We start from the raw sequence: 56824 nt of genomic DNA on the forward strand, positions 1-56824 counted from the left end.
CAGCGGTGCAGGAATGGACGGCGCATCACCGGGATCGCCGTGGTCACGGTTCGCCACGGCTCAGACTGTACGCCCCAGCCAGGACAACACGGGTGGTGCAACAGTCTCGACAGCCGACTCGGCGATGATCCAGTGCGGCAATCCCGGGTGGACCTGGTGCTGGGCGTTGTACCGAGCCGCGATCCGCCGCGAAATCCATTGCGCGACATTGCGATCTGATCCGGCGCTGACATTCAACACCGGGCAGGTGACATCCGAAGCTTTCACGTGAGTGGCAGGCACCCCCAGTGACATCTCCCGGAACACCCGGCCCGAATCTCGCACCAGCCGCGGCAACAGCAGATCCTGCTCGGCGCGAGACAGCGTGGAAAGCGGCACCGACCGTATGGTCGACTCCGACGGGAAGAACGGCCGCCCCCGCAGAATCGACGGCATCAACGGCGCCAGATGGTGCAACACCGACGCCCGCGGGATCAACGGCCCAGGCGGGATCGATGCCAACAACACCAGCGCGGCAGGGGAGCGGGCGGCGGCCACCTTCTGCCCCAGCAACCCGCCGAGGCTGTGGCCGATCACGATCGCCGGCCCATCCAGCGCGTCATACGCAGACAGCGCAACGGCATAACAGTCGTCGATGCCGGTACGCGCCAACACGGTGTCATCGGAAGGATCGCGGCCGGGCAGCGCAGGCGCATGGCAGGTGTAACCGGCAGCGGTGAAGTAGTCGATCCACGGACCCCACAGCGACGGGCGGCCGAAGAAACTGTGCAGGAACAGGATCTTTGGGCGGGATGCTGGGAGAGGGTCCGGGTTGCCCATGAAAGCCAGTATGCCCGCGACGGGCAAACAGATTATCGGGAATCAGACAACGCCTGATGTGCGGCGTTGTATCCCGGAATGAAGGTGATGCCGGGCCCGCCGTGGCAACCAGCGCCACCCAGGTACAACCCGGCGACAGGCAAGGGCTGATCGACGTAACCCGTCGGCCCGGGCCGGTTGATCCCGATCTGATCGGAGTGCAGCAGCCCATGGCAGTAGTCGCCGCCGGGCGCGCCGAACATGGTGCCCATGTGCTTGGGGGTGAAGGTGGTGTGCCGGATGATCTGCTGCTCGAATCCCGGGGCAATTCGACTGATCTTGTCGATCACCGCCTGCCCCATCGCGGCTTTCGCTGCTCCGTAGTCGCCGGTCAATGGGAACCACAACGCGAATGCCGACGCCGCATGCTTGCCGTCAGGGGCCAGCGAGGGGTCGTGCACCGACGGTATTTGCAGGGCGATCGCCGGATCGGTCGGCACCACGCCGTGGCGACTGGCTTCCCATTGCTCCTGCAGCTCCTCGGGCGTACTGAACAGCCCGATGGCCGACTGCATTGCCGGGTCGTTCAACACCTCATACGGCTCGGCGAACTCCGGGATGCCGTCCAGGGCGAAATGCATCTGTAGATAACTGCCGCGATGGTCGATGCGCGAGTAACGCTCCCGATCGGGAACAGAAGCCAACGCCACCGTGAGGTCGGGGGCGAGCGAAGAGATGACCACGGGAGCGGAAAGAACCGAGCCGTCCTGCAACGTCACACCGGACGCCCGCCCGTCGGAAACCAGGATTTCGGTGACCTGACTGCGCAACCGCACTTCACCACCGGCGGACTCGAACAACGACTGCAAATGTGACGTCAGCGCACCGATACCGCCGCGCAGCTTCTTCATCAGCGCGGCATTGGCGTCGGGAACCGCCAGCCCGTAGGCCAAGGCCGCGGCCGACCCGGGCGTCTGCGGCCCGCGATAGGTGGTGTTGACAGCCAGGAACGCCAGCATGCCGCGCAGTGCGCCGTGCTTCTCCTTGTCCGGTAGGTAGCGGTCCAGGACGTCCGACACCGACGCGAACAACATGTCGGTGATGGCTGATCGCTCCGCTTCCGACGTGGCGCAGGCGTACATCTGGTCGAAGGTCTTGGGTGGTGCGCCGGCGTCGAACCGACCCAGTGCGCGGGTGGGTGCCAGGCTCCACGCCATCAGTTGCGCCATTCCCATGACGGCCTCGGAGCCGTGCACGTCATTCAGGTGGTTCATCAACTGCATGGGGTCGGTGTAGTAGACGACGGGCGCGTCGCCTACGCCGCGCAGCGACACCGACATGACGTCGACATCCACGGTTGGCAGCGTGTCCAGGCCCAGTTCCTCGCTGACGGTCAGCGAGGTGGGGAACTGCAGGGACCCGGCGATCTCGAACTGATACCCGTCAAACAGCTCGACGGTCGAGGCCATGCCGCCGGCGTAGCGCTTGGCGTCCAGGCAGACGGTGCGCAGCCCGGCCTGGGCGAGGATGGCCGCGGACGTCAGTCCGTTGTGCCCGGCGCCGATGACGATCGCATCAAAATCTGGCATGGCGAACCCTCCACCGACGAAAGTTTTGTCAATTATGACGAAACTAGGTCGCGAACGATGCCGGATTCGAGAGATGAGAGCGCGGTCTGGCACAGCCGGGTCAATTCCGTCAGAGTTCGGTCATCCCCGACCATCCACACCTCCATCGCCCCGAACACCGCCGCGGCGATACACCGGGCGGCCACAGTGAGATGCAGGCGGTGATCGGGCGACGACACCCCCCGCCGGGTGCGATAGAGGTGCGACTCGACCGAAACCGCAAAATCAGCCTCCACCTGCCGGATGTTGCGGACTATGCGCTCAGTGTCCAGCTCGTTGGCGCGTAGTCCGGCGATCTTGGTGACAGCCTCCGCGTCGTATGGGAAGGCTTCGATGGCGGCGGTGACGGCGGCCAGTACCGGCTCATCGGCGGGCCGGGCCGCCAGTGCGGCACGAAACCACTGCAGGCCCGCGTCGAAGTCCGCGAACAGCAAGTCATGCTTCGAGGTGAAGTGCCGGTAGAACGTCCGCAGCGACACGCCAGCGTCGGCGGCAATCTGTTCCGCCGATGTCGCTTCGACGCCCTGTGCCAGGAATCTGACCAGCGCCGCTTGCCGTAACGCTTCCCTGGTGCGTCCACTGCGCACTGTTTGTGCAGGTCGAACCATTTCGGTCACGCTACCGCAGCCTGATGCGACGACACATTTGCCGAAACTTCGATTTAATTGTGGGTCGCGTAAGTGGCCCTCTATCAGTTAGCGTCCACTATCGCCAGCTGGGAGTCACCTGTAGCCTGCCCAGCAGGGGAGTCGTGTGTGAATACGAAGACGTCTGATGCGTCACGAGCACAGATTGGCTGGAAATCAACAGATGAAACTCGTTCAAAAGCTTCGCGGGAAGTGGGCCCGTCGCCTCGGCGTCGCCGCAGTGGCATCGGCCACATTGCCCGGACTGCTGGGTGTCACCGGCGTGGCTCCGACCGCGGGAGCCTTCTCCCGCCCGGGTCTGCCGGTCGAGTACCTCATGGTGCCGTCGCCCTCGATGGGCAAGGACATCAAGGTCCAGTTCCAGAGCGGCGGCCCTGACTCTCCGGCGGTCTACCTGCTGGACGGCCTGCGTGCCCAGGAGGACTTCAACGGCTGGGACATCAACACCCAGGCTTTCGAGTGGTACCTGGACTCCGGCCTGTCGATTGTGATGCCCGTCGGCGGTCAGTCGAGCTTCTACTCCGACTGGTACGCCCCGGCCAAGAACAAGGGACCCACTCAGACCTACAAGTGGGAGACCTTCCTGACCTCGGAGCTGCCGAGCTGGCTGTCTGCCAACCGTCAGGTGCGCGCCACCAACAACGCCGCGATCGGTCTGTCGATGGCCGGTTCGGCATCGCTGATCCTGTCGGTGTATCACCCGAACCAGTTCAGCTACGCCAGCTCCATGTCGGGCTTCTTGAACCCGTCCGAGGGCTGGTGGCCGTTCCTGATCAACATCTCGATGGGTGACGCGGGCGGCTTCAGCGCCAACGACATGTGGGGCCGCACCGAGGACCCGAACAGCGCCTGGAAGCGCAACGATCCCATGGTGCAGATCCCGCAGATCGTCGCCAACGGCACCCGCATCTGGATCTACTGCGGCAACGGCCAGCCCAACGAACTCGGCGGCGGTGACCTGCCCGCCACCTTCCTGGAGGGGCTGACCATCCGCACCAACGAGACCTTCCGCGACAACTACATCGCGGCCGGTGGCAACAACGGCGTCTTCAACTTCCCGAACAACGGCACGCACAACTGGGCGTACTGGGGCCGGGAACTGCAGGCCATGAAGCCGGATCTGCAGGCACACCTGCTCGGCTGAACGCATAACGGCGAAGTCCCCCAACTGTCACAGTTGGGGGATTTCGTCATTTTCGGGGCCGTCCGCCGGTTACGTTCACTCAGGCGCCGTCCGGTGGCTACCGGGGCGTCACGGGAAAGTCGAATGTCCACCGGAAGGTTCGGCCCATGAACTTGTCGTCCCAGCGCCTGCTCGGCGTTTTCGCCGCCGCCACTCTGACTCTCGGTCTGGCGGCCTGCGCGCCGCCGGCCGAGAAGGAAAGTACGGGGGAGCAGTCCGAGTCCGGCGTCAATGCCGCCGAAGCCACCTCGGCCGCCGACTTCGGCGGGTTGGAGGCCCTGGTCGAAGCCGCCAAAGCCGAAGGCGAACTGAACGTCATCGCGCTGCCGCCGGACTGGGCCAACTACGGCGCCATCATCGAGGCGTTCGGCGAGAAGTACGGCATCAAGGTCAACTCCGCGCAGCCCGACGCCTCCAGCCAGGAGGAGATCAACGCCGCCAACCAGCAGAAGGGACGCAGCACCGCACCCGACGTCTTCGACCTCGGCCAGTCGGTGGCCCTGGCCAACACGGCGATGTTCGCGCCCTACAAGGTGCAGACGTGGGAGGACATCGCCGACGAGAACAAGGATGCCGACGGCCTCTGGGTCAACGACTACGGCGGCTACATGTCCATCGGCTTCGACTCGGCCAAGGTGCCGCCGGTGACCGGCGTCGACGACCTGCTCAAGCCCGAATACGCCGGCAAGGTGGCGCTCAACGGCGACCCGACGCAGGCCGGCGCCGCGTTCTCCGGCGTCGTCATGGTCGCGGTGTCCCAGGGCGGATCCGCCGACGACATCGCACCTGGCGTCGAGTTCTTCCGAAAGCTGAAGGAGGCAGGCAACTTCTTGCCCGTGGATCCGACGCCGGCCACCATCGAGTCCGGCCAGACCCCGGTGGTGATCGACTGGAACTACCTCAACGAGGCCGAGGCCAAGAAGCTGCCGAGTTGGCAGACCGTGGTTCCGGACAACGCTGCCGTGGCCGGTTATTACTACCAGGCCATCAACAAAGAGGCTCCGCATCCCGCCGCGGCCCGGTTGTGGCAGGAGTTCCTCTACAGCGACGAGGGGCAGAAGCTCTACGCCGAGGACGGTGTGCGCCCGGTGCGGGCGGACGCGCTGATCGATTCGGGTGTGCAGATCGCCCAGATCGACGGGCCCACCACGATCCTGACTCAGGAGCAGACGGACGCGGCATCGAAGTACCTGGCAGAGAACTGGGCTGCGGCGATTGGTTAAGCGCTTTCGCGACTCGCTACCACTGCTGCCGTTCTTCGTCTTCGTCGGGATCTTCCTGATCGTCCCGACGGTGACGGTGATCGTCAACGCGTTCATCGGCGAACAGGGCTTCACCTTCGACCTGGTGGCCGCTCTGTTCTCCAAGACCGCGCTGACGGCGCTGTGGCGAAGCCTGCTGCTCTCGGCCAGCACCGCACTGCTGGGCGCGGTGCTGGGGGCGGTGCTGGCGTGGCTGATCCTGGCCCGGCCCGCGACGTCGATGTTCCGCCGGGCGACGCTGGCGCTGTGCAGCGTGCTGGCCCAGTTCGGTGGTGTGGCACTGGCATTCGCGTTCCTGGCGACCATCGGGCTCAACGGCGTATTGACCGTGTGGGCGGTGGATCTGCTGGGAATCAACCTGGCGCAGGGCGGCTGGCTCTACGGGCTACCGGGGTTGACCCTGGTGTACACGTACTTCCAGATTCCGCTGATGGTCATCGTGTTCCTTCCCGCACTCGAGGGGTTGCGGGAACAGTGGCGCGAGGCAGCCGTCAGTCTGGGGGCGACCACCTGGCAATACTGGCGGGAAGTGGCGTTGCCGCTGCTGACCCCCGCGTTCTTGGGGGCGGCACTGTTGCTGTTCGCCAACGCTTTTGCCGCCTATGCCACCGCCGCGGCGTTGGTGAGCCAGGGCAGCCCGATCCTGCCGTTGTTGATCAGGGCGGCGCTGACCAGTGAGGTGGTGCTGGGCCAGTCCGGCTTCGCCTATGCGTTGGCGCTGGAGATGATCGTGGTGGTGGCGGTGGTGATGATCGCCTACAACCTGCTGGTGCGACGCACGAGTCGGTGGCTGCGATGACGCGGGCGGTACGCGGTGCGCTGTGGGTATTGTTCGGGTTGTTCTTCTTGTTCCCGCTCTACGCCATGGCCGACTTCTCGACACGGAACCTGTTGGGCGAAGGGCGAACTCTGCAGGCGTGGATCAACTTGGTTGAGGACGACGCATTGTTCGACTCGATCATCACGTCGCTGCTGCTCTCCGTGCTGACGGTCGCGGTAATGCTGGTGCTGTTGCTGCCGACGATGATCTGGGTGCGATTGAAGGCGCCGTGGGCCAGTGGCCTGGTGGAGTTCTTGTGCCTGCTGCCGTTGACGATTCCCGCATTGGTGATCGTGGTGGGCCTGCGCAACGTGTATCTGTGGGTGACGTACTTCCTGGGGGAATCGGCGCTGACGTTGACGTTCGTGTACGTGGTGGTGGTGCTGCCGTTCGCCTACCGGGCACTTGACGGCGCGTTGTCCGCCATTGACCTGCAGACACTTTCGGAAGCATCCCGCTCGCTGGGAGCCGGCTGGCTGACCACCATCGCCAGGGTGATCGTGCCCAACGTGTGGTCCGGGGTGCTGGCGGCGGCGTTCATCTCGATCGCGGTGGTGCTGGGCGAGTTCACCATCGCCTCGTTGACCGGGTACAACACCCTGCAGGTGCAGATCGTCACTATCGGCAAAGCCGACGGGCCCACGTCGGTGGCGGCGTCACTGGCTGTGCTGCTGTTCGGGTTTGTTCTGCTGCTGGGATTGTCACTGTTCGGACGGAAGAAGAGGGCATGAGCACCGGCCTGGCTGTTGAACTCAAGAACCTGACCCGGGCCTACGGGGCGGTGAAGGCGCTCGACGGGCTGAGCCTGTACCTGCAGCCCGGCGAGATGGTGGCGCTGTTGGGCCCGTCGGGCTGCGGCAAGACCACCGCGCTGCGCATCCTGGCCGGTCTGGACGAGCCCACCACCGGCACCGTCGAGGTCGGCGGCAAGGACATCACCCGGGTGCCCGCCAACAAGCGCGACATGGGCATGGTGTTCCAGGCCTACAGCCTGTTCCCACACCTGACCGTCGTCGACAACATCGCGTTCGGGCTCAAGCTACGTGGAAAAGGCAAGCAGCAGAGGGTCTCTCGGGCCCGCGACATGCTGGACCTGGTAGGTCTGTCCGAGCACGCCGAGAAGTACGCCAACCAGCTCTCCGGCGGCCAGCAGCAGCGGGTGGCCCTGGCCCGGGCTCTGGCCATCGAGCCGCGGGTGCTGCTGCTCGACGAACCGCTCTCGGCGCTGGATGCCAAGGTGCGGGTGCAGCTGCGCGACGAGATTCGCCGTGTGCAGCTCGAAGTCGGCACCACCACCCTGTTCGTCACCCACGATCAGGAGGAGGCGCTGGCGGTCGCGGACCGGGTGGGCGTGATGAGTCGCGGCAAGCTGGAGCAGATCGACTCTCCGGCTCAGCTCTACACCAACCCGGCCAGCCCGTTCGTCGCCGAGTTCGTCGGCCTCAACAACAAGGTCCCCGCGCAGGTGGGGCACGGCACCGCGACCGTGCTGGGCAGCTCCATGCCGGCACTGCCAGGCTCGGTGGGTGGCAGCGGTGTGGCCATGGTGCGCCCCGAGGCTGTCACGGTCGACGCCGACCCCGCGGGCACGTCGAACATCGCGGCAGTCGCGTTCCTGGGGCCGGTGTCGCGGGTGAGCGCCACCTTGGCCGACGGCACCCTCGTCGTCGCACAGATGCCCAGCGCCCGCGCACAGCAGTTCAGCCCGGGGGATCGGGTGCGGGTCGGGGTGTCGTCGGTGCCGGTGTTGGTGGTGGCGGGCTAGCTCCCAGAAAGCTGACTGAGCCCGGAGTGCTCGTAGAACTCATGGATGTGGCGGGTCACCGCGGCTGTCGCCTCCTGCGGCGCGCGGCGGGCGATGGCGTCCACCACCGCGTGGTGCTCGCTGCGCAGCTTGTCCAACAGCGTGGGCCAATCGGTGATTTGTGGAATCGAGGCCACCACATAGGTCTCGATGGAGCTGCGCAGCGATGTCATCATCTGCGCCACCACCGCGTTGCCGGACAGGGCGGCGATGGCCACGTGCAGTTCGGCATCCAGCCGCAGGAACTCGCGGACGTCGATATCGGGGACGTCCATCTTCTCGAGCAGCTCACGCACGTCGTCCAGCGGCGCATCGGCGAGGGCGGCGCGGGACACCGCCCATGATTCCAGCAGTACCCGCGTCTCCACCACCTGCGCCACGGGGAACGCGCGGGTGGCCACATGCAGTCGCAACGCGGCGTCCAGCGGGGCGGACGGTTCGGCGATCAGGATGGCGCCGGCCTCCTGGCCGGAGCCGACCGCGCGTCGCACCACACCCATGGCGGCCAGTACCTGCAGCGCTTCGCGGACTGATCCACGAGAGACCTTGAGCTGTTCGGCCAGGCCGCGCTCACCGGGCAGACGCATGCCGACCTGCAGGTCCCCGGCCTCGAGCTGCTGCTCGATGAAGCGCAAGACGATGTCGGTGGCACGCACCTTCGAACTGTACAAGCGCGGGGTGCCCGATTGAGTGGTGGGCGGTTCGGGTAGAAGGGTGTCATGGAGCTGCCCTTCGATGAGTGGCTGCCGAAACAACGCTGGTACGCCGGACGCAACCGCACGCTGGTCTCGGCGACGCCCGCGGCGGTGACGGCGCTGCGTGAGGACCTGGATCTGGTCCTGGTGGACGCCGTCTACGCCGACGGCCCGCAGGAGCGGTACCAGGTGCTGGTGGCCTGGGATGCGACCGTCACCAACGAGGCCGCGGTGATCGGCGTCGACGGCGCGCGCACGGGCTCCGACGCCTTGTTCGACCCGGCGGCCGCCGCTTTTGTCCTGTCGCTGATCGACGGCTCCGCACGCCGCGGCGAGGTGGGCTTCGAGCGTGAACCCAACGTGGTGCTGCCCACGGACGCCACCCCGCGGGTGTCGTCAGCCGAGCAGAGCAACACCAGTGTCATCTTCGGCAAGCAGGCCATGTTCAAAGCGTTTCGCCGGGTGAGCCCGGGCATCAACCCCGATATCGAGATCAACCGGGTGCTGGGCAGAGCAGGCAACAACAACGTCGCCAAACTGCTCGGTGCCTACGAAACGGTGTGGGACGGCCAACCCTGCCCGCTGGGCATGCTCACCGATTTTGCCGCCAATTCCACTGAGGGCTGGGACATGGCCACCGCCAGCTCACGGGCGCTGTACGCCGGTGAGCCGGGTGGTGACCTCGCGGCGGAAACCTATCGTCTGGGTGAGGCCGTGGCCTCCGTGCACAAAGCTCTGGCCGTCGAACTGGGCTCGGGCACAGCCGAATTCCCCGTCGAGACCGCGCTGGCCCGGCTGGCGTCAGCCACGTCGCAGGTGCCGCAGCTCGCCGAGTACGGACCTGCCATCGAAGCGCGGTTCCGCGCGCTGGCCGGCGTGCCGATGGTGGTTCAGCGTGTACATGGCGATCTGCACCTCGGTCAGGTGCTCCGCACCCCGGAGACCTGGCTGCTGATCGACTTCGAAGGCGAACCCGGTGCACCGCTGGAGGAACGACGCAAAGCGGATTCGCCCATCCGTGATGTGGCGGGCATGCTGCGCTCCTACGAGTACGCCGCCTACCAGCCGTTGGTGGGGACCGAGGTTGGGGTCGACGCGTTGGCGCAAGCGACGGCCTGGGTGGATGCCAACCGCACCGCGTTCTGCGACGGGTACGCCGCGGTCTCGGGAACCGACCCTCGCGCGGAGAAAGCTCTGCTGGCGGCGTATGAATTGGACAAGGCCGTCTACGAAGCGGCCTACGAATCGCGGTACCGGCCGGATTGGTTGCCGATCCCGCTTCGTTCCATCTCGCGTTTGGTGGTGTGATGCACGCTTCGGTCACTGTCCGCATGAACGCTCCCGCCGAGGAGATCTGGGACGTCGTCGCCGACGTCCGCAACACCCCTAAGTTCTCTCCCGAGGTGTTCGAGTCCGAATGGCTCGATGGCGCAACGGGCCCCGCGTTGGGTGCGAAGTTCCGGGGGCACGTCAAGCGCAACGAGATCGGCCCCGTGTACTGGACGACCTGCCGGGTGACAGCCTGTGAGCGGGGTCGCGAGTTCGGCTTCGAGGTGCTGGCAGGTGGCAAATCGGTGAACAACTGGCACTATGCCTTCGCTCCGGCAGCCGGTGGCGGTACCGATGTCACCGAGTCGTTCCGGATGACCGAGGGGCTACTGGCGACGGTGTTCGGCATCTTCGGCGGGCAGCTACGGACCCGGCGCAACAAGCGGGATATGACCACCACGCTGAACCGCATCAAAGACGTGGTTGAGGTCCGGTAGTCGGCAACTGCACGCTCACTACAGTGTCGACGCAAGTGATAGTCCTCAGCGGGCGGCTGTGCGGAGGCACCGTTCTATCCGCTCCAGGATTTGCTCCAGCAGGTCGGGTGTGGTCGCGAAGTTCAACCGTGCGAACGACGCGGTGTCCACGGCGGTGTGCTGACTGAAATCGGCGCCGGCACTGAGTTGAACTCCGCCGTCGAGGATGTGCTTGGCGGGATCCCGGAAAAGGGCAGTGCCGCTGAAATCCAACCAGGCCAGGTAGGTGGCCTCCGGCTCGCGGTATCGCAATCCGTGCTGGGTGGCGACCCACTCTGAGACGCGGGTTCGGTTGCGGTGCAACAAGTCAGCCATCTGCTTCTGCCAGGCGTCGCTGTCCCGCCAGGCAGCCACCGTTGCCTTCCGGCTCAGTACGCTCGGGGTGCCGAAGTAGTCCAGAGGTGCCCTGTCCAACGCCCGGGCGGTGGGCTGGTGCCCGACGTGGGCGACGGCGCAGCGGATACCGGCCAGGTTGAACGCCTTGGTGGCCGATGTGGCGGTGACGGTGAGTGCGGCGACGTCTGGTCCCAGGGATGCGAACGGGACGTGAGTGTACGGAGCGTACGTCAGATCGGAATGGATCTCGTCGGCGAACACCGGGATCTGTTGGGCACGGACGAGATCGGCGAGGGCTCGCAGTTCCTGAACGCGGAACACCCGACCGGTCGGGTTGTGTGGGTTGACCACGATCAGCAGGCGCGGTTTGTGCTGCGCCACTGCGTCCCGGTGTTGCTCGAGATCCAGTTCTCCGGATTCGCGCAAGCGCAGCGAAACGATGGTCCGTCCGGCCCGCTCGATGGCCGCCAGGAACGGTGGATAGGTTGGAACATGCAGTGCCACAGCATCACCAGGAGAGGTGGTCTGTTCGATGACCACCTGCAGCACCTGAATCAGGTCGCTGAACACCCGGGTGCGATCCGGCATCGGGGTCCAGCCGTAGCGTGTCATCATCCGATCTGTGAAAGCATTGACCACCGGGTCACCCTCGGGCCAGTGCGGATAGCCGAGGTCCTGCCGATCAAGGGTCTGCCGCAGTGCTGCCGACACCGCGGGCGGGATGCCCAGATCCATGTCTGCGACCCAGGCGGGCAGCACCGTCGGTGGCACAGCCGTCCACTTGGCGCCGTGCCCGTCGCGCAGCCGTTCCGGGTTCTCGGAGGGCTGACGGGCCAAGACGTCCCGCAGGGTCTCCATCTGCCCGTGGTGCTGGGCCAGTTCCTCGAAAACGTGCTGCAGCGCGGCGGCCTGCGTGAGTTCACGCGCCGGGCCCAGAAATTCGGCCGGCGGCTGTCGCAACAGGCAGGCCTCGGGTTCGGCGGCACCGACGTCGGTGTGCATGCGCATTCGGGTCTGGGCGCAGCGTCCCAGTAACTCGTCCACCGGCCCGCTGGCACTGAACTCGGCTTCGCGGTCGCGGTCCACCGGCCGGCCGCGGACAAAACCACCGACCCACGTGTCGACCACGGCCAGGCAGTGATGAAGCAGCGCGTAGGGGGTGTTGGCGCCGGGGTAGGCGTGCGCATTGGCCCGTTCGTCGCCCAACTCGGCCACGAGCGAGGCCATCCCGTCCAGGGCGCGGTCGGTGAAGTAGAGATAGTCGTCGCGTGTCAGCACGGCGGCGCTCCTTCGATAGTAACCAGCTGAACCGGTGACGAAGTTTGCCTGATCGAGCGTCACCGGTCAAGATGGTGATGTGGAGTTCGTCTTCGTGAGCGGAAACCTCGGGCTGGATCTCGCGGGCACTAGGAAATGGCGCCGCACCGAGCCCGAAGAACTGCTGCCCGACGCCGATGCGCTGGCCCGTTGGTTCGCCGAAACCGGAGAGATGCCGGCAGGTATCCGGGTGGATTCGGAGGTATTCGGCGCCGCGTTGATGCTGCGCGAGGCTATCTACCGACTGGCCGCCGCGCGAGTGTCGGGATCTCCCTTTGATGCCGATGACCTGGTATCTGTAAACCGCTGGGCCGTGCAGCCAGGCTTCGGTATAGAGCTGACCAGCGACGGCGTGACGCGCGCCGGGGGAGCGCGGGCAGCGTTGGCGGAGGTGGCCCGCTCTGCGGCCGTTGTACTCGCCGATGTCGATGCGCCCATGAAGGAGTGTGGTCGTCCCACCTGTACCCGCATCTATCTGGACCGGTCACGCGGCATGCGACGCACCTGGTGTGGCATGGACGAGTGCGGCAACAGAGTCAAGGCCGCGGCTTACCGCGCACGTAAGCGCGAGCGGGCTTAGAAGCTTTACTTCCCCGAAACGTCACCTGCTTGACAGGTGACGCTGTGCGTCCTGATGATCTTCCCGTCACCAGTTGAAGTGGTGACGTTACTGAACACGGAAGGTCACCCCATGGATCCCACCCTGCCCACGGCAGTTCACTCCCAACGGCTCACCACCGCGGAGGTCTCCGCCCGCCTGGAACGCCTGCCGTGGACGCGCTATCAACGCGGCCTGTTCCTGGTCATCGCGACCGCATGGTTGTTCGATTCGATCGACCTCGGTGCGTTGACATTCCTGCTGGCGCCGATCAGTCGTGAGTTCGGGCTCAGCGCGGCACAAGCAGGACTGGTGGGCAGCGCCACCTTCGCGGGCATGTTCATCGGCGCGGTGGGGGCCGGGCTGCTGGCCGACCGCTTCGGCCGGTTGGCGGTCTTCAAATACAGCATCATCGTGTGGGGCACCGCGAGCCTGTTGTTGGCGTGCTCCTGGGATTTCGCCAGCCTGGCATCCTTCCGCTTCCTGCTCGGCATCGGTATGGGCGCTGAATTTCCCGTTGCCGCAGCACTTCTCTCCGAGTTCGTGCCGTCGGCCAAACGCGGGCGCTACGTCGCGCTGATGGAGGGCACCTGGCCGGTGGGCTTCATCCTGGCCGGCGTGCTGTCGTTTGTCCTGCTCACCACCACCCTGGGCTGGCGCGGCTTTTTCGTCATGCAGTCGGTGTTGGCCATCGTCGCGTTGATCGTGCGGCGCAATCTGCCGGAGTCGCCGCGCTGGCTGGTCTCGCGCGGACGGCACGACGACGCCGCGGCGGTGCTCGACACCCTCGAACGTCGCACCGAACAGGCCCATGGCAAGTCGCTGCCAGAGCCCGTGGTTGTCCAGGTCGCAGAAAACGGTGAAAAGGCGGGATTGCGTGCGCTTTTCACTTCTGCATACCGCCGCCGTACCATTGCCAGCTGGGCCATGTGGTTCTGCCTGCTGGGCGGCTACTACGGTCTGACGACGTGGTTGGGCAAGCTGTTGGCCGACAGCGGTTTCGACATGGTGAAATCAGTCGGGTATATCGTGGTGATGGCGCTGTGGGGCATTCCGGGATTCCTCACGGCCGCATACTTGATCGAAGTGGTGGGCCGGAAAACGTGCCTGGTGGGCTTTACGCTGAGCTCGGCCGTCGCCGCCTTCGCCTACGGAAACGCCTCCGGTGTCACCGAACTGATCATCGCGGGGTCGTTCCTGCAGTTTTTCTTCTTCGGGATGTTCTCGTCGATCTTTGCCTACACCCCGGAGCTGTTCCCCACCCGTGCCCGCGCCATCGGGATGGGCAGTTCCACCGCGGCGGGCCGGCTGGGGTCGATATTCGGGCCCGTCGTGGTGCCGATGGTGATCGCCAGCAACGGCACTGCTGTCGTATTCACCTGCAGTGCAGTGTTGTTCGTCATCGGCTCGCTGATCGCTGTCTTCGCGTTGCCGGAGACGCGGCAGACGGTGTTGGAAGAGATATCGGCCTAGAAGATGGTCTCGGTGCAGTAGGTGCGCTCGGGCGACGGGTAGGGCCAGACGAACTGGTTGCCGACGTCCGGGCACATCTGCCTGTCGTGCACTTCGTAGCGCTGGTTCACCTGCACCAGCACACCACCGGCCGGATTGGGTTCTGCCGTCGCGCAATCGGCAAGTTGCAGGGCACCGAACGGAAGCTGCATCAGGTAGCAGTGTTCGGCCAACAGATTGGGCACCAGGCACAACCCGGCGGTGGCCTCGTCGGCCACGTCACGATCGAAGCGCTGGTATTCCGGCGTCGGGCACTCATCGCCGGCGGCGACGGTGGCGCCGACGACGTAGCTCGGGTCCTCGATGCACGAAGCCTTCCTCGCCTGAACGTGATTGGGCTCATCGGACGGCACCACCACGCAGTCGCCGACGGCGAAGGACCGGGCGTGTTCCTCGTCGAACGCGACGCGGGCGCGGTGTAGTGAACTGACGCCGACAACCGTCGCCGCCGCCACCATCACGGTGACAGCGACCGCAACGACGGAGCGCTCCTGGCGGCGTAGGCGTGGCGTCACGCAAAGAGAGTCGCAGACGTTTTCGCCCCTGTCTCGCGAACCCCTTTACCTCCGTTTTTGTGAAATTTCTGAACGACACGCCGGTAATTCACGAGAAAACTATCCGCTGGCTGCTGTTACGCGTGTGACAGAAGTTGAGGTAGCGAACTACTCTAGACCCGCCATAGTGACCAATGTCACACTCGTGGTGAAGGGGGTCGCCATGACTGCAACCATCGGACCGACCGGTTTGGCCCACCGCGAGAACGGAACGCCGCCGCCATACGTGCCGCTGTCGGAGGTCCGCCTGGACCAACTCGACTTCTGGGCCATGGACGACGATATCCGCGACGGCGCGTTCGCGACCCTGCGCCGCGAGGCTCCGATCACCTTCCACGAGGTGCCCGAGGTCCCGGGTTTCCCCACCGGCCCCGGACACTGGGCGCTGGCGTCGTACGAGCACGTCCACCACGCCAGCAGGCACCCCGACATCTTCAGCTCGGTGCCCACCTCCACCGCGCTCAACGACACCGCCGTCGAGCTCGCCGAGTTCCTCGGCTCGATGATCAACCTCGACGACCCCCGCCATCAACGCCTGCGCTGCATCGTCAACCGTGCCTTCACCCCGAAGGTGCTCACCCGCATCGAACAAAGCGTCCGTGACCGGGCGCGACGGCTGGTGGACACCTTGATCGCCGAGCATCCGGACGGGCAGGCCGACTTCGTGACGGCCATGGCGGGGCCGCTGCCGCTGCAGATCATCTGCGACATGATGGGCATTCCCGAGGAGGACGAGCCCAAGATCTTCCAGTGGACCACCGTCCTGCTGGGTGCCGGTGATCCCGAAGTGGCGCACGATTTCGAGGAAGTGGTGGCAGCGGGCACCAATCTTGCGATGTACGGGATCGAGCTGGCGGAGTCGCGGCGGGCGCAGCCCACCGAGGATCTGACGTCCAACCTGGTGCACGCCGAGGTCGACGGCGAAAGCCTGCATTCGGAGGAGATCGCCTCGTTCTTCATCCTGCTGTCGGCGGCCGGCAACGAGACCACTCGCAACGCGATGAGCCATGGCATGGTGGCGCTGTCGCGTTACCCCGAACAACGTGAGATCTGGTGGAACGACTTCGACGCCGTGGCCCCCACCGCAGTCGAGGAGATCGTCCGCTGGGCCTCGCCGGTGATCTTCATGCGCCGCAATCTCACCCGCGACATCGAACTGGGCGGCGTCGCCATGAAGGCCGGCGACAAGGTGTCCATGTGGTACAACTCCGCCAACCGTGACGAACGAAAGTTCGTCAATCCGTGGATGTTCGACGTGACCCGCGATCCCAACCCTCAACTGGGCTTCGGCGGTGGCGGAGTGCACTTCTGCCTGGGCGCGAACCTGGCGCGCCGAGAACTGCGGGTGGCGTTCGACGAGCTGCGCACGCGGGTGCCGGACATCGCCGCCGTCGAGGAACCGGCGATCCTCAAATCGGCCTTCATCCACGGGATCAAACGACTACCCGTGGCATGGACTCCGGTTACCTAGTCGGGAGGCGCGGTCGGTAGTTTTGCCGACGATGGCACTGCACCTTCACCGCGCTGAACGCACCGACCTGCTGGCCGACGGCCTCGGTGAACTGCTGAGTACGCCGCTGCCCGACCCGTTCGCCGAGGAACTGGTGCTGGTGCCCGCACGCGGTGTCGAGCGGTGGCTCAGCCAGCGTCTGGCCCACGTGCTGGGCCGTGGAGAACGCTCCGACGGGGTGTGCGCCGGGGTGGCGTTCCGCTCGCCTCGGTCCCTGATTGCGGAGATCACCGATACCGCCGACGAGGACCCCTGGGCCCCGGACGCACTGGTGTGGCCGCTGCTCGATGTCATCGACGCCAATCTCGACCAGCCGTGGTGTCGACCGCTGGCCACTCACCTCGGACACTTCGACAGCGGCGACGAAGCAGCGCTACGCCAGGGCCGCCGTTATGCCACCGCCCGCAGGCTGGCATCACTGTTCGCGTCCTACGCCGCCCAGCGGCCCCAGATGCTGGCCGAATGGAACCGCGGAGCCGGCACCGTCGACAGCGACCTCAGTTGGCAGCCCGAACTGTGGCGGGCACTGTGTGCGCAGATGCCCGTACCCACGCCGGTGCACCGACACGTCGACGCCTTGACCCGCCTGTATGACGCCCCCGCCCGCCTCCCGGAACGGCTGTCGCTGTTCGGGCACACCCGGTTGTCGACCACCGACCTGGAACTGCTGGAGGCGCTGGCCACCCACCACGACCTACACCTGTGGCTGCCGCACGCCAGTGACGCCCTGTGGGCCGCGTTCTCCGGTTCCCGCGGGTCGGTGCCGCGTGCTGTCGACGAAAGTCATCGTGACGCAAGGCATCCGCTGCTGGCCACCTTGGGCCGCGACCTGCGTGAACTGCGCCGCAGCCTGCCCGACGCGACCACCGATCAGCACTGTCCCGGAGTGGACCGGCCCGAGACCCTGCTCGGCTGGCTGCAGTCGGACATCGCCGCCAACGCCGTCGCCCCGAGGGGCCGCACCCTGGCCGACAACGACCACTCGGTCCAGGTGCACAGCTGCCACGGCGCCGCACGCCAGGTCGACGTGCTGCGAGAGGTGCTGCTGGGGCTGCTCGCCGACGACCCGACGCTGGAACCCCGCGACATCCTGGTGATGTGTCCGGATATCGAGACGTTTGCGCCGCTGATCGTCGCGGGCTTCGGCCTCGGTGAGGTGGCCGGCGACCTGCATCCGGCACACCGGTTGCGGGTGCGGCTCGCCGATCGTGCTCTGGTGCAGACCAATCCGTTGCTGGGAGTGGCCGACCAGGTTCTGACGCTGGCCGATGCCCGGGCCAGCGCCTCCGACGTGCTGAACCTGGCCGAAGCCGCTCCGGTGCGGGCCCGGTTCGGGTTCACCGACGACGACCTGGAATCGGTGACCGCGTGGGTGCGAGACTCCGGGATCCGCTGGGGGATCGACAAAGCCCACCGCGCACGCTTCGGTCTGGACGCCTACGTGCAGAACACCTGGCGGTTCGGCATCGACCGGGTGCTGGCCGGGGTGGCGATGTCCGACGACGCCCAGGCGTGGCTGTCCACCACCCTGCCGCTGGACGACGTGGGCTCCAACAAGGTCGAATTGGCGGGCAGGCTGGCCGAATTCGTGGACCGATTGACGACGGTGATCGACGGGCTGGCCGGGACGCGGCCGCTGCGGGAGTGGGTGGACACCTTGCGCGATGGGGTGGGGCTGCTCACCCGCGCCGACGGCGACGACAGCTGGCAGAGCGGGCAGCTGCAGCGCGAGTTCGCCGACATCCTGGACCGCGCCGCCAGTCATGCCGATATCCCTCTGCAGCTCAACGATGTTCGTGCACTACTGCACCGCCAGCTTGCGGGTCGACCCACCAGGGCAAACTTCCGCACCGGGACTCTGACGGTGTGCACCATGGTGCCCATGCGCTCCATCCCGCACCGGGTGGTGTGCCTGGTCGGGCTCGACGACGGGGTGTTTCCCCGCATCGACCTGGTGGACGGCGACGACGCGCTGGCGCGCCGGCCGATGACCGGCGAACGCGACATCCGGTCAGAAGACCGGCAACTGCTGCTCGACGCGGTGATGTCGGCCACCGAGAGGCTGGTGGTCACCTACACCGGCGCCGACGAGATCAGCGGGCACCGCCGCCCACCCGCGGTGCCGCTGGCCGAGGTGCTCGACGCCCTGGACCAGACCACGAGCGCACCTGTGCGGGACCGCATCCTGGTGACACATCCGTTGCAGCCCTTCGACATCCGCAACGTCACCCCGGGCGCACTCGGAGTCCCCACCCCGTTCACCTTCGACCCGACCGTGCTCACCGCCGCAACGGCGGCATCGGGTGCACTGACCGAATCTCGGCCGTTCCCGGACGGGCCGCTGTTGCCACGGGGCACCGGGGACATCGCCTTGGCAGATTTGATCTCGTTCGTGAAGAACCCGGTTCGCGGCTTCTTCCGCACCCTCGACATGGCGTTGCCCCGCGACGAGGACAGCATCGAGGATGCCATGCCCATCGAACTCGACGGGCTGCAGCGCTGGCAGGTTGGCGAGCAGATGCTGAGCGACCTGCGCGCCGGGAAAGACCAGCAGTGGGTGCTGCACTCCGAATGGCGCCGCGGCACACTGCCTCCCGGTCAGCTCGGCTGGCGACTGGCCAAGGGCATCCGCGACCAGGCCGAGATGCTGGCGCGGGCCGATGCCCCCTATCGTGAGCTGACACCACAAGCCGTGGACATCGACGTCGACCTCGGCGACGGCCGCAGGCTCACCGGCACCGTCACACCCGTGTACGGCACCACCGTGGTGGCCACCACCTTCTCGCGACTGGACGGCAGACACCTGCTGGAACCATGGGTGCGCATCCTGGCACTGGCCATGGCCGAGCCGGCGCACGACTGGACTGCGGTCTGCACCGGCCGGGCCGGCGAGGGTGTGTCGACCCGGATCCTCGGCGTGCCCGCCGAGGGGCCGCAAACTGCGCTGAAAGACCTTGTGGCCCTGTATGACCAGGGTCTCACCGAGCCGTTGCCGCTGCCGGTCCGCACGTCCTACACATGGGCCGAGAACCGGTTCCGCCACCGTGACCCGTGGCCTGCCGCGCAGCGCACCTGGCGGAACAAATACGGAGGCGACCAGGACGACGTCGCGCACATCCGGGTGTGGGGTGGACCGCCGGCGCCGTTCGCGGCGCTGACGGTCCCGCCACGTCCGGGTGAGGAGGTCGACGGTGAGGACACCCGGCTGGGGGCGTTCGCTGTCCGGCTGTGGTCGCCGTTGCTTGCTGCCGAGCGGAGGCGGCGATGATCGAACCTTTCGACCTGCTGGGTCCGCTGCCGCAACCGGAGTCGACGACCGTGCTGGAAGCCAGCGCAGGCACCGGCAAGACTTTTGTGCTGGCCGGCTTGGTCACCCGCTACCTGGCCGAGACCGACGCCACCCTCGACGACATGCTGCTGATCACCTTCAGTCGCGCGGCCACCGCGGAACTGCGAGAGCGCGTGCGTGAGCAGATCGTGGCCGTGGTCGCCGCGTTCGACGGGGCGCACGTGCACCGCACGGACCTGATTGCCCACCTGCTGACCGGTAGCCCCGAAGAGTTGGTGCTCCGCCAGGCTCGGCTGCGGAATGCGCTGGCGGAGTTCGACTCCGCCACCATCGCCACCACCCACGAGTTCTGCCGACTGGTACTGACCTCTCTCGGGGTGGCCGGTGACAGCGACGCCGGAGTGTCTCTGGTGGAGGACCTCGGTGAGCTGGTCCGCGAGATCGTCGACGACGTGTACCTGCGGCGTTTCGGAGGACAGGCCGACATTCCTCCCTTCGACCACGAGGCGGCCCTGAAACTGGCCAGGTCGGTGGTCGAGAAGGCCGGCACCGAACTGCGCCCGGTTGAAGCCGACCCGGGATCGCTGGCACATGCCCGGGTCGAGTTCGCCCGGGATGTGCTGACTGAGTTGGAGGTTCGCAAACGTCGGCTCGGTATCCTGCACTTCGACGACCTGCTGTCCCGGCTCGCCGACGCACTGGAGCCGGACGATTCGCCGGCCCGGCAGCGGATGCGGCGACGCTGGCGCATCGTGATGATCGACGAGTTCCAGGACACCGACCCGGTGCAGTGGCAGGTGGTGGACCGTGCCTTCCGCGGTCACGCCACCCTGGTCCTGATCGGTGACCCCAAACAGTCCATCTACGCGTTCCGCGGTGGTGACATCGATGCCTATCTCGAGGCGTCACGCACTGCCGGAAAGAAATTCACCCTTGCCACCAACTGGCGCAGCGACAGCGCGCTGGTGGAGCGGTTGCAGGCGGTGCTGCGCGGCGCTGCGCTTGGTGACCCGGAGATCGTCGTGCACGATGTCGACGCCGCGCACGTCGGGCACCGACTGGCCGGCGCACCGCACAATGCACCGTGGCGGTTACGCGTGGTCTCCCGTGACACGCTGGGGTATTCACGCACCCAGAACATCCCCATCGAAGAGGTGCGCAACCACGTCACCGCCGACATGGCCGCCGATATCGCCGCCACGCTGACCTCCGGGGCCACCTTCGACGGCCGACCGCTGCGTGCTGGTGACCTGGCGGTGATCGTGGAGAGCCATGCCGACGCCCGCCGCTGCCAGAGCGCGCTGGCGGACGTGGGTGTGGCGGCGGTGTACACCGGTGACTCCAACATCTTCGCCTCGGAGGCTGCTGCCGAATGGTTGACGCTGCTCAACGCCTTCGACCAGACCCACCGCAGCTCGCTGGTGCGCGCCGCGGCCGCCACATCGTTCTTCGGATATACAGTCGAAGACCTTGCCCAACAAGGTGAGTCGCTCACCGACCGAGTGGCCGCGACCATCCGGCAGTGGACCGACCATGCCCGCGAACGGGGTATCGCCGCGGTGTTCGAAGCCGCGAACGTCGCCGGGCTGAGCCGACGGGTGTTGGGCCGTCGCGGCGGTCAGCGGCTGATGACCGACCTGGCGCATGTCGGCGAACTGCTACTCGACGTAGCGCACCAGCGCAGGCTCGGTATACCCGCGTTGCGGGACTGGCTACGGGAGCAGTGCACCGACGGAGGGTCGAAAGCCCGTATTGCCGAACGTAACCGGCGCCTGGACAGCGATGCCGCCGGCGTACAGATCATGACGGTGTGGGCCAGCAAGGGACTGCAGTTCCCGATCGTCTACCTGCCGTTTCATTTCAACCGCTACGTCGGTACCGATGATGTGGTTACCTACCACGACGAGCACGGCCGCCGCTGCACGTTCATCGGCGGGGAGACGGCCCGCGACTTCGGTGATGCCGCCGACGCTGCCCGCGCCGAGGACACCCAGGAGCGGCTGCGCCTGGCCTACGTTGCGCTCACCCGGGCGCAGTCGCAGGTGATCACCTGGTGGGCGCCCACCAAAGACGAGGTGAACGCCGGCCTTTCACGACTACTACGTGGTCGCGGCAAGGGTGATGCCGAGGTGCCCGACATCTGCGGGCGCGGCATCTCCGATACCGAGGCCTTGGCCTGCTTCGGCGCCTGGTCGGAACTGGGCGGCCCGGTGGTGGAGGAATCGGTGATCGGCGTGGCACCGGCGGTCCCGGTCGCCGAGTGCCGCACCGATCTCGCGGTGCGGCATTTTCACCGGGCCATCGACACCGGTTGGAGGCGCACGTCGTACTCGGGACTCATCCGGGCGGCCTGGACCGAGCCTGGAGGTGTCGGAAGCGAACCGGAAGTTGCTGCCAAAGACGATGAGGTGGAGGAGGTTCCGGTGACACCGGCCGCGGCGGTGGGAGCCGGCGTCATCTCCCCCATGGACGCGCTCCCCGGCGGGACGGCCTTCGGATCCCTGGTGCACGCGGTCCTGGAGACCGCGAACCCGGACGCCGAGGACCTGGCGGCCGAACTGGCTGCCGAGGTGGACCGGCACTCGTCGTGGTGGGGTGTGGAGGCGACGGCGCAGGAGGTGGCCGACGCGCTGGTTGCGGTCCACGCGACGCCGCTGGGTCCCCTGGCGCCCGGAGCCACCCTGCGTGATGTGCCTCTGTCAGATCGACTGTGCGAGATGGAGTTCGAGATGCCGCTGGCCGGCGGCGACGTCGGTTGTGGTGTGGAGCCGACTCTTGCTGACGTCGGTGTGCTGGTGCGGCGCCATCTACCCACGGGGGATCCGATGGCGGTGTACGCCGAGCGGCTCGCCGGGCCGTTGCTCGGCGGGCAGTCGCTGCGCGGGTATCTCAGCGGCTCCATCGACGCGGTGCTGCGGATCCGTGACGGCGACGACGTTCGCTACCTGGTGGTGGACTACAAGACCAACCGCCTGGGCGATGCGAGCCGGCCGCTGACCGCCGCCGACTACGCCCCTGACCAGCTGGCCGCTGCGATGGTGCACTCCGACTACCCGCTGCAGGCGCTGCTGTACTGTGTTGTGCTGCACCGATTCCTGCGGTGGCGCCAACCCGGGTACCAGCCCGAGCGGCATCTGGGCGGCGTTTTGTACCTGTTCCTGCGCGGGATGTGCGGCGCTGACACTCCGGCCTACGACGGGCACCCCGCGGGGGTGTTCAGCTGGCTGCCTCCCGCGGCGCTGGTGATCGCCATCTCGGATCTGCTGGACGGGGTGACTCAGTGACCGTCGAGGACATCTACGACTGGCGGCGCGTCAACGGCGCCCGGGGACTGCTGCACGAGTTCAACAACGCCGGTGTGCTCGAAGCCGCGGATGTCCACGTGGCGATGCGGCTGACGCAACTGGCCGGTGAGACAGATGAGACCGTGGCGCTGGCAGCCGCTTTGGCGGTCCGCGGGTTGCGTTACGGGTCGGTGTGTGTGGATCTGTCCACTGTCGCGGCGGACACCGAGGTCGATGTGCCGTGGCCGGAGATCTCGGCGTGGCTGAGCGCGGTGCGGGCCAGCCCGCTGCTGGGCACCCCGCCGGTACTGCGACTGTTCGGCGACCACCTGCTGTACCTGGACCGCTACTTCCGTGAGGAAGAGCAGGTGTGTGCCGATCTGCTGGCCACCCGCGGCCAGAAGGTGCCGGTGGATGCAGCGGCGCTGACGGCCGGACTGGACCGGGTGTTCCCGGCGCAGAAGTTCCCCGAACAGCGGGCCGCTGCGCAGATTGCGCTGTCGCAGTGGACGACTGTGCTCACCGGCGGTCCGGGCACCGGCAAGACCACCACGGTGGCCGGCCTGTTGGCCCTGCTGGCCGAGCAAGCCGAATTGACCGGGCGAACCAGGCCGCGGATCGCGCTGGCCGCCCCTACCGGCAAGGCGTCGGCCAGGTTGCAGCAGGCGGTCCAGACGCAGATCGACCACCTCGAACCCCAGGACCGGGCACGACTGTCCGGTCTGCACGCCGTCACCCTGCACCGGCTGCTGGGACGCTCGCGGAAGAACTCCGGCAGATTCGAGCACAACCGGTCCAACCGGCTGCCGTACGACGTCATCGTCGTCGACGAGACGTCGATGGTACCGCTGACCATGATGGCCCGGCTGCTCGAATCCATCCGTCCGGCAACACGGTTGATCCTCGTCGGCGATCCCGACCAACTGGCCTCGGTGGAGGCCGGGGCGGTGCTGGCCGACCTGGTGGACGGGCTCGGTGCGCGCGGCGACCTGCAGGTTGCCGCGTTGCACACGTCGCACCGGTTCGGCGAGTCCATCGGTGCCCTGGCCGACGCGGTGCGACGCGGAGACGGTGACGAGGTGCTGTCCGTGCTGCGCTCCGGCAATGAGCACATCGAGTACCTCGAGGAGCCGTCCACGCAGCTGCGTGACGTCCTGGTGGGACACGCTCTGGATGTGCGGGCCGCCGCACTGCGGGGAGAGTCGCAAGCGGCGCTGTCGGCCTTGGATTCTCACCGGTTGCTGTGTGCACACCGCGACGGCCCGCACGGCGTGCGGCACTGGAACCGGCAGATCGAGCGCTGGCTGTCCGAGGAAACCGGCGAGGGTCGCTGGGCTGATTGGTATGCCGGGCGACCGGTGCTGGTCACCGAGAACGACTACGGGCTGCGGCTGTACAACGGTGACACCGGTGTGACGGTGCGCGACGGCGATCACCTGCGGGTGGTGATCGGCGGTGCTGCCGGCATGGCGGACTTCTCGACCAGCCGACTCGCCGATGTCGAGACCATGCACGCCATGACCATTCACAAGAGTCAGGGCAGTCAGGCTGACGAGGTGACGGTGCTGTTGCCGCCGGAGGACTCGCGGCTGCTGACCCGAGAGTTGTTCTACACCGCCATCACCCGCGCCAAGATGCGGGTACGGGTGGTGGGCACCGAGGCCGGGGTGCGGGCGGCGCTGGACCGTCGCGTGGTGCGGGCGACGGGTTTGCGTCAGCGCCTGGCTGACTGAGCTGCTCGACACGTAAACAGTTGCGACGACACGCCGCCCAACGGCGCAACCGTTTACGTGTCGAGACACGGAACACGAAAGCGGCCCCTGCCTATGCAGGGGCCGCTTGTCGTGCGGTCAGATCAGGCGGCAGGCTGCGGCGCGTTGAGCACCTTCTGCATGTCCGGAATCATCTGCTGCAACTGCTGGCCCCAGTAGCCCCAGCTGTGGGTGCCGTTGGACGGGAAGTTGAAGACACCGTTGCGGCCGCCCGAGCCGATGTACTTGTCGCGGAAGGCCAGGTTGGTGCGCAAGGTGAAGCCCTCCAGGAACTGCGCGGCCATCAGGTTGCCGATGTTGCCCGCGGCATCCAGGTCCGACGGGCTACCGGTGCCGCAGTAGATCCAGATGCGGGTGTTGTTGGCCACCAGGCGCTCGATGTTGACCATCGGGTCATTGCGCTTCCACGCCGGATCCGAGGACGGACCCCACATGCTGTTGGCGTTGAAGCCGCCGGCATCGTTCATCGCCATCCCGATCAGCGTCGGCCACCAACCCTCGGACGGGTTCAGGAAGCCCGACAGCGAGGCGGCGTAGATGAACTGCTGCGGATGCCAGATGGCCAGCGTCAGCGAGGCGGAACCCGCCATCGACAGACCGACGGCCGCATTACCGGTCCGCGAGATGCCACGGTTGGCCTCCAGCCAAGTGGGCAGCTCCTGAGTCAGGAACGTCTCCCACTTGTAGGTGTAGTTCTGGCCGTTGCCCTGCGACGGCTGGTACCAGTCGGCGTAGAAGCTGGACTGCCCGCCCACCGGCATGATCGCCGACAGACCCGAGTTCTCGAACCACTCGAACGCGGGGGTGTTGATGTCCCAGCCGTTGAAGTCGTCCTGGGCACGCAGGCCGTCGAGCAGGTAGACGGCCTTGTTGCCGCCCGGTTGGAATTGGATCTTGATGTCGCGTCCCATCGACGGGGACGGCACCATGAGGTACTCGACGGGAAGACCTGGCCGGGAGAAGGCCCCGGCGGTCGCCGACCCACCGGCGAACCCGATCAGGCCGGGCAGCGCGGCGGCTGCGACGCCTGCGACCGCCAGCCGCTTTGCCGTCCCGCGCAACTTCTCTACGAACTTCACGACTGGGCTCCTCCATGACTCAGTGACTTACAAGCTTGTTACTCGTGTGACGAAAGTGAATCATGTGGTTTCCGGTCGCACCGCCCGGGAAACCCGTTTCGGCTGTCGCGGTTGGACAACGATTGGGTGTCTGCCCGGAGGCCCAATCGTCACCCGGTTGTTACCGGCACCGGGCGCGTCGGCCCCGGTCAAGGCCTCAGTGGTGCGCGAGTGCCGCGGTGGCGCGCCGGTGGCCCACCAGTTCGTAACCGAGCACCGTCACGGCCGGGGCCAGGGTGACAACAAGCAGGCAGATGGCCATATCCACGCCCGCGGCGGCCATTGCCACCGCTGCCCCCAACACCACCGCGGTCAGTGCCAGCAATGCCGCATGGAAGAGGTGGAACCTGCCTACCAGCAGGATGTACAGCGCGCAGATCAAGAGCAGATAAACGCCCACCGGAATGGCCACCGACAACACCGTCGACATCGAATCCAGCGTCGAATGGTGCTCCAGGTAGTACGCCGCGGCGTGTAGTCCGGCGCCGGTGGCGACGATGGAACCGAACACGAGGATGTGCGAATAGCCCCACGGGAACGAGCGCTCGCGGTTGGCGTGCAGCAGATCCGCGGTGGGGATGACGAAGTACACCCACCACATGCCGAAGGTCAGCCCGATGCCGGCGATGGTCACCGACACCGCGTCGAAGGTCCACCCCTGCTCGTGCACCACGGCGGTCAGCGATGCGACCGTGCCGATGACGCCCTCACCCAAGGCGATGATCACCAGCAGGCCGTACCGCTCGGCGATGTGGTGCGGGTGCCAGGGGGTGCCGCCCATCCGCTTCTCGGCCAGCCACGGTCCCGACATCTCCACAAGTGTCATCAGACCCACCAACAGGAACGTCACGGGCACTGAGGTATTGAGGATGATGACCGCGATCCAGCCCACCTGCGCGACGGTGATCGAGATGGCGTAGGTCAAGCATGCCCGGCGACGGGTCGGGTCTTGCCGGGCCGCGCGCAGCCATTGCAGGATCATCGCCACCCGCATCACCACATAGCCGGCCACCATGACGCGGTTGTCGACGTGGCTTCCCTCGTAGATGGAGGAGAACACCGGCGGAATGCCCAGTGCCAGAACAACAACGCCCACCATCTGCAGCATGGTGGTCAGCCGGTACGCCCAGTCGTCGGTGTCGTAGGCAGAGGCGAACCAGCTGAAGTTGATCCACGCCCAGCTGATGGCGAACGTGGAGAAGGCGAAACCGATCAGCCCGGTGCCGACGTGGTTCTCCGCCAGCATGTGTGCCAGCTCCGACGCCGACACCCCGAAGGCGATGACGAACGTCAGGTCGAACAACAACTCCAGCGGAGTGGCCACGCGGTGCGCCTCGTGCGGGTCGCGCCCGGACATCACTTTCAGACGATGAGCAGGTGTGATCACCGGGTCATGGTGCCAGGTGACGCTGTCAATCGCGCCCGGATCGCCGGGGCCGCCTCGTCAAACGGTGGAGGAGTCCGGTACGGGAATCAGGCGCTTCCCACGTCCTCCGGTTCGGGATCGGGCCTGCTCCAGCCCAGGATCATCGCCGGTGAGCAGCCACCGGCCAGTAGTGCCGTCAGCGCCATCAATCCACCTGCGTACGCCATGTTCTGATCGGCGCCTCCGGTGATCACCGAACCGAAGATCAGGTAGAAGGCCACCAGCAACACCAAATTCTGGGTGATGGTCAGCCCGATGGAGCGGGCGCTGTTGCGCTGGGCGATCTCGAACTCGTCGAGGACTCCCTCAGGGGCGTCGCCTCGTCGTCCTGAGACGATCTGCAGAGCAATCCACAGCGGCAAGAATGCCAGGCAGGCCGGCAACCACAGCAGCGGAGCCCACTGCACGCCGAAGGCGCACATGACACTCACCACGGCCATGAACGCGAGCGTCGCCGCCAATGCGCCGACCAGCAGTCGCCTTCGGCTGCGGGTTCGCCAACCGGGCAGCGAATTCGCCCATGTGCGTTCATGTTTGAGGAATCGTGCGGTGCGGTAGGTCTGGTAGCGGTCAAGCAGTTCGGTCATCGGATTCGCCTCCTCTGGCGGGGGTGCGTCGGTATACCTCGGCGGACAGCGGTGTGAACGCGGTGCGTGAGAAGACCGCCTCGACAGGCAGGTCGAACACGTCGCAGATGCGGAACGCCAGGTCCAGGCTGGGGTAGTGATCGCCTCGTTCCAGCGCGCCGACGGTCTGCGGATTGACCTCGATGAGGTCCGCCAGGTCGGCCCGGCTCATGCCACGCTCGGCGCGCAGCACGCGGATTCGGTTGTGGATGGGGAGAGCATTTCCCCGCTTCACCGGACTCACACAAACAAGTGTTGGGAAAACCCAACGATTTGTCAATCCTGGACTATTCGGAGGTGGGGGTCAGTCGCGCTCCAGCACCGTCACCGCAGGATCCTCGAGGAAGATCGCCCGCGTGCCGGACTGGCGGGCCTTGCCCGTCAGCCGAAGCTGTTGTCCCACTGCGAGATCGTCACCGCGGCCCAGGTTGAACAGCACGTTGAGCTCGCCGCTGTCGTCACCGAGCACAAGAATCCGCAGGGGTTCGCCGTCGCGCACCTTCTCCTCGATGCGCAGCACCTCGCCCTCGACGGTGGCCTGCAGGCCGCTGACCAGATTGTCGACGGTGATCACCTGAGGGGTGGTGGCAGGCCGCTCGGCTTCGGGCTTGCCCTCGACCCGAGACTGCACCTTCTCCAGTTCCCGGGTGATGCGTTCCTCGAAACGGTCGGGGAACGTCTGGCGGATCTTGGACCTCACGTCGTAGGGCACGATGGTGGCCACCGCGAAAGGTAGTCGGCTGACCGCCCGCGCGATCCGGTCTGCCGTGCGGTCGTGCAGGAAGAACCCGATCAGCGGTGCGTAACTACGTCGCGGCAGCAACATCGTCACCATGGTTCCCGGCTGCTCGTTGGCTGCTGCGGTGACGAGTTCCTGTGCGGCCCTGATCAATCGGCGATCGGGGCACTCGATGATGCGCAGCGGGGTCTGCATGCCGAAGTACACCCACTTCTTGAGCAGCAGCTCAGTGTGTGCCTCGTCGATGTTGAAGTGCACGGCGGTGAACTCGTCGGCCTCCAGCCCGCGACCGTAGCGCAGCGCCTCCAACGACGCCAGATCCAGCGACGCCACCAATACGAAGACTCGTAACCGTTCGTAGTCCTGCATCGGGCTCCTGCCGCGGACGGACTCCAGAATTGCTGCCTCGGCGCGGTATTCGCGGTTCAGACGCATCAGGATGAACACCAGGATCGGGAAGATCACCACCACCAGCCACGCGCCCTCGGTGAACTTGGCGATCGCGAAGATCAGCACCACGATTGTCGACACCACACCGGCTGACAAGCAGATGGCGAACTTGTGGCGCCAGGAGCCTTCGCGGTGCGCGTGATGATGCTTGGCCATACCGAAGCCGGCCATGGCGAAGCCGGTGAACACGCCGATGGCGTAGAACGGCACCAGGGCGCTCACCGATCCGCCGGTGCCGATCAGCAGCGCCACCGACAGCACGGTCAGCAGGATGATGCCGTTGGAGAACACCAGTCGGTGGCCACGCTTGGCCAACTGGCGTGGCAGGAACCGGTCTTCGGAGACGTAGTTGGCCAGTGCCGGGAAACCGTTGAAGCTGGTGTTGGCTCCGGTGAACAAGATGAGCGCCGTGGAAATCTGGACCAACCCGTACAAGATGTGGCCCACCGCGCCGTGACCGAAGACGGCGCGGGCGATCTCCGAGAGCACCGATGGATAACCGGCCGTGTATGGGGTGGCGTAGGTGGCCCACGCCAGAAACGCCACACCTGCCAACAGGAAGAACAGCACCGACGCCATCACGATGATGACCTTGCGGGCGTTGCGGCCCGCGGGTTCGTGAAAGGCTCCGACGGTGTTCGAGATCGCCTCGACGCCGGTGAGCGAGGCACCGCCATTGGCGAAGGCCCGCAGCAGCACCAGCACTGTCGCACCCATGATCATGCCGTCGGCGTGCTCTACCGGGACGGCGCCGACGATGGTCGTCGGGTCGTACTTCGGCAGCCCCCAGATCAGGTGGCGCACCACGCCGGTGACGATCATCGTCGTCATCATCACGATGAAGAAGTACGTCGGGACCGCGAACGGCCGGCCGGCCTCCTTGAGCCCGCGCAGGTTCACAAAGCACATCGCCAACACGATGCCGACGGTGATCTCGAGGCTGTACGGCCCGAGTACCCGGATGGCGGAGACGACGGCGACGGTGCCCGCGGCGGCCTGCACCGCGACGGTGACGACGTAGTCGATCATCAGCGCAGCGGCGGCCACCTGGGCCACCCGGGGGCCGAAGTTGTCGCGCGCCACCACATACGAACCGCCCGCTTTGGTGTACTTCATCACCACCTGGCAGTAGGCGGCGGCCACCAACACCAGGATGCACAGGATGGCCGCGGTGATGGGCAGCAACAGTGCGAACGACGCCAACGCCGCATACGGCAGCAACTCGACCAGCACTACCTCGGTGCCGTACGCACTGGAGGAGATGGCGTCCGGTGAAAGCACGCCGAGGGCAACCCGATTCGAGAGCTTCTCGTCCTTGAGCTGATCGGTGACCAGAGGCTTGCCCAGGAAGAGGCGCTTGAGGCTGTACCCGATGGATGGCGGGAGCGGGGGTGGGACGTAATTGGGCAGGGCCGCTTTGGCCGGGGACGCCTCGTTCACCGCCACATTCTGACGCCTCCAGTGATTTGCTGCGACCGTTTGTGACTCGATCGAAAAGACGGCGTCTCCCGCTGCTGTTGCACACCGCGTGAAGTGGGGATTCCACGAGGGTGAGCTCGCGGCGCAGCATGTGGCGGGAGTGGCGCTGCAGGCGCAGCGACTCGAGGGGATGCTGGCCCCGGCCGACCTGTCCGGCGGTGCGCAGAAGTTCCTGAGCCTACGCAGTTATGCGGTGTTGACCAGTCGTTGGCGGCACCGCCCGGATTCCTGGACGCCCACGGCGATGTCCTGCAGATCGCGACGGCACCGCGAACCAACGACCCGCTGCATGCCCTGCCCGCCGAGCGGTTGGTGGTTCATGTGGATCAGGCTTACGGCAACTGCCCGCAGCACATCCATCCGCACGATCTGGCCTACGGCACCGGCGCCACGGTGCAGATGTCGGGCACCGCCCATGTGCCGTGGTCACCGCAGCGGCGGGTCGAATTCGTGGTGCGGCACGTGGTCGACGGGCTCTCAGCGCACCAGCCGGCGTAGCAACGCCGAGGCCACGGCGATGCCAAGGACCGCTGCCGCCACCAGCACCCCGATGTCCAGTGCCATGTTCGACGGCGTACCGATCAGCAGCCCCCGCAACGCATTCACCTCGTAGCTCAGCGGGTTCACCGCGGACAGCCACCGCAGCCACTGCGGCATGATGTCCACCGGGTAGAGCGCGTTGGAGGCGAAGAACAACGGCATGGTGATTGCCTGGCCGATCCCCATCAACCGATCGCGGTTGCGCACCAGCCCCGCCAGCGAGATGGACAAGCAGGAGAAGAACACCGCGCCCAGCACCACCACGGCCATGGCGGCCAGGATCTTCAGCGGGTTCGTGGTGAGCGCGACACCCATCAGGTAGGCAATGACGAGCACGCCGATCACCTGTGCCACCGAACGCACCCCCGCCGCGAACGACTTTCCCGCCACCAGTGCTGATGCTGGAGCGGGGGTGACCATGAGCTTGGCCAGCACCCCGGCGTCGCGTTCCCACACGATCTGGATGCCGTAGAAGATCGAGATGAACAGCGCTGACTGCGCGATGATGCCGGGCGCCAGGAACGCCAGATAGGACACCGAGCCGGTGTCTATGACGTCGAGATGGCTGAAGGTCTGCCCGAAGATCAGCAGCCAGAGCGCCGGCTGCACCATCCGGGTGATCAGCTCGGAGCGGTCATGGCGCAGCTTCTGCAGCTCGACGAGGGCGAACGTGCCCATCCGCAGGGCGATTCCGCGCAGCCGTCGCACCCCTCGCGGTGCCAGCACCAGTTCAGTTGCCACGGCGCGCCGTCCTTCGGCTGGAGCGGATCTCTTTGAGGCCCTGCGGGGAGGTGTCATCGAGAGCCGAGCCGGCGTAATGGCGGAACACGTCTTCCAGAGTGGCTGTGGGACCGACGGTTTCCTTGAGGTCACCGGGGGTGCCGACGGCTTGCAGTTTCCCGTGGTGCAACAGCGCCACCCGGTCACACAGGGCGTCGGCCTCCTCCATGTAGTGGGTGGTGAGCAGCACGGTCATGCCGAATTGGTCCTGCATCTTCTGCACCTGGTTCCACACCCCGTCGCGAGCGATGGGATCCAGGCCCACGGTGGGTTCGTCGAGGATCAGCAGGGACGGCCGGTTCACCAGTGCCTGGGCGAGCTCGAGACGACGCACCATTCCGCCGGAGTACGTGCTGGCCAGCGCATCGGCGACGTCGAGGAGGTTCATCGCGGCCAGCGCATCGTCCACCCTGGCTCTGCGCCGTCGACGCGGCACGTCATAGAGACGGGCGAACCATTCGACGTTCTGCCGGCCCGTCAGCGCCGACTCGATCGAGAGTTGCTGCGGCACATAGCCGATGTTGTAGCGGATGTCCATGGTGTCACGGCGGGCGTCCAAGCCGAAAATGGAGACGTCGCCGTGCTGGACGGGCGTCAGGGTGGTCAGTACCCGTACCGCGGTGGTCTTCCCGGCGCCGTTGGGGCCCAGCAGTCCCAGCGTCTCGCCCGGTTCGGCGGTCAGCGTCAGATCATCGACGGCGGTGAACTTGCCGTACCGGTGAGTGAGGTGGCGGCAGTCGATCGCGGGAGTCATGGCTCACGCTCGGCCAGTAGTTGTGTCATCTTGGTCAGAACCTCTAATCCTGCTGTCAGCGAGGCGATCTCTTGCTCGTCGAGTTCGGCGAGAACGTCTGCCATGACCGCGTGTCGGGCGGCGCGGGAGGCGTCGGCAAGCTGCTGGGCCGGTTCGGTCAGCTGCAGTCGGCCTATGCGGCGGTCTGTCGGGTCGGGTACGCGGACCAGCAGATCATCGGCGGCGAGCTTGGAGACCAGGGTGGACGTGGTGTTGGCCGCCAGACCGAGTTCAGCGGCGGCCTGGCTGACCGAGATTCCCGGTCGGCGTCCGACCAGGCGCAGCAGTTCGGCCTGTGATTCGGTGCGGCCGGCGGCGAAGCTTCGATCTGTTGAACGGCCTGCCGAGCGTCGCACCTGGCGCTTGAACCGCCCGACAGTACCGAACAGCGCGCTGGTCAGATCGGTACTGGAGTCCACCCGACCAAGATACCTCTGCTGCAGAGCTATCTCGGCGGCAGGTTGTGCAGTGTCACGCCGCCAAGTACGCCATCGGCGACTGTGGTGGTCATATACGTGCAGAACGGCTGTCTGCGCCGATCGGTGGGGGAGCCGGGATTGAGCAGCCTGAGCGGCCGGGCACCTGCCCGAGAGACAGTGGTGTCCCACGGGATGTGGCTGTGGCCGAACACCAGCACATCGGTGCCCGGATACTCGCGTGCCATTCGCGCGTCGCGGCCCTGCGCGCCGCCGGTCTCGTGGACGACGGTGAACTGCACCCCGGCAAGCGTCACGTCGTGACGCTCCGGAAGGCGCGCGCGCAGGTCAGGGCCGTCGTTGTTGCCCCAGCAGCCGACCAGCCTGCGTGCTCGTGCCTCCAGGGCGTCCAACAGGGCCACATTCACCCAGTCGCCGGCATGGAACACCACGTCCGCGGTGTCTACCTCGTTCCACACCTGCGCGGGCAGGTCTTTGGCTCGTTTGGGCAGGTGAGTGTCGGCGATCAGCAGCAGGTGCATTCACTCATTCTCGGCGGGAGCCTCGACGCCGTCCGCGCGGGACGCGGCCACAAGACCTCGGGCCGGGACGAAGAGGACAATGGTTGACTACCGTCATGACCGTCGATGCGACGAAACCCCTGGCCGGAGTGCGGGCCATCGAGATCTCCAGCTTCGTGGCCATCCCGTTGGCCGGCATGACGTTGGCGCAGCTGGGCTGCGAGGTGATCCGCGTCGACCCCTTGGGTGGAGCTGCCGACTACAAGCGCTGGCCGTTGAGCAAGGGCGGCCACAGCATCTACTGGGCCGGGCTGAACAAGGGCAAACGTTCGGTGGCCGTGGACTTCCGCTCCGCCGACGGGCAGGAGCTGGTGCGACGCCTGATCGCCGACGCGGGCGTGCTGATCACCAATGTGGTTGGGCGGCAGTGGCACTCGTATGAATCTTTGGCGCAGTTGCGTCCCGACCTGATCCAGCTCGAGGTGTCGGGGCGTTTCGACGGGACCACCGGGGTGGACTACACCGTCAACGCCGGTATCGGTTTTCCGATGGTGACCGGACCGGAGACAGAGGACGGTCCGGTGAACCACGTATTGCCCGCATGGGACGTCGCATGCGGACTGTATGCGGCGCTGGGCATCACGACCGCACTGCGGCACCGCGAGTCCACTGGCGAGGGCGCCCATCTGCGTCTGCCGCTCGAAGATGTCGCACTGGCCACCGCGGGCAACCTGGGCTTCTTGACCGAACCCATGATCAACGGTGAGCAGCGCCAGCGGCTGGGCAATGCGATCTACGGCCAGTACGGGCAGAACTTCACCTCATCGGACGGCGTGTCGTTCATGCTCGTCGCGCTGACCCCGCGACATTTCCGCGATCTTGCCGAGCTCACCGGAACTACCAAAGCCGTTGCTGCCCTGCAAGATGCTCTGGGCGTCGACTTCGCCGATGAGGGCAGCCGGTATCGTCACCGCGCGGCACTGAGCGGATTGTTCGCGGTGTGGTTCGGCGACCACACCGCCGCCGAGGTGGCGGACGGGTTGGCCTCGACTTCCGTGCTGTGGGAGCGCTACCGTACGTTTGCCGAAGCGGCGGTGGACGAGAGGGTCACGGACAACCCGTTGTTCAGCCCACTGGATCAGCCGCGTATCGGGCAGTACCTGGCACCGGGGCTGCCGCTGTCGGTCAACGGTTCGCGGGCCGCAGCCGTGGCCGCGCCGGCACTCGGTGACGACACAGTCGATGTCTTGGGCCGACTGGGGCTGTCGGCAGTGGAGTTGCGGAGCCTGACTGATGCCGGGGTGGTGCGATGAGCACACTGCTGGAGCTGATGGAACTGGTTGCGGTGGAGGAGGATCTGTTCCAGGCCAGGGGTCACGGGCCGGAGGGCAAGCGGGCCTTCGGCGGGCAGTTCCTGGGCCAGTCCATGGCCGCTGCGGGCCGCACCGTCACAGCGGACGTCTGGCCCACCAGTCTGCACCTGCAGTTCCTGCGGGGCGGGGATTCCGGTGCGCCGGTGGACTACTCCATCGAGCGGCTGTACGACGGGCGCACCGCCATGACGCGGCGGGTGCTGGCCCGCCAGGGCGGCCGCATCATCACCTCGGCCACGGTGTCCTTCTCGGCGCCGCTTCCCGGGCCGTCACACGGGGAGTGCACCTTCCCCGATGACCCCGCCGGCTTGGAGGAAACCGGTCCAGCCGGACCCGCGCCCGGACTACCGCTCGACGAGCTGGACATCAGGATCTCCGATTCGGGCACCGGATCGGACTTTGTGCGCCGGCTGTATTGGCGCACAACGGTTCCGGTGCCGGACGATGCGCTGCTGCACACCTGCCTGGCGCTGTTCGTCACCGATGTCTACATGATCGACGCGGTGCTGCGGGTACACGGCCACTCGATGAGCGACCGCAGCCACCGCAGCGGCACCACCGACGCCTCGGTCTGGTTCCATCGACCCGTCCGTGCCGATGCGTGGAACCTGTTGGAATCGCGGTCACCGGCCGCGGCCCGCGGACGGGGTGTGGTGACCGCGCAGATGGTCGGCGCCGACGGCGCCGTGTACGCGACGGCGGTCCAGGAAGGGCTGGTCGCGGCCCGGGAGTAGGTTCACTGCAACAACACACGAGAGGAACTCATCGATGCGGACCTTCGAATCAGTCGACGCGCTGGTGGCGGCCAAGGGCGAGGAGCTGGGCTCCAGCGACTGGGTGACCATCAGCCAGGACGAGGTGAATCTCTTCGCCGATGCCACCGGCGATCACCAGTGGATCCACATCGACCAGGAGAAGGCCGCCAAGGGGCCGTTCGGTACTACCATCGTCCACGGCTTCATGACCCTGTCGCTGCTGCCGCGGCTGATGCACCAGATCTTCGACGTCAACGGCGTCAAGATGGGTATCAACTACGGCCTCAACAAGGTGCGGTTCCCGTCGCCGGTGCCCGTCGGCTCGAAAGTACGCGCCACCAGCACGCTGACCGACACCCAGGACATCGGCCAGGGCACGGTGCAGGTCACCGTCACCACTGTCATCGAGATCGAGGGCGCGGCCAAGCCGGCGTGTGTGGCCGAAAGCATCCTGCGCTACATCAGCTGACGCTCACAGACCGAGGTCGCTGAGCTCGGGATGATCGTCGGGCCGCGGCCCGGAGCTGTCCCAGTGGAACAACCGCTCGGCCTCGGTGATGGGAACGTCGTTGATGCTGGCGTGGCGGGTGCGCATCAGGCCGTTGTCATCGAACTCCCAGTTCTCGTTGCCGTAGGCACGGAACCACCTGCCGTCGACGTCGTGGTATTCGTAGGCGAACCGGACGGCGATGCGGTTCCCGTCGAACGCCCAGAGCTCCTTGATCAGCCGGTAGTCGAGCTCGCGGGCCCACTTGCCGGTCAGGAACTCGACGATCTCGGCACGCCCCCGGACGAATGTCGAGCGGTTACGCCACCAGCTGTCGGGTGTGTAGGCCAGCGCGATCTTCTCGGGATCCCGAGTGTTCCAGGCATTCTCACCGGCGCGGACCTTCCGGACCGCGGTCTCGTGGGTGAACGGCGGCAGAGGCGGTTTTGTGGTCATGTGATGTCCCTTCGGTCTTGCTCCAGTGTGCTCGGGTAACCGGAGCATGCAGAGCTGGCGGTAGTCCTCTCTCCGCGACACCGCGGGACTGCTCCCCGAGTACCTGTCTGGGGTACTCACGCCGGACGCAGCTCACGGCTGCTCAAAACCGTCACCTCGACGCACAAGCGATCACCAGCTGCATTCGAGCGGCCTAAGTGCCCGACAAGCCCCGTCAGACGCAGCCACCGTCGCTACCAACCTCGCCCGTCACACGATCACGACCGCCAACTGCGTCCGGCGTGAGGACCCGGAAAGCACATTCCCCTGGGAGGCATCGGTCCGGACTTCTCCCCAGATCGGCACTTCTCCACAACCGGATGGCGGTACCCGCCTCAGAGGTCGTCGATGTCACCGCCGACGGCCACCGTGAGAAGCATGAGAGCGATCCTCGGCACCGAAGCCTTGGCCTCGGGACTCCTGACCCGAGGTGAGCTTCGCTGGAACTACGAACGCGTCGCCACCGACGTCTACCTGCCCAAGGAGGGCGAGCGTTGTATTTTCGACCTGGCCGAGGCGGCCTGGCTGTGGTCCGGGCGATCCGGCATCGTCACCGGAAGAGCCGCGGCGGCATTACACGGCGCCACGGGTATCAACGTGGATACGCCCGTCGAATTGCTCACCGGTAGAAGGACTTCGAACCCGCGGTTGGTCGCCCGCAATGTCCGGTTCCATGACGACGAGGTGCAGCGGCGGAGTTCCGGAATGCTGGTGACGACACCCGCCCGGACGGCTTTCGACCTGGGACGCCACCTCGAACGCAGGGAAGCCGTGCGACACCTGGACGCGTTGACGGCTGCTACCGGCGTCTCGCGCATCGAGGTCGAGAAGCTGGCAGACCGCTATCGGGGTGCGGCCGGTACCTACCAGGCCGTCTTCGCGGCCCATCTCATGGACGGAGGCGCACAGTCTCCGCAGGAATCCATGACACGAATGGCGTTGGTGGACGCAGGCTTTCCCAGGCCGTCGACCCAGATCCTGGTTTGCGGCGGCCGGCAAACCGCCGTCACCGTTGCGCTTGGATGGGAGCAGCATCGCATTGGCCTCACCTTCGCGGCGGCCGGCAAGCGCCTGCTTGCAGTGCCTGAGTGGTCGCGGAACAACTTCCTGCAGCTCCAGGGCTGGATCAACCTGTACGTCTCGCCCACCGAGGCGGTCCAGATGACCGTCGATCGGGCCCGTGCGGCTTTCCGGGTTCGAGCCCGCCGCGGCTATTGACCTGAAGGCGTGCACGACCAGCGGGTGGAAACCTCAGTAGGCGTCCAGACCGAGCGTGATGGCGAGCACCAGGCCGCCGAGGCCGATGAGCCACCGGATCGGGGTGGCCGGAGCGTGGCGCACCACCACCGGGCCCAGCCGCGACCCCAGGATGCAGCCGATGGCCAGCGGGATCAGTGAGGGCCAATGCACTGGGGCGACGGTGAGGAAGATGACGGCCGCGACGCCGTTGGAAGCGCCGAGCAGGACGTTCTTCGATGCGTTGGCATGCGCCAGGGTGGAGCTACCCGCGCGGAGCAGCAGAGCGAGCAGCAGCACCCCCGCGGCCGCGCCGAAGTAGCCACCGTAGATCGCGATGGCGAAGATCGCCGCACCCTCGAGTCCCAGCGCGAGACGGCTGCGCGGTGGTGTGTCGGCGTCGACGCGCTCGCGGCGAGGCCAGACGATGGCTATCGACGAGAAGAAGATCAGAACCGGCACCAGCTTCTCGAACCCTTCGGCGGGGGTCGACAGCAGCAGCACCGCACCCAGCGCCCCGCCGATCCCGGCCAGCGGCAGTGTGCGCAGCAGGAACGGACCCTGGCCGCGCAGCTCGGGGCGTGACCCGATGATCGAGCCGACGGCGTTGCCCACCAGTGCGACGGTGTTGGTCACGTTGGCGGTCACCGGCGGCAGGCCGACTGCCAACAGAGCGGGATAGGTGGCGACAGACGCCAGCCCGGCGATGCTGCCAGCCAGTCCGCCGAGCATGCCGGCGACCAGCAACAGCGCGATATCGGTCCAGCTCACGGCAGTATCAGGTGATTCATAGAGAAAGTATGTATGGACAAAGTCTGGCACACCGGTTCAGGTGCGCGGTGTGTGCCCCGCCGGTTTGGCCGGATACTCCGGGGTCGCTCGGGATCTGCACTTTCGCGCATGCGACACATCAGGTAAACCTGTCTCATGAAGACTCACCTGAACTGCCCGTGCGGCGAATCCATCGTCGGGACTGACGAGGACGATTTGGTGGAGAAGACCCAGAAGCACCTCGCCGACAACCATCCCGGGCACGACTACTCGCGCGACGAGATCCTGTTCATCGCCTACTAGGTGGGTAGGCGCCAGGGCGAGGCGGCCGGCCCCAGAAGGGGCTCAGGCGAACCGGTCCTGCAAGCGGACCAATGTCGCCTCGATCCCGGCCTCGTTGGCGCTGACGAAGCCCAGCCGCCGGTAGAAGTCGATGCGGTCCTTGACCGGACCGGTGTCGCGGTAGTCGAAGGTCTCGGTGACGCGGGTCCGCGTCGGCGAAATCTCCTCGAACTCCCAACGCCAGTGATGCCCGAACGGGTGACGCCACTCGAGGAGTTCGGTGGGCTTGAGCGCGGTGATGACGCTGGTGATCCGGTACGGGATGCCCTTCATCTTCATCCGCGTGGAAAAGCGAGATCCCAGAGAGAGTTCCGCGGGTGCTGTGACAGTGCTGCCCACGGTTGCCGACCCGTCCAGCTCATGGTGGCGGCGCGGGTCGGCCACGAGGGCGAACAGGTCGGCAGCCGGCGCGTTCACTTCGACGGTCCTGCTCACCTGGCGTGCACTCATGGGGCTCCTCAGCAGCGGGTCACGGCCACCGATCGGCGGTCTGTGGACGCCATGAAATCACGCAGGATCTGCGTCACCTCCCAGGGTGCCTCGACATGCGGGAAATGTCCCACGCCGGGCAGAACTTCCAGGCGGCTGCCCGGTAGCGCCTCATGGGCGGCATAGCCGTGTGCGACGGGGATGATGCGGTCGTTGTCGCCCCAGATGAACAGCATCGGCACTTGTGCGGTGAGATGCAGCCGGTTCAGTGCGCTCACGGCTTGGCCGCGGTGATCGACGACAGAGCGCAGCGTGCGCAGGAATGCACTGCGTGTCTCCCGGTCCGACAGTGACGAGTAGGCGCTCCAGAGTTCACCACCCCGCGGGGAGTGGATGCCCGCCGACGACAGCCACGACCGGATCGAGTTCCCTACGGTGAGCACCGGCTGCGGTGCCACGGCGGGCAATACCAGTTCGGCGCCGGGGGTGCTCAGCAGCCGCAGCATCCAGCTGAGGTCCGGCCCCAGCCCGCCGCTGCCGATGAGTACCAGCCGCTCGCACTTGTCGCGGTGCTGGTAGCCGAACTGCATGGCGATGCCGCCGCCCAGTGATTGCCCCACCACCGTGGCGTGCATGACGCCCAGTTCGTCGAGCAGGTCGCGCAGCCACACCGCGAACGCGCCGAGCGAGTAGTCGCCCCGCGGCTTGGCCGAGCCGCCGTGGCCCAGCAGGTCAGGGGCGATCACTCGGTAGTGCTGGGAGAGCTGTGGGATCACCGAGCGCCAGGTGGCGGAGCTGCCTGCCATGCCGTGGATCAGCAGCAGGGTCTCCGGGCTGCCGGTCTCGGGACCAGCGTCGCGGTAAGCCACGCGGTCGCCATGCAGCTCGAGAAAACGAAGTTCGTCCATGTGGACCTCCTTCAGTCGTGCGAAAGTCCGTTCTACCGACGATAGCGGAGGTTACGCAGGCGTAGGTTACTCACGGGTAACACAAGGGGGTGTCGTCACTCTCCCGCGCCGGTTGCCACCTGCGTGGATCACAACTTGATCACGGTCTTCGGCGCAACGGTGTCGCCTGCGGGTTAGCGTTTACCCCTGATGCCCGCGGGTAAAAAGTGCCCAGGGACGGGGCCGACGAAGGGAACACGACAAACATGACGTTCATCGGAAAGACCGTGCTGGGGGGCGCACTGGTATCCGGGGCTGCGGCCGCACTGCTGGGCGCCCCGTCCGCCGCAGCGGAACCGTGCCGCGCCGACGCGGCCACCGCCACCATCAGCCAGGTCTCCGGTGCAGCCAGCCAGTACCTGGCCGGCCACCCCGGCGCCAACGACGCGCTGTCGAACGCGCTGACCCAGCCCCGCGACCAAGCCACCGTCACGGTGCGCAACTACTTCCTGGCCAACCCCGGCGAGTACTTCGACCTGCGCAACATCACCGCGCCGCTGCAGACACTGCGCAGCCAGTGCGGGGCGTCGTTCGCCGGCTCGGATCTGATCGCGGCTTTCGACGAATTCCAGATGGGCTAATCGAGCAAAGGCGTCAGACGGTAATCGACCAGCTGGCGCATCACCAACGAAGTGTTGGTCTGCTCAACTCCGTCGATGTCGAGGATGCGGCCCGCAATCCGGTAGAGATCGTCGGCGTCACGAGCCACCACCTGCACGTGCAGGTCGACGGTGCCGCTGACGCCCAGTACCTCGAGCACCTCGGGAACGGCGGCCAGCGCGTCGGCGACGCGTTGCAGCTTGCGCTGGGTCACCGTGGTCAGGATGTAGGCCGTCAGCGGATAGCCCAAGGCGGCAGGTGAAATGCGCCGCTCGAACGGGCGCAACACGCCGCTGGACTCCAGCCGGGCCAGCCGGGTCTGCACCGTGTTGCGGGACAGTCCGGTGCGTTCGGCGAGCGTGACGGCAGCGGCCCGCGGATCGTTGTTGAGTGCCAGCAGAATCCGTCTGTCGATGGCGTCGACTGTCATTGTGCTTGCCTCCGGCTGGTGGTCGAGTGTCCAGATGTGCAGATTGCGCATCTTAGACCTTCGGCGTTGCGCAAATATGGGCCAAGATCCCAAAATCGAGTGATGAATGCGCTGACGGAGATCGAGCAGCGAGTGTTGTGGCTGTCGACGGCCATGATCCACCACGCCAACCATGTCCGGCCCAACACCTCCGGCCTGAAGGTGGGCGGCCATCAGGCGTCGTCGGCGTCGATGGCCACCATCATGACGTCGCTGTGGTTCGAACACCTCCAGGCCGGCGACCGGGTGTCGGTCAAGCCACACGCCTCGCCGGTGCTGCATGCGATCAACTACCTGATCGGCGAACTCGACCAGTCCTACCTGGGCACCTTGCGTCAACTCGGTGGCCTGCAGAGTTACCCCAGCCGCACCAAAGACCCTGACCCCGTTGACTATTCGACAGGTTCAGTCGGAATAGGTGCCACCGCGCCCATTTGGGGTGCGATGGCGCGCCGGTTTGTCACCACCAAGTTCGGTCCAGCGGCAGGAACCGGCAGGCAGTACTCCCTGGTGGGTGACGCCGAACTCGATGAGGGTGCGGTCTGGGAGGCGATCCTGGATCCCGGGGTGACCGAGTTCGGTGAGATCGTCTGGATCGTCGACATGAACCGGCAGTCGCTGGACCGGGTGGTGCCGCACATCGCCGCCGATCGGCTGGAGCGGATGTTCGGGGCGGCGGGCTGGCAGGTGCTCACCTGCAAGTTCGGCAGGCTGCTAGAAGATCTGTTCGCGCGGCAGGGCGGGCAGGCGTTGCGGCGGCGCATCGTCGAGATGCCGAACGCCGAGTACCAGCGATTGCTGCGCTGCAATGCGGCACAATTGCGCGACCGGCTGCCGGACGGTCCTGAAATCGCCGCGCTGATCGCCGAGCTGGACGACGCCACCATGTTGGCCGCCATCCGTAATCTCGGCGGGCATGACATCGACGTTCTCGGCGACGCGTTCGCCAGGATCGACGACACCCGACCGACGGTGATCTTGGCCTACACCATCAAGGGCTACAGCCTTCCGACACAGGGTCATCCGCAGAACCACTCGTCGCTGCTGTCGCCCGCGCAGTACGAGGCGCTTGCGGCAGACCTCGGCATGGACCCACGAGATCCCTGGCAGCGGTTCGCCGACGAGACCGATGCCGGGAAGCTGTGCCGTGAGACGCACGACCGGCTGACCCGTCCGGTGGTCGCGGCGTCCACTCCGCCGGCCGTGCCCACCGACATCGGGCGCACACCCACAGGCACGTCCACCACACAGGCGGCACTGGGTCGCACGTTGCTGGATCTCACGAGGGAGGCGCCGGCGGCCGCTGCCCGGGTGGTCACCGTCAGCCCCGACGTCAGCTCGACCACCAACCTGGCAGGCTGGCTGAACAAGGTGGGGGTGTGGTCACCCACCGAACGGCGGGACTGGTTCGACGACGACGCCGAGACCATCATGCACTGGCGCGAGAAACCCACCGGTCAGCATTTGGAGCTCGGGATCGCCGAGACCAACCTGGTGGGACTGATCGGTGAGCTGGGCGCGACATGGAGCCGCTGGGGGGAGCCGCTGTTCCCCATCGGAGTGCTCTACGACCCCTTCGTGGAACGGGCACTGGAACCCTGGTCCTACGGCATCTACGCCGGCGGCCAGTCGATTCTGGTTGGCACACCCTCCGGAGTCACGCTGGCAGCCGAAGGTGGTGCGCACCAATCGATCAAGACGCCGTCGATCGGACTGGAGCAGCCCGGCTGTGTCAGCTACGAACCGGCGTTCGCCATCGACGTCGAGTGGACGCTGCTGTCCTGCATCGCCCGGCTGGGCCGCGCCGGCGGCAGCTCGTCATACCTGCGGCTGTCCACCCGTCCGGTGAACCAGACCCTGGCCGACGTGCCTGCCGATCCGGCGGCACGGGAACGCCGCCGACGGCAGGTGCTCGCCGGGGCGTACCTGTTGCGGCGTGCTGCCACGCCGGAGGTGACGCTGGTCGGCATGGGGGCGATGATGACCGAAACCCTCTCGGCGGCAGATCGATTGGCCGAGCAGGGGGTGGACGTCGACGTGGTGTGCGTGACCAGCCCCGGGCTGCTGTTCGAGGCCATGCAGGCCCGCCGCGGTCTCGGCGACGGCCCCAGCTGGATTCTTGACCAAGTGTTCACCGCGGATCGCGCCGCACCCATGGTGACGGTGCTCGACGGCCACCCACACACGCTGTCATTCCTGGCCGGGATCAACCACGTGCGGGCCATGGCGTTGGGCGTCAGCCGGTTCGGGCAGGTGGGCTCACTCGAGGAGGTCTACCGCCACCACGGCATCGACAGCGACAGCATCGTGCGGGCCGCACTCGACGTCAGGGGGTGACGGCCTCCGGCGACTCGGGCAGCACCTGGCCGCCGTCGACGGTGATGGACTGGCCGGTGATGTAGCCCGCCTCCTCGGTGGCCAGAAACGCCGCGGCGTAGCCGATGTCCTCGGGCTTGCCGAGTGCGCCTGCCGGAATGGAGCGCGCCATGGTCGCCAGGTAGTCCTCACCGAGATCGGCCAGGCCCTCGGTGTAGATGTTGCCGGGCAGCACGGCGTTGACGGTGATGTTGTGCGGGGCCAACTCGATGGCCGCGGTACGCATGAAGCCCAGCTGTGCGGCCTTCGACGCGCCGTAGTGTGACCAGCCCGGGAACCCGGTGATGGGTCCGGTGATGGACGAGGTGAGGATCACCCGGCCCCGCCCGGAGGCGATCAGCGCGTCCAGGCAAGCCTGCACGCTGAACACGTTGCCCTTGACGTTGATGTCGAAGACGTCGTCGAACTGCTCGGGAGTCATGGTCTTCAGCGGGGCCTCGGGGAACACGCCGGCGTTGGCACACAGTACGTCGATGCCGCCGAACGCATCGATTACCGCCGCAGCCATGGCCGCACACGAATCCGGTTGCCGCACATCCGCGGTCACGCCGATCACCTTGCCGCTGCCCAGACCGTCCAACTCGGCGACGGTGGCGTCCAGGCCGGCCGTGGTGCGTGCGGCGATTGCGACGTTCGCGTCAGCCTTGGCGAACACCGACGCGATGCCCTTGCCGATGCCCTTGCTGCCGCCGGTGACCACAACTGATTTTCCTTGCAGTGAAAACATTGCCCCAGTCTGCGGTACCGGGCCGGTTTCAGCACGGCGGTGTACTGGACCCCAAGGACGCGTGTGGTCCGCGCTACGGGCGAAACGGTGGTTGCCCCGAACCGGTCACGGTGTACCCGCCCCAGGGGGTGGTCTCGGTGATCCGGGCCTGGACCTCGCGCTCGGCGATCGTCAATGTGACGGTACGTCCGCCCTTGCGCAGATCGGCGGGCAGATCACCGGTGATGGTGCCACGCCAGTGGTACTGCCCGTCGATGGCGGCCAGGTGACCCGACAGCCTGGCTCGTACTTCGACGCCGTTCACGGTGGCGGGACCGTCGTACCCGTCGTCCTCATCAGGAACCTCGCCGCTGAGGTGAAAACGCTGCGCCAGTGGGACGGGGCGCCAGCCGCCGGCCTTGATTCGTGACCTGGCCTCGATCCTGGTGGCGCCGGAGCGTTCGAACAGATCAAGGCACCGTTGCACCAGCCGGGTCTGACGTTCGACATCGGGTCCGGGGATGCGGAAGTGGTTGGGGATGCCGTGTACGGCGACCGTGGCATCGGGGGAGCGGCGGGCGTCGATCACCACCCGGGCGCTCTCTGTCGTCCCGTCGGCGGTGGTCACCGTCCAGGTCTGGCTGCCCTCGTCGAAGGACGCGCGGTCCGCGTCGTTGCGCAGGACGATGGCGCTCATAGGAATCCGGCCCTGCGCCACATCCGCCGGCCCAGCCGACCATTGAGCCCAACCTCGTCGAAGAACGCGTTCAGCGAGGCGAACGATGCCACGCACATGGCCCGGAAGTGTGGATTCTCGCGTGCCACCTTGCGCATCCTGCGGCCGTCCAGCCCCACCCGGTTGTACTGGATGGGCAGCGTGAACAGCATCCGGTAGAAGGGGCCGCCTGCTCCATGGATGTTGGCCAGCAGCATCTTTCGATACCGCGGCATGCCGGGCACCGACGTGCGCAGGCCGTCGCGCGCGAACTGGATGTGGCGCGCCTCTTCGGTGACGTGGATGCGCATCAGTCGCTGGACGATGGGCTGGAGATCGGGGTCTTCCATGATCTGGCGCTGTAGCGCGTCGAAGATCTCCTCGCCCACCAGCGCCGCTGCCCACAGCACGCTGCCGCGGAACGTGAACGGCAGCGTGTTGATGATGATGCGCTGGAACAGTTTGGGCCGCACCGGGACTCCGCCGATCCGGGCTATGGTCTTGCCGAACATCACCATGTGTCGGGTCTCGTCACCGAGCTCGGTCAGCGCGTAGTGAGTGGAATTGGCGGTCGGGTTCTTGTGCATCAGATCCCGCAGCAGCGCCTGGTTGAGAATGTTCTCGAACCAGATGCCCGCCGACAGGATGTTCACCAGTTCCTGCCGGGACAGTTCGATCTGCTGCTCCCGCGTCATCGCCTCCCACTCCGGAGTCCCGTAGAGCGAGACGACCGCTGGGGGCAGGAAGAACTTGTCCGGGTCCAACGGAGCGTTCCAGTCGATATCGACCACCGGCTCGTAGGATTTCTTCACCGAGCCCTTCAGCAGTCGCTCGGCGAACTCTTCGCGCGTGGGGGTAGTCGGCGCAACCATGTTCCCACGGTAGGGACCCTCTCGGCCGTTAGTCAATACCTGCGGTACCGGATACTTCTAGTATCGAGGTGTTTGCACAGGGGGGCAATAGGGCAGACTCGTGCGCGTGGGTGATTACGACGACGATGGCGGACCCGACCAGACGCTGAGCCCCAGCGAATCGCTGGACTCCGACGAGGTGCGCAACGACGACGGCGACATCGTTGCCGACCCGCCGGAGCAGTGGATCGAGGCCAAGGAAGAGGAGACGCTCGACGAGCGCCTCGCCGACGAGGAACCCGATGTGCTGACCGGCGGTGAGGACGACGCGCGACCGGCCCGGCGAACCCGCGGCCAGATCGACGGCACGCCGGAAGACGGCGACTCCTTCTACGACATCGTCGACGACGACGACCCGACGGCCTAGCTTTCTGTAACCTGGCTCGCCCGCACCTAGGTGGTGAGGGCAACCTTCACGCAGTCGGCGGTGCGAGCTGCCACCGCAGCGTAGGCCCGGGCCGCATCATCGAGTGTCACTGTGTCGGTGAAGATTCCGCCGGCGTCCAGTCTGCCTTCGACCAGCAGAGGGATCAGTTCCGGCCAGGTGCGCTGCACCGGGGCCGTCGTCATCCGCAAGGTCACACTGCGCACCAGGCTCATCAGCGCCGGGAACGGGAACGGGTTCAGATCGTGCACCCCGATCACCGACACCGTGCCGCCGGCTCGCACCAGAGTCAGCGCGTCGGACATGGTGGTGTCGTTGCCCACCGCATCGATCACCGAGGCGGCGCCCCGGCCGCCGGTGGCGTCGAAAACCGCCGCCGCAGCGGGCGACTCCACCGGCGTAGCGCCCGACAGTGCGGCGCGTTGCCGACGTCCTGCCACCGGGTCGACGGCGAACACCGTGCCGGCACCCAGGGCGATGGCACTGCGCACCGCACACAGCCCGACGGCGCCGAGACCCAGAACCACGACGGTTCCGCCGGGCGGGATGTCGGCCCGCTGCGCACCTGCCCATCCGGTGGCCAAGTTGTCGGTGAGCAGCAGCGCGGCCTCGGTATCGATCCCGTCCGGGACTTTCAACAGCTGGAAGTCCGCGGCGGGTACGGCCAGGTACTCCGACTGCGCCCCACCCAGAGCGCCGGAGCCGAAGATCCTGGGCCCGGACACGCACGTCACCGGATCGGCGGTGGCGCAGCCGGCACAACCGCCGCAGCCGGCCACCGACGACACCAGCACCCTGTCGCCGACATGCACAGAACGTGTCTCGGACCCCACCTCGACGACGGTGCCGACTGCCTCGTGCCCCAGCGGAACCGGCTGTGCCAGTGGATAATCACCCTCGTAGAAGTGCAGATCCGAGCCGCAGATGGCGGTGGTGTGCACCGCCACCACGGCGCCGTCGGCCCCAGGCAGGATGGCGTCGGGCACGGTGTCCACCCGGATCTGCCCGGGAGCCTCGATCAGTACGGAGCGCATGAGGAACCCTTCAGGTCAGGATGTAGTCACTCGCGTCGGGCGTGCGGGTCCAGGACCAGTAGTCGACGAGGCGCCACGGGCTCAGCGAGTGCACCAGGCCGGCGTCGTCCTTGTAGAAGCTGTGTTTGATGGCCGGATGCGACCACACCATGGTCTTCAGTTCAGCTTGCGATCGTCGATACCAGTCGTCGTAGCGCTCCTGCCTCGGCTCCATCGCCTGTTTGTCCGTGGCGATCAGCAGGTCGAGGCAGCCCATGATGTAGCGGACTTCGCACTCGGAGTGAAAGATCAGGCTGCCGCCGCTGGCCAGGTTGGTACCGGGGCCGTAGAGGCAGAAGAAGTTGGGGAAGCCGGGGACCGTCATCCCCAGATAGGCTGCGGGCCTGCTGCCCCAATAGTCATGGATCTCGATTCCGTTGCGGCCCCTGATGGTCAATGAGCAGAGCGTGTCGTTGACGCGGAAACCGGTGGCGTAGACCAGGACGTCGGCGGGGTAGCGGGTGCCGTCTTCGGCCACCACGGCGTCGTGGTCGATGCGGGCGACACCGCCGCGGACCAGCTCGACGTTGTCCCGGGTCAGGGTCTGCAACCAGCTCCCGTTGTCCTGCAGGGTGCGTTTGCCGGTGGCGGGATAGTCGGGGATCACCTTCGCCAGAAGCTCCGGGTCATCCGGGATCTGGCTCTTGATCCATTCGGTGAACATCATTCGAGCCAGGTCGTTGGCGGCACTGATCGAGGTCTGCTGTTCGGGCCAGTCCGGATCGATCTTTGCGGCGGCCAAGCCGGTGTCGCATCCGGGCCAGAAGATCAGGAAGCGGTACCAGCGGCCGTAGAACGGCAGATGCCGCAACGCCCACCGGACTCCGGGCCCCACCTGTGCGTGGTAGTTCGGGTTGGGGAACATCCACTGCGCGGTGCGCTGGAAGACGGTGAGACTGCCCACCCGCTCGGCGATGGCCGGGGCCACCTGGAACCCGGAGGCGCCCGCGCCGATCATCACGACGTTCTTACCGTCGAGGTCCACGTCATGATCCCAGCGGGCGGTGTGAAAGGCCGCTCCGGCAAAGGATTCCGCGCCGTCGAACACCGGTATGTGGGGGGCGTTGAGTTGGCCGACCGCGGTGATCACCGCGCGAGCGCGCAGCGTCTCGCCGTTGCCGAGATGCACAGTCCAGCTGGACGAGTCGTCGTCCCATTCTGCGGACGTCACCGCGGTGTTGAACCGGATGTGCTCGGCCACGCCGTGGCGATCCATCACCGACTGGAAGTAGCCCTGCAGTTCGGGTTGCTGGGCGAAGAACTCCGACCAGTGATCGTCGGGTTCGAAGCTGTAACAGTAGAAGTGGTTGCCGACATCCACCCTGGCTCCGGGATAGGTGTTCTCCCACCAGGTTCCGCCGACACCGGCGTTCTTCTCCAGTACGGTGAAAGGAATGCCGGCCTGCTGCAACCGGATGGCGGCCAGCAGCCCGGACTGGCCCGCTCCGATGACGACGACCGGGAAGTTCGCGCGGTCAAGGGGGGCGGACAAGAGGTGGGTGTCGCGTTGGTCGCGGCCGTCGAGTTCCATCTCCTCGAGCATCATGGGCACGTACTCGGGTGAAACATCCTCGCACACCAGCCAGTTCATCATCCGTTTCAGCAGTGTGCGATCCACGGGAGCAGGCTCGGGACAGCCGCGGTCGCGGTAGTCGCGGATGATGTCGAGGGCCAGTGCCCGGGCTGCGGCTTTGTCGGGCTCGCTCATGTAGCCCTGGACCTCGTTGAGGAACAGCCCGGCGGGCTTGAGTGGCCCGTCGAGCAGTGCTGCATTGCCACTCATATGGACACAGGACAGCAGAAGCGCAGGAATCGATACGTCCTCGAGTGCGGCGGCGATCTCGGTGTCGGAATCGGTGAACGGCACGCCGGCATGCGGATTGCGCGAGGTCACTTGCCGAACGCTAGGGCATGGATGCCACCGTGTGGGCAGATTTCGAAAAGTGTCTACACCGACCACCTTGCATCGGATGACGTCCATAAAATATTTTCTATGGAGACGGGAGGTGGCGGCATGGTGCTGTCGGCAGAAGAGAAGGCCCTGGTCGATGCGGTGAGAGAGTTCGTCGAAAAGCAGGTGAAGCCCGTGGTGCGTGATCTCGAGCACGCCAACACCTATCCGGAAGAGCTCATCAACATGATGAAGCAGATCGGGATCTTCGGGCTCGCGATCCCGGAACCCTATGGCGTCGGACAGGTCTCGATGCCCTGCTACGTGGCCGTCACCGAGGAACTCGCCCGCGGTTGGATGAGCCTGGCCGGCGCGATGGGTGGACACACCGTGGTGTCCAAGCTGATCGTCATGTTCGGCACCGAGGAGCAGAAACAGAAGTACCTGCCCCGGATGGCAACCGGGGAACTGCGCACCACCATGGCGCTGACCGAGCCCGGCGGCGGTTCCGACCTGCAGGCCATGCGGACCGTCGCCCGCCTGGAAGAGCGCGATGGCGCCGACGAATACGTCATCAACGGCAGCAAGACCTGGATCACCAATGCCCGCCGCGCCGGGCTGGTGGCGCTGATGTGCAAGACCGACCCTAGTGCAGAGCCCGCGCACAAGGGCGTCTCGATCCTGTTGGTGGAGAAGGTTCCTGGCTTCACGGTGTCCAAGGACCTGCCCAAGCTCGGCTACAAGGGAGTCGAGAGCTGCGAGCTGAATTTCCACGACTGCCGGGTACCTGCCGATGCACTGCTGGGGGAGTCCGAGGGAAACGGCTTTGCGCAGATGATGAAAGGCCTGGAGGTGGGGCGGCTGCAGGTGGCAGCCCGTGCCACCGGCGTCGCCCGTGCCGCCTTCGAGGATGCGCTGCGCTACTCCCAGGAACGAGAGAGCTTCGGCAAGCCCATCTGGCAGCACCAGTCGGTGGGCAACATGCTGGCCGATATGGGCACCAAGCTGTCGGCTGCCCGCGCGCTGTTGAACACTGCCGCAGAGAAATTCGACTCCGGCGCCCGGGTGGACATGGAGGCCGGCATGGCCAAGCTGTTCGCGTCCGAGGTGGGAATGGAGGTGGCCCTGGACGCGGTGCGGGTGCACGGGGGGTACGGCTACTCCACCGAGTACGACGTCGAACGCTACTTCCGTGACGCCCCGCTGATGATCGTGGGGGAGGGTACCAACGAGATCCAGCGCGGCGTCATCGCCAAGCAGCTGGTGAAGCGGGGCGGGCTGGACCAGTGACGCCGGCCATGTTGTCGTTGCTCGCAGGAACAGACCGCCCTCGACACGAGGAGTTGAGATGTCACTGGATCGGTACATCCAAGGCTGGAATCCTCAAACACTCACCAGCACAGAGAATCTGACTGTCGATACCGCACAGCGGTTCGCTGCGACCCTGGACCTGGATGTCAACATCGGCGGCGGTGACCGCCTGCCGCCGATGTGGCACTGGTTCTACTTCACCGAGTTCGCGCCCACTGCCGAACTGGGGGACGACGGGCACCCGCGTGACGGGCACTTCCTGCCGCCGATCCCGCACCGCCGCAGGATGTTCGCCGGAGCGCGGCTGCGCATCCACGAACCGATGCTGCTGGGGCAACAGGCCACTCGCACGTCCGAGTTGGTGACCACCAAGGTCAAGCAGGGCAGGACCGGTGAACTGCTGTTCGTCACGGTGCGCAACGAGTTCAGCCAGAATGGCAGCGCGCGTATGACGGAGGAACAGGACCTGGTGTACCGCAGCGACTCCGGGGCGGCCACACCGTTCGTCAAGGTCAACGAGCCGCTGGAAGCCCCGACTGCGCCCTGGGTGTCCGAACCGCACACACACCCGGCGCTGCTGTTCCGGTTCAGCGCATTGACCGCCAATGCGCACCGCATCCACTACGACCAGGAGTACACCACGACAGTCGAAGGCTTCCCAGGACTGGTGGTGCACGGACCTCTACTGGCGCTGTACATGTCCGAGCTCGCCCGCACCAACAGTGACAGGCCACTGACCAGCTTCGACTTTCGGCTCTTGAAACCGGTTTTTGTCGGCGACCCGATCAGGGTGCAGGGCGCCCCGGCGGCCGACGGAGCCGCCGCGGAACTGTCGGTGGTCTCCGGCGCGGGGATCCTGCATGCCACCTCCACCGCCGGCTACTCATGATGTGGCCCCGCCGGTCAACGGCAGGATGATCGATGTGCCGGTGGTGGAGCGGGCTCGCCGTATTCTCGCGGTGGCGGCGCGTTAGCCGAGTGTGCCGCTGGCCGTCAGGTGCTCGGCCAGCAGCACGCCCGCCCGCCGCACGTGATGTGCCATCGCATCCCGCGCCGCCTCGGCGTCACCGGAGCGCAGATGCTCGATGATGGCGCGGTGGTCCTTGGCCGACGCCTCGGGCCAGCCCTCGACCGCGGCGAAGAACTTCCGTGGTGCGTACGGCAGCGTCGCCTTGATGAGCCAACGGATCTTGCGTGACCCGGCCACCCGGTAGATCGTTTCGTGGAAGCGGTGATTGAGCCGCTCGACAGCCTCGAAGTCCTTGTCCGCATTGGCCTGTTCCAGCTCGGCCTGGATGCCCTCCAGCTCGTCCACCAACTCGACACTGATGATCTGCGCGGCCCTGGCGGTGAGTTCACCACCCAGCAGTGCCTGCGCGTCGTAGACGTCGCGGATGTCCTCCCCGGACAGCGCGGTGACGGAGAACCCGCGTCGTGGTTCGATCGTCAAGAACCCCTCGGTCTGCAACAGCAGCAGGCCTTCCCGCGCCGGGGTGGCGCTGATCCCGAGGTCGTCGGCCACCACCTCGGGGCGGATGAATTCGCCCGCGCGCAGTTGGCCGGAGACGATGAGCTCGCGGACGTGAGCTGCGGCAAGGTCGCTGAGGCGCATCAGCGGCCCCCGCTTGCGGTCAGCGGCAGCCGTCGGTTTCACCCGTCAAATATAGACAATATTCTCCATCGGAGAGGCCATATCCGTCGCGGGGCTCCGGTATGGGCGCGGCCGCGGACGCACCAACGTTGTCACCGTGGCGGCCGGCCGGTCCGGACTGGCCGGTCTTCCGGCCTGAAGGATCAACCGGCGGTGGCCTGTAGCACCACGATTGCGCGGGCACCGACCTTCAGCGTCGCCGAGGCGGCCACCGGCTCGGCCTCCGCGTCACCAGGCTCGGAGGCGGTGTCCACCACCGGTTGCCAGCCTTCACCGAATTCCGAAGGTGGGAGCGTGAACTCGATGGGTTCGTGGTGGGCGTTGAAGCACACCACAAACGAGTCATCGGTGACGCGCTGGCCCCGAGGATCGAGATCGGGGATGCCGTGGCCGTTGAGGTAGACCGCCACCGACTTGCCGAAACCGGAATCCCAGTCCTCGTCGTTCATCTCGGAACCGTCAGGGCGGAACCAGGAGATGTCGGGGACACCCGCGGATCCGCGCTGGCGCACCGGACGGCCATTGAAGAACCGCCGACGCCGAAACACCGGATGCTCGGCGCGCAGCGCCGACACTGTGCAGGCGAAGTCCAGCAGTCCCTGATCGGCCTCGGCCCAGTTGACCCAGGTGATTTCGTTGTCCTGGCAATAGCCGTTGTTGTTGCCGCCCTGCGTTCGGCCCAACTCGTCGCCGTGGCAGATCATCGGAACACCCTGCGACAGCAGCAGAGTGGTCAGGAAGTTGCGCTGCTGCTGGGCGCGCAGCGCGTTGATCTCCGGGTCATCGGTGGGACCTTCGGCACCGCAGTTCCACGACCGGTTGTGGCTCTCGCCGTCGTTGTTGTCCTCACCATTGGCCTCGTTGTGTTTCTCGTTGTAGGACACAAGGTCTCGCAACGTGAAACCGTCGTGGGCGATGACGAAGTTGATGGAGGCGACTGGCCGGCGCGCAGTGTGTTCGTAGAGATCCGCCGAGCCGGTCAGGCGCGAGGCGAACTCGCCGAGGCTGGCCGCCTCACCACGCCAGAAGTCGCGCACCGTGTCGCGGTACTTGCCGTTCCACTCGGTCCACTGCGGCGGGAAGTTGCCCACCTGGTAACCGCCGGGGCCGACATCCCACGGTTCGGCGATCAGCTTCACCTGGCTGACCGTCGGATCCTGTTGCACCAGTTCGAAAAACGTCGACAACTTGTCGACGTCGTAGAACTCACGGGCCAGAGTGGACGCCAGATCGAAGCGGAAGCCGTCGACGTGCATCTCGGTGACCCAGTACCGCAACGAATCCATGATGAGCTGCAGCGAATGCGGGTGCCCGACGTTGAGGCTGTTGCCCGTTCCGGTGTAGTCCATGTAGTACCGCTTGTCGTCATCGACAAGGCGGTAGTAGGCGGCATTGTCGATACCGCGCATCGACACCGTGGGGCCCATGTGGTTGCCCTCGGCGGTGTGGTTGTAGACCACATCGAGGATGACCTCGATGCCGGCCTCGTGCAGCGCCCGGACCATCGCCTTGAATTCCTGCACCTGACCACCGGGGGTGGTGCTGCTGGTGTACTTCGAATCCGGCGCGAAGAAGCCGATGGTGTTGTATCCCCAGTAATTCGACAGACCCTTGTCGATCAGCGTCGAGTCATTGGCGAAGTGGTGCACCGGCATCAACTCAATTGCAGTGATGCCCAAGGACTTCAAGTGATCGATGATCGCCGGGTGGGCGATTGCGGCGTAGGTGCCGCGGATGGCATCGGGGATATCTGGGTGAGTTTCGGTGAGGCCCTTGACATGAGCCTCATAGATGAAACTGTCGGCGTACTCGCGCTGCGGTGGGCGGTCCATTCCCCAGTCGAAGAACGGATTGATCACCACCGACTTCGGCATACTGGCGGCCGAGTCCTCGTCGTTGCGGCTGTCGGGATCACCGAAGTTGTAGCCGAACAGCGACTGATCCCACTTGAACGTACCGTCGATGGCTTTCGAGTACGGGTCCAGCAGCAGCTTGTTCGGGTTACAGCGAAGCCCGGCGCCCGGATCGTGGGGTCCGTGGACGCGGAAACCGTAACGCTGTCCGGACTCGATGCCGGGTAGGAAGCAGTGCCAGACAAAACCGTCGACTTCGGGCAGTGTGTACCGGGTCTCGGTGCCGTCTTCGTCGAACAGGCACAACTCGACCTTCGTGGCCACCTCGCTGAACACGGCGAAGTTGGTGCCCGATCCGTCGTAGGTGGCGCCAAGCGGGTAGGCCTTGCCAGGCCACACCTCGACCACTCGAGCCGGGTTGGTGGCGGGGCTCACCTGGTCGCTCGCTTGCGCCTGGCGGTCATCTGGGGCAACTCCTCGCGTCGGGGATGAGGAGTTCAACCTATCGACTGACCTTTCGGGTTGCACATCGGTGGGTGGTGGCGAGACAGCTCTATTCGGCGACACGGTGCCGACCGTGATACAGCGAATCGGAACTGCGGCCGGTTCCGCCGAATAGCGCCAGGCCAGGGTCGCCGAACAACAACATGTCGGAAGCGGCGGCGATGCGGTCAATCGCAACACCGTCGGGTGTTGACAGCGGTTCGGGTGTGGTGTTCGCCATGTCGCCTTCCTCAGTCGGTCCGGGCCACCGCGCCGTGGCAGTCGAGCAGGTCTATACCCCAAACACGGTGTCCAAAACTGACACCTCGGGCAATTGCTCCTCAGTCCGGAGTCGCCTCGTGCCCCTGGCGTCCGGGAGTGCGTCTGACCTGCTTCATCTCTGCTTCGTAGACGTGCCGGACACCGCCGGTGAGCTCCCGCCGAACCGCCTTCTCATGCTCGCGGAACACCGTCCAGTACACGTCGTCGTACTCCTCGACCACCTGGAATGTCCAGCGGCCAGCGAGCACGTTCCGTCCCACCAGGTCAGCGTCCAGCTCGTCGGCGATGTCGATGTGACCCGCGGCGCGCAGCTGAGCACACGCCTCGCCGACCTGGCCGTCGGCGTGGCCCATCAGCTGGTGGAAGGTGTACAGGGCGCCGCGGGCGCGTTCGACGGTCTCCAACGCTTCGGAGAGTTTGCCCACGGCTTCGACCGTGGCGTCGTCCACTCCGGGCGGGCGTCGATCAAGACTGTCCATGGCGGGCTTCCCCCTTGGCGAGTTCCCCGATGCGGGTGGAGTGCAGGTGCTCTAGCAGTTCCTGGGCGTCTTCGAAAACTGCCCGGGCTCCGGCGTTTTCGAGCTCACCGCGGGACACCCCGCCGGACATCAGTCCGATGCAGGGCACGTCGGCACGCTCGCACGCCTCGACGTCCCAGACCGCGTCCCCCACGAACACCGCTTTCTCGGTGCCGACCCCGGCGCGCTGTAGGGCGATCTCGACGATGCCCGGCTCCGGTTTGGCGGTGTCGACGTCCTCGCCGGAGGTCACAGCCGAGAACACATCCTCACTGTCGAGGACGCGACGCAACAGTTCGAGTTCGTCCTCGGGGGCGGAGGTCGCCAGAACCACCTGCAGGCCGAGCTGCTCGACGCGGTCCAGTAAGGCTCGCGCACCAGGTAGCTGTTTCATCAGTGGCGCGGTCTCGCGGTAGAAGCGCGAGTGCAGGTCCTTCAGTCGGGCGGCGACGTCCTCGTCGACGCCGCCGGTCAAGACATCCACCAGCGCCGAGCCGTCCATGCCGATGCACCGGTGTGTTCGCCAGGCCGCGACGTCGATGCCTTCTTCGGCGAAGGCCCGGGTCCACGCGTGGACATGCAGATAGTTGGAGTCGACAAGCGTGCCGTCGACGTCGAAGAGAACCGCAGAAGAAGACATCTGGTAGCGGTACCCGGAAACGAGGTGTCCAGCGCCAAAAAAGTTTTACAAATTCGCCTCAACGTAAATCTGGGCGCGACGAGGGCGTTTGAGTTACTCACCGGTACCAGCGGTCCGGCTATTTGCTCGAAGGCTCTTGAAACCGCCCGCGAACAGTCCATACTCAGGAACGTGACGTCCCCGAGCGCCGTTGAAACCTCCGCCGTCCTGGCCGCCGCCACTGAGGGCGGAGGTGCGGCGCTCGACCAGGTGATCGGCCTGTCGGCTGTCGCTGCCGTGGTCACCGTCCTCCTGATCTGGATCGGCTACCAGCACAGGGCCAGGAAGATCACCTGGCTCAACACCACAGCCGAGAGCCTGGGCCGGCGGTTCAAGCGCCCGCCCTGGGTGGCCATGCAGATCTTCCTGTTCACCGGGACACTG

General features: G+C 66.2%; 56 protein-coding genes (2 of these 56 running past the window's edge). 25 read left to right on the forward strand and 31 right to left on the reverse strand.

Annotated features, from left to right (window positions below; genetic code table 11):
* The 4 genes in view from BVC93_RS14440 to BVC93_RS14455 are tightly spaced (at most 32 nt apart) and all read right to left on the reverse strand, a layout consistent with a single transcriptional unit that may run on beyond the window.
* A protein-coding gene (locus tag BVC93_RS14440; RefSeq protein WP_083738068.1) for a HugZ family pyridoxamine 5'-phosphate oxidase crosses the window boundary here: on the reverse strand, positions 1–57 show its 5' end (the start). The gene continues 750 nt to the left of window position 1, outside the view; only the first 57 of its 807 coding nucleotides appear in the window; the start codon lies at positions 55–57; its stop codon lies off the left edge, out of view.
* 3 nt (positions 58–60) lie between these two features.
* Positions 61–819, reverse strand: coding sequence for an alpha/beta hydrolase (locus tag BVC93_RS14445; protein WP_083738069.1), 759 nt, complete (start codon positions 817–819; stop codon positions 61–63).
* Positions 820–851: 32 nt separating this feature from the next.
* Positions 852–2387, reverse strand: coding sequence for a phytoene desaturase family protein (locus BVC93_RS14450; RefSeq protein ID WP_083738070.1), 1536 nt, complete (start codon positions 2385–2387; stop codon positions 852–854).
* 32 nt (positions 2388–2419) lie between these two features.
* Complete coding sequence (locus tag BVC93_RS14455) at positions 2420–3034, reverse strand: TetR family transcriptional regulator (RefSeq protein WP_083738071.1); 615 nt, start codon at positions 3032–3034, stop codon at positions 2420–2422.
* Positions 3035–3236: 202 nt separating this feature from the next.
* Here BVC93_RS14455 and BVC93_RS14460 point away from each other — a divergent pair, with 202 nt between their 5' ends.
* The 5 genes from BVC93_RS14460 (at position 3237) to BVC93_RS14480 (ending at position 8103) form a co-directional block, all read left to right on the forward strand.
* A complete protein-coding gene (locus tag BVC93_RS14460) occupies positions 3237–4217 on the forward strand; it encodes an esterase family protein (RefSeq protein WP_083738072.1) in 981 nt (326 codons plus the stop codon).
* A 146-nt stretch (positions 4218–4363) separates the two neighbouring features.
* Positions 4364–5479, forward strand: a complete 1116-nt coding sequence (locus BVC93_RS14465) for an ABC transporter substrate-binding protein (RefSeq protein WP_083738073.1) — start codon at positions 4364–4366, stop codon at positions 5477–5479.
* Positions 5472–6317 carry an ABC transporter permease gene (locus BVC93_RS14470; protein ID WP_083738074.1) on the forward strand — a complete coding sequence of 282 codons (846 nt, stop codon included), beginning with the start codon at positions 5472–5474 and terminating at the stop codon, positions 6315–6317. The genes BVC93_RS14465 and BVC93_RS14470 overlap by 8 nt, the downstream gene beginning before the upstream one ends.
* Entirely contained in the window at positions 6314–7069 is a 756-nt protein-coding gene (locus tag BVC93_RS14475) for an ABC transporter permease (RefSeq protein WP_083738075.1), read from the forward strand. Before BVC93_RS14470 ends, BVC93_RS14475 begins: the two co-directional genes overlap by 4 nt.
* The gene (locus tag BVC93_RS14480; RefSeq protein ID WP_083738076.1) at positions 7066–8103 is read left to right on the forward strand and encodes an ABC transporter ATP-binding protein; all 1038 of its coding nucleotides are present in this window, start codon (positions 7066–7068) and stop codon (positions 8101–8103) included. The genes BVC93_RS14475 and BVC93_RS14480 overlap by 4 nt, the downstream gene beginning before the upstream one ends.
* On the opposite strand, the gene BVC93_RS14485 is transcribed toward BVC93_RS14480, so the two are convergent.
* Positions 8100–8798, reverse strand: coding sequence for a FadR/GntR family transcriptional regulator (locus tag BVC93_RS14485; protein WP_083738077.1), 699 nt, complete (start codon positions 8796–8798; stop codon positions 8100–8102). The genes BVC93_RS14480 and BVC93_RS14485 overlap by 4 nt on opposite strands.
* Before the next feature lie 63 nt (positions 8799–8861).
* On the opposite strand from BVC93_RS14485, the gene BVC93_RS14490 reads away from it, so the two are divergent.
* Positions 8862–10145, forward strand: a complete 1284-nt coding sequence (locus BVC93_RS14490) for a maltokinase N-terminal cap-like domain-containing protein (protein ID WP_083738078.1) — start codon at positions 8862–8864, stop codon at positions 10143–10145.
* Positions 10145–10603 carry an SRPBCC family protein gene (locus BVC93_RS14495; RefSeq protein ID WP_083738079.1) on the forward strand — a complete coding sequence of 153 codons (459 nt, stop codon included), beginning with the start codon at positions 10145–10147 and terminating at the stop codon, positions 10601–10603. Before BVC93_RS14490 ends, BVC93_RS14495 begins: the two co-directional genes overlap by 1 nt.
* 45 nt (positions 10604–10648) lie before the next feature.
* Here BVC93_RS14495 and BVC93_RS14500 read toward each other — a convergent pair whose 3' ends face one another.
* Entirely contained in the window at positions 10649–12256 is a 1608-nt protein-coding gene (locus BVC93_RS14500; protein ID WP_236950363.1) for an aminotransferase class I/II-fold pyridoxal phosphate-dependent enzyme, read from the reverse strand.
* Positions 12257–12335: 79 nt separating this feature from the next.
* Between BVC93_RS14500 and BVC93_RS14510 the strand changes: the two genes are divergently transcribed.
* Positions 12336–12875 (forward strand): CGNR zinc finger domain-containing protein, encoded by a 540-nt coding sequence (locus BVC93_RS14510; protein ID WP_157516923.1) that lies wholly within the window; start codon positions 12336–12338, stop codon positions 12873–12875.
* A gap of 111 nt (positions 12876–12986) precedes the next feature.
* Positions 12987–14366 carry an MFS transporter gene (locus BVC93_RS14515; RefSeq protein WP_083738080.1) on the forward strand — a complete coding sequence of 460 codons (1380 nt, stop codon included), beginning with the start codon at positions 12987–12989 and terminating at the stop codon, positions 14364–14366.
* Here the strand turns inward: BVC93_RS14515 and BVC93_RS14520 are convergent.
* Positions 14363–14920 carry a hypothetical protein gene (locus BVC93_RS14520; protein WP_236950364.1) on the reverse strand — a complete coding sequence of 186 codons (558 nt, stop codon included), beginning with the start codon at positions 14918–14920 and terminating at the stop codon, positions 14363–14365. The two genes, BVC93_RS14515 and BVC93_RS14520, sit on opposite strands and share 4 nt — an antisense overlap.
* A 202-nt stretch (positions 14921–15122) precedes the next feature.
* Here BVC93_RS14520 and BVC93_RS14525 point away from each other — a divergent pair, with 202 nt between their 5' ends.
* The 4 genes from BVC93_RS14525 (at position 15123) to recD (ending at position 24775) form a co-directional block, all read left to right on the forward strand.
* Positions 15123–16430: a cytochrome P450 gene (locus tag BVC93_RS14525; protein ID WP_083741054.1), complete on the forward strand. Its 1308-nt coding sequence runs from the start codon at positions 15123–15125 to the stop codon at positions 16428–16430.
* Positions 16431–16461: 31 nt separating this feature from the next.
* Entirely contained in the window at positions 16462–19737 is a 3276-nt protein-coding gene (gene recC / locus BVC93_RS14530) for an exodeoxyribonuclease V subunit gamma (RefSeq protein ID WP_083738081.1), read from the forward strand.
* On the forward strand, positions 19737–23042 hold the full coding sequence (locus tag BVC93_RS14535; protein ID WP_083741056.1) for a UvrD-helicase domain-containing protein: 3306 nt from the start codon (positions 19737–19739) through the stop codon (positions 23040–23042). The genes recC and BVC93_RS14535 overlap by 1 nt, the downstream gene beginning before the upstream one ends.
* Positions 23043–23146: 104 nt before the next feature.
* A complete protein-coding gene (gene recD / locus BVC93_RS14540) occupies positions 23147–24775 on the forward strand; it encodes an exodeoxyribonuclease V subunit alpha (protein WP_236950445.1) in 1629 nt (542 codons plus the stop codon).
* Positions 24776–24897: 122 nt separating this feature from the next.
* On the opposite strand, the gene BVC93_RS14545 is transcribed toward recD, so the two are convergent.
* The 5 genes from BVC93_RS14545 to BVC93_RS14565 form a co-directional block, all read right to left on the reverse strand.
* Positions 24898–25893: an esterase family protein gene (locus BVC93_RS14545; RefSeq protein ID WP_083738082.1), complete on the reverse strand. Its 996-nt coding sequence runs from the start codon at positions 25891–25893 to the stop codon at positions 24898–24900.
* Between the two features lie 196 nt (positions 25894–26089).
* The gene (locus BVC93_RS14550) at positions 26090–27289 is read right to left on the reverse strand and encodes a low temperature requirement protein A (protein WP_083741057.1); all 1200 of its coding nucleotides are present in this window, start codon (positions 27287–27289) and stop codon (positions 26090–26092) included.
* A gap of 116 nt (positions 27290–27405) precedes the next feature.
* A complete protein-coding gene (locus tag BVC93_RS14555; protein ID WP_083738083.1) occupies positions 27406–27945 on the reverse strand; it encodes a hypothetical protein in 540 nt (179 codons plus the stop codon).
* Positions 27929–28228, reverse strand: a complete 300-nt coding sequence (locus BVC93_RS14560; RefSeq protein ID WP_083738084.1) for a helix-turn-helix transcriptional regulator — start codon at positions 28226–28228, stop codon at positions 27929–27931. The genes BVC93_RS14555 and BVC93_RS14560 overlap by 17 nt, the downstream gene beginning before the upstream one ends.
* Before the next feature lie 60 nt (positions 28229–28288).
* Positions 28289–30613 carry an amino acid permease gene (locus BVC93_RS14565; RefSeq protein WP_442929053.1) on the reverse strand — a complete coding sequence of 775 codons (2325 nt, stop codon included), beginning with the start codon at positions 30611–30613 and terminating at the stop codon, positions 28289–28291.
* Positions 30614–30859: 246 nt separating this feature from the next.
* On the opposite strand from BVC93_RS14565, the gene BVC93_RS14570 reads away from it, so the two are divergent.
* Positions 30860–31150 carry a hypothetical protein gene (locus tag BVC93_RS14570; protein ID WP_083738085.1) on the forward strand — a complete coding sequence of 97 codons (291 nt, stop codon included), beginning with the start codon at positions 30860–30862 and terminating at the stop codon, positions 31148–31150.
* Here BVC93_RS14570 and BVC93_RS14575 read toward each other — a convergent pair.
* Genes BVC93_RS14575 through BVC93_RS14590 form a run of 4 tightly spaced genes read right to left on the reverse strand, consistent with a single transcriptional unit; the run spans position 31130 to position 33723 of the window.
* Positions 31130–31990, reverse strand: a complete 861-nt coding sequence (locus BVC93_RS14575) for an ABC transporter permease (protein ID WP_192860326.1) — start codon at positions 31988–31990, stop codon at positions 31130–31132. The two genes, BVC93_RS14570 and BVC93_RS14575, sit on opposite strands and share 21 nt — an antisense overlap.
* Positions 31923–32726, reverse strand: coding sequence for an ATP-binding cassette domain-containing protein (locus BVC93_RS14580; RefSeq protein ID WP_083738086.1), 804 nt, complete (start codon positions 32724–32726; stop codon positions 31923–31925). Before BVC93_RS14580 ends, BVC93_RS14575 begins: the two co-directional genes overlap by 68 nt.
* Positions 32723–33184, reverse strand: coding sequence for a MarR family winged helix-turn-helix transcriptional regulator (locus tag BVC93_RS14585; RefSeq protein ID WP_083738087.1), 462 nt, complete (start codon positions 33182–33184; stop codon positions 32723–32725). Before BVC93_RS14585 ends, BVC93_RS14580 begins: the two co-directional genes overlap by 4 nt.
* Positions 33185–33210: 26 nt before the next feature.
* Positions 33211–33723, reverse strand: a complete 513-nt coding sequence (locus tag BVC93_RS14590; protein WP_083738088.1) for a metallophosphoesterase family protein — start codon at positions 33721–33723, stop codon at positions 33211–33213.
* A gap of 95 nt (positions 33724–33818) precedes the next feature.
* Between BVC93_RS14590 and BVC93_RS14595 the strand changes: the two genes are divergently transcribed.
* From BVC93_RS14595 to BVC93_RS14605, 3 genes are read left to right on the forward strand one after another with little or no spacing between them, the layout of a single operon-like run.
* Complete coding sequence (locus BVC93_RS14595) at positions 33819–35015, forward strand: CoA transferase (RefSeq protein ID WP_083738089.1); 1197 nt, start codon at positions 33819–33821, stop codon at positions 35013–35015.
* The gene (locus BVC93_RS14600) at positions 35012–35809 is read left to right on the forward strand and encodes an acyl-CoA thioesterase (protein WP_083738090.1); all 798 of its coding nucleotides are present in this window, start codon (positions 35012–35014) and stop codon (positions 35807–35809) included. Before BVC93_RS14595 ends, BVC93_RS14600 begins: the two co-directional genes overlap by 4 nt.
* Positions 35810–35843: 34 nt before the next feature.
* On the forward strand, positions 35844–36299 hold the full coding sequence (locus tag BVC93_RS14605) for a MaoC family dehydratase (RefSeq protein ID WP_083738091.1): 456 nt from the start codon (positions 35844–35846) through the stop codon (positions 36297–36299).
* Between the two features lie 3 nt (positions 36300–36302).
* On the opposite strand, the gene BVC93_RS14610 is transcribed toward BVC93_RS14605, so the two are convergent.
* Positions 36303–36773 carry a nuclear transport factor 2 family protein gene (locus tag BVC93_RS14610; RefSeq protein WP_083738092.1) on the reverse strand — a complete coding sequence of 157 codons (471 nt, stop codon included), beginning with the start codon at positions 36771–36773 and terminating at the stop codon, positions 36303–36305.
* A gap of 417 nt (positions 36774–37190) precedes the next feature.
* On the opposite strand from BVC93_RS14610, the gene BVC93_RS14615 reads away from it, so the two are divergent.
* Positions 37191–38030 carry a hypothetical protein gene (locus tag BVC93_RS14615; RefSeq protein ID WP_083738093.1) on the forward strand — a complete coding sequence of 280 codons (840 nt, stop codon included), beginning with the start codon at positions 37191–37193 and terminating at the stop codon, positions 38028–38030.
* A 33-nt stretch (positions 38031–38063) separates the two neighbouring features.
* On the opposite strand, the gene BVC93_RS14620 is transcribed toward BVC93_RS14615, so the two are convergent.
* Positions 38064–38819, reverse strand: a complete 756-nt coding sequence (locus BVC93_RS14620) for a sulfite exporter TauE/SafE family protein (RefSeq protein ID WP_083738094.1) — start codon at positions 38817–38819, stop codon at positions 38064–38066.
* A 156-nt stretch (positions 38820–38975) separates the two neighbouring features.
* On the opposite strand from BVC93_RS14620, the gene BVC93_RS14625 reads away from it, so the two are divergent.
* The gene (locus BVC93_RS14625) at positions 38976–39122 is read left to right on the forward strand and encodes a DUF1059 domain-containing protein (protein WP_083738095.1); all 147 of its coding nucleotides are present in this window, start codon (positions 38976–38978) and stop codon (positions 39120–39122) included.
* Between the two features lie 42 nt (positions 39123–39164).
* On the opposite strand, the gene BVC93_RS14630 is transcribed toward BVC93_RS14625, so the two are convergent.
* A complete protein-coding gene (locus tag BVC93_RS14630; protein WP_083738096.1) occupies positions 39165–39611 on the reverse strand; it encodes an SRPBCC family protein in 447 nt (148 codons plus the stop codon).
* 8 nt (positions 39612–39619) lie between these two features.
* Complete coding sequence (locus tag BVC93_RS14635) at positions 39620–40498, reverse strand: alpha/beta fold hydrolase (protein ID WP_083738097.1); 879 nt, start codon at positions 40496–40498, stop codon at positions 39620–39622.
* A gap of 245 nt (positions 40499–40743) precedes the next feature.
* Here BVC93_RS14635 and BVC93_RS14640 point away from each other — a divergent pair, with 245 nt between their 5' ends.
* Complete coding sequence (locus BVC93_RS14640; RefSeq protein ID WP_083738098.1) at positions 40744–41118, forward strand: heme-binding protein; 375 nt, start codon at positions 40744–40746, stop codon at positions 41116–41118.
* On the opposite strand, the gene BVC93_RS14645 is transcribed toward BVC93_RS14640, so the two are convergent.
* The gene (locus BVC93_RS14645; RefSeq protein WP_236950365.1) at positions 41115–41618 is read right to left on the reverse strand and encodes an Lrp/AsnC family transcriptional regulator; all 504 of its coding nucleotides are present in this window, start codon (positions 41616–41618) and stop codon (positions 41115–41117) included. The two genes, BVC93_RS14640 and BVC93_RS14645, sit on opposite strands and share 4 nt — an antisense overlap.
* A gap of 51 nt (positions 41619–41669) precedes the next feature.
* Here BVC93_RS14645 and BVC93_RS14650 point away from each other — a divergent pair, with 51 nt between their 5' ends.
* On the forward strand, positions 41670–43943 hold the full coding sequence (locus BVC93_RS14650) for a transketolase-like TK C-terminal-containing protein (RefSeq protein ID WP_083738099.1): 2274 nt from the start codon (positions 41670–41672) through the stop codon (positions 43941–43943).
* Here the strand turns inward: BVC93_RS14650 and fabG are convergent.
* From fabG to BVC93_RS14665, 3 genes are all read right to left on the reverse strand, one after another.
* Positions 43933–44709 carry a 3-oxoacyl-ACP reductase FabG gene (gene fabG / locus BVC93_RS14655; protein ID WP_083738100.1) on the reverse strand — a complete coding sequence of 259 codons (777 nt, stop codon included), beginning with the start codon at positions 44707–44709 and terminating at the stop codon, positions 43933–43935. The two genes, BVC93_RS14650 and fabG, sit on opposite strands and share 11 nt — an antisense overlap.
* A 73-nt stretch (positions 44710–44782) precedes the next feature.
* Entirely contained in the window at positions 44783–45385 is a 603-nt protein-coding gene (locus tag BVC93_RS14660; protein ID WP_083738101.1) for a DUF4873 domain-containing protein, read from the reverse strand.
* Positions 45382–46275, reverse strand: a complete 894-nt coding sequence (locus tag BVC93_RS14665; protein ID WP_083738102.1) for an AurF N-oxygenase family protein — start codon at positions 46273–46275, stop codon at positions 45382–45384. The genes BVC93_RS14660 and BVC93_RS14665 overlap by 4 nt, the downstream gene beginning before the upstream one ends.
* A 100-nt stretch (positions 46276–46375) precedes the next feature.
* Between BVC93_RS14665 and BVC93_RS14670 the strand changes: the two genes are divergently transcribed.
* Entirely contained in the window at positions 46376–46681 is a 306-nt protein-coding gene (locus tag BVC93_RS14670) for a hypothetical protein (protein ID WP_083738103.1), read from the forward strand.
* A 26-nt stretch (positions 46682–46707) separates the two neighbouring features.
* Here BVC93_RS14670 and BVC93_RS14675 read toward each other — a convergent pair whose 3' ends face one another.
* On the reverse strand, positions 46708–47733 hold the full coding sequence (locus tag BVC93_RS14675) for an alcohol dehydrogenase catalytic domain-containing protein (RefSeq protein ID WP_083738104.1): 1026 nt from the start codon (positions 47731–47733) through the stop codon (positions 46708–46710).
* A 10-nt stretch (positions 47734–47743) separates the two neighbouring features.
* Complete coding sequence (locus BVC93_RS14680; protein ID WP_236950366.1) at positions 47744–49666, reverse strand: flavin-containing monooxygenase; 1923 nt, start codon at positions 49664–49666, stop codon at positions 47744–47746.
* Positions 49667–49786: 120 nt separating this feature from the next.
* Here BVC93_RS14680 and BVC93_RS14685 point away from each other — a divergent pair, with 120 nt between their 5' ends.
* Entirely contained in the window at positions 49787–50953 is a 1167-nt protein-coding gene (locus BVC93_RS14685; protein ID WP_083741061.1) for an acyl-CoA dehydrogenase family protein, read from the forward strand.
* 58 nt (positions 50954–51011) lie between these two features.
* Positions 51012–51863 (forward strand): FAS1-like dehydratase domain-containing protein, encoded by an 852-nt coding sequence (locus BVC93_RS14690; RefSeq protein ID WP_083738106.1) that lies wholly within the window; start codon positions 51012–51014, stop codon positions 51861–51863.
* Between the two features lie 81 nt (positions 51864–51944).
* Here the strand turns inward: BVC93_RS14690 and BVC93_RS14695 are convergent, their stop codons facing one another.
* The 5 genes from BVC93_RS14695 to BVC93_RS14710 form a co-directional block, all read right to left on the reverse strand.
* The gene (locus BVC93_RS14695) at positions 51945–52628 is read right to left on the reverse strand and encodes a GntR family transcriptional regulator (protein WP_083738107.1); all 684 of its coding nucleotides are present in this window, start codon (positions 52626–52628) and stop codon (positions 51945–51947) included.
* Between the two features lie 140 nt (positions 52629–52768).
* Positions 52769–54913, reverse strand: coding sequence for a glycogen debranching protein GlgX (glgX, locus tag BVC93_RS14700; RefSeq protein ID WP_083738108.1), 2145 nt, complete (start codon positions 54911–54913; stop codon positions 52769–52771).
* A 118-nt stretch (positions 54914–55031) separates the two neighbouring features.
* The gene (locus BVC93_RS33110) at positions 55032–55202 is read right to left on the reverse strand and encodes a hypothetical protein (protein ID WP_157516926.1); all 171 of its coding nucleotides are present in this window, start codon (positions 55200–55202) and stop codon (positions 55032–55034) included.
* A 100-nt stretch (positions 55203–55302) separates the two neighbouring features.
* Positions 55303–55722, reverse strand: coding sequence for a hypothetical protein (locus BVC93_RS14705; RefSeq protein ID WP_083738109.1), 420 nt, complete (start codon positions 55720–55722; stop codon positions 55303–55305).
* Positions 55709–56401, reverse strand: a complete 693-nt coding sequence (locus BVC93_RS14710; RefSeq protein ID WP_083738110.1) for an HAD family hydrolase — start codon at positions 56399–56401, stop codon at positions 55709–55711. The genes BVC93_RS14705 and BVC93_RS14710 overlap by 14 nt, the downstream gene beginning before the upstream one ends.
* Positions 56402–56572: 171 nt before the next feature.
* Between BVC93_RS14710 and BVC93_RS14715 the strand changes: the two genes are divergently transcribed.
* Positions 56573–56824: the 5' portion of a hypothetical protein gene (locus BVC93_RS14715; protein ID WP_192860327.1), read on the forward strand. The gene runs 1602 nt beyond the window's last position; only the first 252 of its 1854 coding nucleotides appear in the window; its start codon is at positions 56573–56575; its stop codon lies beyond the right edge, outside the window.

This window comes from Mycobacterium sp. MS1601, assembly GCF_001984215.1.
Lineage (GTDB): Bacteria > Actinomycetota > Actinomycetes > Mycobacteriales > Mycobacteriaceae > Mycobacterium.

Excerpts from the sequence above, each read along its gene's own strand:
- BVC93_RS14445 (WP_083738069.1), bottom strand. The coding sequence starts at position 819 with ATGGGCAACCCGGACCCTCTCCCAGCATCCCGCCCAAAGATCCTGTTC.
- BVC93_RS14450 (WP_083738070.1), bottom strand. The coding sequence starts at position 2,387 with ATGCCAGATTTTGATGCGATCGTCATCGGCGCCGGGCACAACGGACTG.
- BVC93_RS14455 (WP_083738071.1), bottom strand. The coding sequence starts at position 3,034 with ATGGTTCGACCTGCACAAACAGTGCGCAGTGGACGCACCAGGGAAGCG.
- BVC93_RS14460 (WP_083738072.1), top strand. The coding sequence starts at position 3,237 with ATGAAACTCGTTCAAAAGCTTCGCGGGAAGTGGGCCCGTCGCCTCGGC.
- BVC93_RS14465 (WP_083738073.1), top strand. The coding sequence starts at position 4,364 with ATGAACTTGTCGTCCCAGCGCCTGCTCGGCGTTTTCGCCGCCGCCACT.
- BVC93_RS14475 (WP_083738075.1), top strand. The coding sequence starts at position 6,314 with ATGACGCGGGCGGTACGCGGTGCGCTGTGGGTATTGTTCGGGTTGTTC.
- BVC93_RS14480 (WP_083738076.1), top strand. The coding sequence starts at position 7,066 with ATGAGCACCGGCCTGGCTGTTGAACTCAAGAACCTGACCCGGGCCTAC.
- BVC93_RS14490 (WP_083738078.1), top strand. The coding sequence starts at position 8,862 with ATGGAGCTGCCCTTCGATGAGTGGCTGCCGAAACAACGCTGGTACGCC.
- BVC93_RS14495 (WP_083738079.1), top strand. The coding sequence starts at position 10,145 with ATGCACGCTTCGGTCACTGTCCGCATGAACGCTCCCGCCGAGGAGATC.
- BVC93_RS14515 (WP_083738080.1), top strand. The coding sequence starts at position 12,987 with ATGGATCCCACCCTGCCCACGGCAGTTCACTCCCAACGGCTCACCACC.
- BVC93_RS14525 (WP_083741054.1), top strand. The coding sequence starts at position 15,123 with ATGACTGCAACCATCGGACCGACCGGTTTGGCCCACCGCGAGAACGGA.
- recC (WP_083738081.1), top strand. The coding sequence starts at position 16,462 with ATGGCACTGCACCTTCACCGCGCTGAACGCACCGACCTGCTGGCCGAC.
- recD (WP_236950445.1), top strand. The coding sequence starts at position 23,147 with ATGCGGCTGACGCAACTGGCCGGTGAGACAGATGAGACCGTGGCGCTG.
- BVC93_RS14550 (WP_083741057.1), bottom strand. The coding sequence starts at position 27,289 with ATGTCCGGGCGCGACCCGCACGAGGCGCACCGCGTGGCCACTCCGCTG.
- BVC93_RS14555 (WP_083738083.1), bottom strand. The coding sequence starts at position 27,945 with ATGACCGAACTGCTTGACCGCTACCAGACCTACCGCACCGCACGATTC.
- BVC93_RS14575 (WP_192860326.1), bottom strand. The coding sequence starts at position 31,990 with ATGACACCTCCCCGCAGGGCCTCAAAGAGATCCGCTCCAGCCGAAGGA.
- BVC93_RS14580 (WP_083738086.1), bottom strand. The coding sequence starts at position 32,726 with ATGACTCCCGCGATCGACTGCCGCCACCTCACTCACCGGTACGGCAAG.
- BVC93_RS14590 (WP_083738088.1), bottom strand. The coding sequence starts at position 33,723 with ATGCACCTGCTGCTGATCGCCGACACTCACCTGCCCAAACGAGCCAAA.
- BVC93_RS14595 (WP_083738089.1), top strand. The coding sequence starts at position 33,819 with ATGACCGTCGATGCGACGAAACCCCTGGCCGGAGTGCGGGCCATCGAG.
- BVC93_RS14600 (WP_083738090.1), top strand. The coding sequence starts at position 35,012 with ATGAGCACACTGCTGGAGCTGATGGAACTGGTTGCGGTGGAGGAGGAT.
- BVC93_RS14605 (WP_083738091.1), top strand. The coding sequence starts at position 35,844 with ATGCGGACCTTCGAATCAGTCGACGCGCTGGTGGCGGCCAAGGGCGAG.
- BVC93_RS14610 (WP_083738092.1), bottom strand. The coding sequence starts at position 36,773 with ATGACCACAAAACCGCCTCTGCCGCCGTTCACCCACGAGACCGCGGTC.
- BVC93_RS14615 (WP_083738093.1), top strand. The coding sequence starts at position 37,191 with ATGAGAGCGATCCTCGGCACCGAAGCCTTGGCCTCGGGACTCCTGACC.
- BVC93_RS14625 (WP_083738095.1), top strand. The coding sequence starts at position 38,976 with ATGAAGACTCACCTGAACTGCCCGTGCGGCGAATCCATCGTCGGGACT.
- BVC93_RS14630 (WP_083738096.1), bottom strand. The coding sequence starts at position 39,611 with ATGAGTGCACGCCAGGTGAGCAGGACCGTCGAAGTGAACGCGCCGGCT.
- BVC93_RS14635 (WP_083738097.1), bottom strand. The coding sequence starts at position 40,498 with ATGGACGAACTTCGTTTTCTCGAGCTGCATGGCGACCGCGTGGCTTAC.
- BVC93_RS14640 (WP_083738098.1), top strand. The coding sequence starts at position 40,744 with ATGACGTTCATCGGAAAGACCGTGCTGGGGGGCGCACTGGTATCCGGG.
- BVC93_RS14645 (WP_236950365.1), bottom strand. The coding sequence starts at position 41,618 with ATGCGCAATCTGCACATCTGGACACTCGACCACCAGCCGGAGGCAAGC.
- BVC93_RS14650 (WP_083738099.1), top strand. The coding sequence starts at position 41,670 with ATGAATGCGCTGACGGAGATCGAGCAGCGAGTGTTGTGGCTGTCGACG.
- fabG (WP_083738100.1), bottom strand. The coding sequence starts at position 44,709 with ATGTTTTCACTGCAAGGAAAATCAGTTGTGGTCACCGGCGGCAGCAAG.
- BVC93_RS14660 (WP_083738101.1), bottom strand. The coding sequence starts at position 45,385 with ATGAGCGCCATCGTCCTGCGCAACGACGCGGACCGCGCGTCCTTCGAC.
- BVC93_RS14665 (WP_083738102.1), bottom strand. The coding sequence starts at position 46,275 with ATGGTTGCGCCGACTACCCCCACGCGCGAAGAGTTCGCCGAGCGACTG.
- BVC93_RS14675 (WP_083738104.1), bottom strand. The coding sequence starts at position 47,733 with ATGCGCTCCGTACTGATCGAGGCTCCCGGGCAGATCCGGGTGGACACC.
- BVC93_RS14685 (WP_083741061.1), top strand. The coding sequence starts at position 49,787 with ATGGTGCTGTCGGCAGAAGAGAAGGCCCTGGTCGATGCGGTGAGAGAG.
- BVC93_RS14690 (WP_083738106.1), top strand. The coding sequence starts at position 51,012 with ATGTCACTGGATCGGTACATCCAAGGCTGGAATCCTCAAACACTCACC.
- BVC93_RS33110 (WP_157516926.1), bottom strand. The coding sequence starts at position 55,202 with ATGGCGAACACCACACCCGAACCGCTGTCAACACCCGACGGTGTTGCG.
- BVC93_RS14705 (WP_083738109.1), bottom strand. The coding sequence starts at position 55,722 with ATGGACAGTCTTGATCGACGCCCGCCCGGAGTGGACGACGCCACGGTC.
- BVC93_RS14710 (WP_083738110.1), bottom strand. The coding sequence starts at position 56,401 with ATGTCTTCTTCTGCGGTTCTCTTCGACGTCGACGGCACGCTTGTCGAC.